The organism is Actinomadura sp. NPDC048021 (genome assembly GCF_040653135.1).
GTDB classification, from domain to species: Bacteria; Actinomycetota; Actinomycetes; order Streptosporangiales; family Streptosporangiaceae; genus Spirillospora; species Spirillospora verrucosospora.
The window spans coordinates 57,857-114,253 of sequence record NZ_JBEZJQ010000019.1 but is presented as its reverse complement, the minus strand read 5'-3'; the positions used below and the strand labels follow the sequence as shown (position 1 = coordinate 114,253).

Sequence of the window (56,397 nt, the reverse complement as noted above, 5' to 3'; positions counted from 1 at the left end):
CAGGGCGAACGCGAACAGCGTCCCGATGCTGGTGGCGTCGACGAGCCGGCCGAGGGGGATCACCGCGGCGAGGACCGCGATGAACCCCGCCACGATGACGGTGTTGGCGACCGGGACGCGCCGCCGCGGGCTCACCTTCTGGAAGACGTGCGGGACGAGCCCGTCGCGCGACATCGCGAACAGGATGCGGGTCTGCCCGTACATGACGGTGAGCACGACGCTCGCGATGGCGATCACGGCGCCGAGGGACAGGACCACCGACGGCCACGTCCGCCCGCTCACCGAGTTCAGGACCTGCGCCAGGGAGGCCTCCGAGCCGCTGAGCGAGAACCGCGTCCAGTGCATGGCGCCGACCGCCGCGAGCCCGACCAGCACGTAGAGCGCCGTCACGACGGCCAGCGAGAGGATGATCGCCAGGGGCAGGTCGCGGCGCGGGTTCCTGGCCTCCTCCCCGGCGGTGGAGGCGGCGTCGAAGCCGATGTAGGAGAAGAACACCTTGGAGCCCGCCGCGCTGATGCCCGCCCATCCCATCGGCGCGAACGGGGACATGTTGCCCGACCGGAACGCCGTGAAGGCGATCGCGCAGAAGAACAGCAGCACGCCGATCTTGAGGAAGACCATGACCGTGTTCGCGGCGGCGCTCTCGGAGGTGCCGCGCAGCAGCAGCGCCGTGGCGAACAGCACCACGATCACCGCGGGGACGTTGACGAGGCCGCCCTCCCCCGGCGGGTTGCTGATCTGCGCCGGGATCGTGAAGCCCGCGGCGCCGTCGAGGAAGGCGTTGAGGTAGGAGCCCCAGCCGACCGCCACGGCCGACACCGACACGGCGTACTCCAGCAGCAGGCACCAGCCGCAGACCCAGGCGACGAGCTCGCCCAGCGTCGCGTACGCGTAGGAGTAGGACGAGCCGGAGACGGGGATCGTCCCGGCCAGCTCGGCGTACGACAGCGCCGAGAACAGGGCGGTGACGGCGGCGAGGACGAACGACAGCACGACCGCGGGCCCGGCCAGCGGGACCGCCTCGCCGAGGACGACGAAGATGCCGGTGCCGAGGGTCGCGCCGACGCTGAACAGGGTGAGCTGCAGCAGGCTCATCGTGCGCCTCAGCTCGCCGCCCTCGCCGTGCCCGCCCTCGGCGACGATCAGGTCGACGGGCTTGGTCCGCAGCAGGCTCCGCGCGAAGGTCTGCGGCGCGGTCCCGGCGCTCACAGCGTGCTCGCCAGCGGCCACGTGGCGTTGGGGGTGACGATCGTCCCCGCGGTCCCCTCCAGGATGCGCTCGCACTGGTCGAGCGTCCCGATCGCGGCCATGTCGCCCGTCCGCTCGACGAAGCTCACCGCCGCCTCGACCTTCGGGCCCATCGACCCGGCGGGGAAGTCCTCGCCGCGCAGCTCGTACGGCGTCGTGTGGGCGATCTCCTGCGCGTCCGGCGTGCCGAAGCCGCGCATCACGCGGGGCACGTCGGTGAGGATGAGCAGCGCGTCGGCGTCCATGCTCTCGGCGAGGACGGCCGCGGTGAGGTCCTTGTCGACCACCGCCTCGACGCCCTCCAGGCGCCCCACGTCGTTGCGGAAGACCGGGATGCCGCCGCCGCCCGCGCACACCACCACCGTGCCGAGCCGGACCAGCTCCCTGATCAGCCGCGTCTCGATCACCCGCTGCGGCCGCGGGGAGGGCACCACGCGGCGCCAGCGGTCCCCGTCGGGCCGGACGGTCCAGCCGTACTCGGCGGCGAGCTTCTCGGCCTCCTCCCGCTCGTAGACCTGGCCGACGAACTTGGTGGGGTTCTCGAACGCCGGGTCCACCGCCGACACCAGCGTCTGGTTGATCATCGCCATCACCTGGCGGCCGGGCAGCGCGTTCTGCAGCGACTGGAGCATCCAGTAGCCGATCATGCCCTGGGTCTCGGCGCCGATCGTGTCCAGCGGGTAGGGCCGGGTCAGGTTCGGGTCGTTGACGCTCTCCAGCGCCAGCACCCCCACCTGCGGCCCGTTCCCGTGCGTGATGATCAGCTCGTGCCGCTCGGCCAGCGGCGCCAGCGACCGCACGGCCCGGTCGACGTTGCCGCGCTGGAGCTCGGCGTCGGGCGTCTCCCCCCGCTTGACCAGCGCGTTCCCCCCGAGCGCGACGACCACGCGCATGCGTCCTCCCCCTCCCCGGCGGTCCCGGCTCAGCCGAGCGTCGCCACCATGACCGCCTTGATCGTGTGCATCCGGTTCTCGGCCTCGTCGAAGACGACGGACGCCTCGGACTCGAACACCTCGTCGGTGACCTCGAGGGCGTCCAGGCCGGTCCTGTGGTAGATCTCCTCGCCCACGGCGGTCCCCCGGTCGTGGAAGGCCGGCAGGCAGTGCATGAACCTGGCGGCGGGGTTGCCGGTGGCGCGCATGACCTCGGCGTTGACCTGGTAGGGCGTGAGCAGCGCGATCCGCTCGTCCCACACCTCCGCCGGCTCGCCCATCGACACCCACACGTCGGTGATGACGAAGTCGGCGCCGCGCACGCCGTCCGCGACGTCCTCGGTGAGGGTGATGCGCGCGCCCGTCCCGGCCGCGACCGCGCGGGACGGCCCGAGGACCGCCTCCTCGTCGGGCCAGAGGGCGCGGGGGGCGACGATGCGGACGTCCATGCCGAGCAGCGCCCCGGCCGCCACGTAGGAGTGCCCCATGTTGTTGCGCGCGTCGCCCAGGTACGCGTAGGCGACCTGGTGCAGCGGCCTGCCGCTGTGCTCGCGCATGGTGAGCATGTCGGCGAGCATCTGCGTCGGGTGCCACTCGTCGGTCAGGCCGTTCCACACCGGGACGCCCGCGTGCTCGGCCAGTTCCTCGACGCGCCGCTGGGCGGAGCCCCGGAACTCGATGCCGTCGTACATCCGCCCGAGGACGCGCGCCGTGTCCTTGATCGATTCTTTGTGGCCGATCTGCGTCCCGCCGGGGTCGAGGTAGGTGACGTGGGCGCCCTGGTCGTGCGCGGCGACCTCGAACGCGCAGCGGGTGCGGGTGGAGGGCTTCTCGAAGACGAGCGCGATGTTCCTGCCCGCCAGCGCCCGCGTCTCCGTCCCGCCGCGCTTGGCGGCCTTCAGGTCGGCCGCCAGGTCGATGAGGTACGCGAACTCCTCCGGCGTGAAGTCGAGCTCCCTGAGCAGGCTGCGCCCGCGCAGATCGGGCGCCATCAGGCGTCCCGGACGAGCGGGCAGCTCATGCAGCGCGGCCCCCCGCGGCCCCGGCCGAGCTCGCTTCCCCGGATCGTGACGACCTCGACGCCGTTGCGGGCGAGGTGGTTGTTGCTCGTGGCGTTGCGCTCGTAGGCGATCACCACGCCGGGCGCCACGGCCAGGACGTTCGCGCCGTCGTCCCACTGCTCGCGCTCGGCGGCGAACACGTCCTGGGTCGGGGAGAGCACCTTGATGTCGTCCAGCCCGAGCGCGGCGGCGACGGCCCGGTGCATGTCCTCCGCCGGATGATCCGTGATCTTGAGTTCCTTCTCGTTGTCGCCGGGCTCCACGGTGTGGGACGGCAGCATGCCCATCCCCCCGTACTTGGTGAACACGCCGTGGTCGACCATCGTCATGACCGTGTCCAGGTGCATGAACGCCCGCTTGCGCGGCATCCGCAGGGCGACGATCCGGTCGCAGGACCCCGCGGCGAACAGCGACTGGGCCAGCATCTCCACGGCCTGCGGCTGCGTGCGCTCGCTCATCCCGACCAGCACACCGCCGTTGCCGAGGACGAGCACGTCGCCGCCCTCCAGCGTCGCCGGCGCCATCGCGGTGCCGCGGTTCCACACGTGGTAGCCGCCCTCGGCGGGCCGGTCGTACCCGGCCGCGAACAGCGGGTGCCAGCGGTAGATCGCCTCCATGTTCACCGTCTCGCGCATCCGGGCCTTCATGCGCATCGTGTTGATCGAGACGCCGTCGTAGATCCAGCAGGACGTGTCGCGGGTGAACAGGTGGTTGGGCAGCGGCGGCAGGACGAACCCGTCCATGCCGATCGAGTGGAACGCGATCGACGCCGGCTCGGGCATCCGCTCCAGCATCTCCCGCTTGGTGATGCCCCCGATCAGGAACGCGGCCAGCTCCGCGACGTCCATGGCGTCGAAGCAGTTGCGGATGGCGTCGGTGGCCAGCGGGCCGAACCAGTGCGGGTCGACCACCCGGTCGAGGATGTGCCGGCGCGCCTCGGGGATCGTGACGGTCTCGCCCAGCAGGTCGATCAGCAGGTGCGTGCGCACGCCCTGGGCGCGCAGGACGTCCTCGAACTCCTCGTGCTCCTCCACCGCCCGCCTGACCCACAGCACGTCGTCGAACAGCAGCCCGGCGGCGTTGGAGGGGGTGAGCCGCTTGAGCGACAGCTCGGGCCGGTGCAGCAGCACCTCGCGGAGCCGCCCGACCTCCGAATCGACGCGGAACGCCATCCCCACCTCCCCGGAGCACGGCCACGGCGCCGCGACTCCCCCAGATCGCGGATTCCCCGGGGCGCGGCGGCGAAACTAGATCGACTTCCACCGGCCGGCTTTACCGCGAGTTCACGCTGGGAGGGCCGGGACCGGGCGCGGAGCTGTCGCGCCCCGGACCTAAACTCATCACCATGACACCCCCCGGAGACGGCGCGGTCGAACTGCGCTCCCTCGCCAAGCGCTACGGCGCGGTGACGGCCGTGGACGGCCTGTCGCTCAGCGCCGCCCGGGGCGCGGTCACCGCGCTGCTCGGCCCGAACGGCGCCGGCAAGACCACCACCATCGAGATCTGCGAGGGGTTCCGGCGGGCCGACGCGGGCACCGTCCGCGTTCTCGGGCTGGACCCCGCCGCCGACGGGCGCGCCCTGCGCCCGCGGGTCGGGGTGATGCCGCAGTCCGGCGGCGTGCCGGGCACCGCCCGGGCCGGCGAGTTCCTGCGGCTCGTCGCCTCGTTCCACACCGCGCCGCTCGACGCCTCCGCCCTGCTGGAGCGGCTCGGCCTCACCGCGCACGCCCGCACCCCGTTCCGGCGCATGTCGGGCGGGCAGCAGCAGCGGCTCTCCCTCGCCGTCGCCGTGGTCGGGCGGCCCGAGCTGGTCTTCCTCGACGAGCCCACCACCGGGCTCGACCCGCAGGCCAGGCACGCCACCTGGGAGCTCATCGGCGAGCTGCGCGCGGCCGGGGTGTCGGTCGTGCTCACCACGCACAACATGGAGGAGGCCGAGCGCCTCTCCGACCACGTCGTGATCGTCGACGGCGGCAGGGTCGTCGCGCAGGGCGCCCCCGAGGAGCTGACCGGCGCCGAGCGCCAGCTGCGCTTCCGCGCCCGTCCCGGCCTCGGCCTGGAGGAGCTGCTCGCGGCCCTGCCCGCCGGGAGCGCCGCCAAGGAGTCACCGGCCGGGCACTACCTGATCGAGGCCGACGTCCGGCCCGAGCTGCTGGCCACGGTCACCGCCTGGTGCGCCTCGCACGGCGTCATGACCGAGGACCTGCGGATCGAGCGGCGCACGCTGGAGGACGTCTTCCTGGAACTCACCGGACGGGAGCTGCGCTCGTGACCGCCCCACTGGACCTCGCCCCCGCGCCGGGCGCCGCGCCGCTGCCGCGGATGATCCTCTCCCAGGCGGGCTACGAGTTCCGCGCCGTGCTGCGCAACGGCGAGCAGCTGCTGCTCACGCTGATCATCCCGGTGGTGCTGCTCGCGCTGTTCAGCGCCACCGACCTCGTCGATCTCGGCGCGGGCCGCCGCGTCGACTTCCTCGCCCCGGGCGTCCTCGCCCTCGCGGTGATGTCCACCGCGTTCACCGGCCAGGCCATCGGCACCGGCTTCGAGCGGCGCTACGGCGTCCTCAAGCGGCTCGGCGCGACCCCGCTGCCGCGCGGCGGGCTCATCGCCGCCAAGACGCTCAGCGTGGTCGCGGTCGAGGCCGTGCAGGCGGCGGTCGTCTGCGCGGTGGCGCTGGCGCTCGGCTGGCACCCGCACGGCGACCCCGCCTCGGTGGTCGTCCTGCTGGCGCTCGGCACCGCCGCGTTCAGCGGGTTCGGGCTGCTCATGGCCGGGACGCTGCGCGCCGAGGCCACCCTCGCCGCCGCCAACCTCGTCTACATCCTGCTGCTGGCCCTCGGCGGCGTCGTCTTCCCGCTCGACCGCTTCCCCGGTGGGGTGCGGTCCGCCCTGGAGCTGCTGCCGATCTCGGCGCTCTCCGAGGGGCTGCGCCAGGTCCTCCAGCACGGCGCCGCCTTCCCCGGCAAGCCGCTGGCGGTCCTCGCCGTGTGGGCCGCCGCCGGCCTCGTCCTGGCCGCCCGCTTCTTCAGGTGGGAGTAGCCATGGCCCTCTCCGAAGCTCCCGGTTCGTTCGGCGGCGCGTCCCGGCCCGCCCGGCCCGCCTGGGCGCGGGCGCTGCCGGCGCGGAGGCTGTCGCTCGGGTCGGTGCCGCCGCCCGCGCTGATCCTGATGGGCATCATCTCCCTCCAGGTCGGCGCGGGCCTGGCCAAGCACATGTTCGACCGGCTGCCGCCGAGCGCCATCGTGACGATGCGGCTGCTGACCTCGGCGGTCGTGCTGGGGTTCCTGACCCGCAAGGCGCTGCGGACCGTCCTGCGCGACCACTCGCGCTCCAGCCTCGCGATCGCCACGGGCTTCGGGCTGGCGCTGGCGCTGATGAACTACTCGATCTACCAGTCGTTCTCGCGGATCCCGCTGGGCGTCGCCGTCACGATCGAGTTCCTCGGGCCGCTCCTGGTCTCGATCATCGCCTCCCGGCGCCCCCGCGACGCGCTGTGGGTGGTGCTGGCGGGGGCCGGCGTCGTCCTGCTCGCCCGGGGCGGCAGCGGCGCCCTCGACCCGGTCGGCATCGCGTTCGCGCTGCTGGCGGGGGCGTGCTGGGCGGGCTACATCGTCCTCACCGCCGCGACCGGCCAGCGGTTCCCCGGCTCCACCGGCCTCGCGCTCGCCAGCGTCGTCGGGACCGTGGCGATCCTTCCGCTCGGCGTGGCGTCCGCGGGCACCGCCCTGCTGGACCCGCGCCTGCTGCTGATCGGCCTCGGCGTGGGGCTGCTGTCGTCGGTGATCCCGTACTCGCTCGAGCTGGAGGCGCTGCGGCGGATGCCCGCCCGCGTCTTCGGGATCCTCATGAGCCTGGAGCCCGCCGTGGCGGCGCTCGTCGGGGTGGCGCTGCTCGGCGAGATCCTCACGGCGCGCCAGTGGGTGGCGATCTGCTGCGTGATCGTCGCGTGCGCGGGCGCGACCCGGAGCCAGAAGGAGCCGCCCGAGGCGCCGGAGGCCTGAGCGGTGGCGGCCCCGTGTGGCAGCGTGGAAGGATCGGGACGTCGCGATCATCGAGCAGGAGAGGAGCCGCCGTGATCGGCCGGAGCGAGGACCAGGGGATTCCGCCCGAGTTCTTCGAGGCGGGGTCGGCGTCGTTCGTCGACTTCCTGCGCCTGCACTCCCCTGAGCTGCTGCCCGTCAACCGGGTGCCCGAGGGGGACGCGCCCGAGCTGCCGCACGGGACGACGGTCCTGGCGCTGACGTTCCCGGGCGGCGTGATGATGGCCGGCGACCGGCGCGCCACCCAGGGGCACCGCATCGCCTACCGCGAGCTCGACAAGGTGCAGCGCGCCGACGAGTACTCCGCCGTCGCCTTCGCGGGAACCGTCGGGCTGGCGCTGGAGATGGTCCGGCTGTTCCAGGTGGAGCTGGAGCACTACGAGAAGATGGAGACCGTCCCGCTGTCGCTGCCGGGCAAGGCCCGCCGCCTCGGCGCCGTGATCCAGGCCAACCTCGCGCAGGCCCTGCAGGGGCTCGCGGTCGTCCCGCTGTTCGCGGGCCTCGACCCCGACTCCGGCGAGGCGCGGATCTACACCTACGACATCACGGGCGCCCCTCAGGAGGCCCGCGGCTTCCACGCGGACGGCTCCGGCTCCCCCTACGCCGCCGGCGCGCTGAAGAAGCTCTACCGCGATGACCTGTCCCTGGAGGACGCCGCCACCGTGTGCGTCCAGGCGCTCTACGACGCGGCCGACGACGACAGCGCCACCGGCGGCCCCGACCCGACCCGGCGCATCTACCCGACGATCGCGGTCGTCACGGCCGACGGCTACCGGCGGCTGCCCGACGAGCAGGTGGCGGCGATCGCCGACGAGGTCGTGCGCGGCCGGACCGAGCGGCCCGGCGGGCCCGTCGCGCCCCTGCGCTGAGCGCCCGAAACCGTCGTACCCGGCTTCTAGACTCGGCCCATGGCACGGGCGAACGACGAGGCTGCGGCCCTCATCCAGGAACTGGCCGATCTGCTGGCCATCACGGGCGGCGACGCCTTCAAGATCAGGGCGTACGAGAAGGCGGCGCGGGCGGTCGCGGGCCACCCGGGCGACATCGCCGGCCTCGACCTGGCCGGGCTGCGGCGGATCCCGGGGGTGGGCGACGCGATCGCCAAGAAGCTCCTCGACTACAACACCACCGGCACGATCCGGCAGGTCGAGGAGCTGCGCACGCAGATCCCGGCCGGAGTCCGCGCCCTGACCGCCATCCCCACGCTCGGCCCGAAGAAGGCCCTCGCCGTCTACGAGGCGCTCGGCGTCTCCTCGGTCGACGAGCTGGCCGCCGCCGTCGAGGAGGGACGGCTCCGCGGGCTCAAGGGCTTCGGCGCCAAGACCGAGGAGAACATCCTCCACGGCATCGAGCTGATGCGCGGCTCCGGCGAGCGCGTCCTGGTCGACGCGGCGGCGGGCGTCGCCGACGAGATCGTCGCCGCCCTGTCCGCGCTGCCCCAGGTGGAGCGCTGCGCCCACGCCGGCTCGCTGCGCCGGATGCGCGAGACGATCGGCGACGTCGACGTGCTGGCCGCCTCCCGCGACCCGCGTCCGGTCATGGAGGCGTTCACCGCGCTCCCGTTCGTCGCGGAGGTCATCGCGGGCGGCGACAAGAAGACCTCGATCCGCACCGCCCGGGGCCTGCAGGTCGATCTGCGCGTCGTCCCGCCCGAGTCGTGGGGCGCCGCGCTCCAGTACTTCACCGGCTCCCAGGCCCACAACATCCGCACCCGCGAGATCGCCGTGAAGGCCGGGCTCAGGCTCTCGGAGTACGGGCTGTTCGACGCCCGCACCGACGAGCTGATCGTGTCCGCCACCGAGGAGGAGGTCTACGAGCGCCTCGGCCTGCCCTGGGTGCACCCCGCCCTCCGCGAGGACGCCGGCGAGATCGAGGCGGCGCTGAGGGACGAACTGCCCCGCCTGGTGACCGTCGAGGACCTGCGCGGCGACCTGCACAGCCACACCGACCTGACCGACGGCATCGCCTCACTGGAGGACATGGCCGCCGCCGCGCGGGACCGCGGCCTGGAGTACTACGCGATCACCGACCACGCGCCGAACCTGGTCATGCAGCGCATGACCGACGAGAAGATGCTCGCCCAGCGCGAGCGGATCGCCGAGCTGCGGGATCGGTTCCCCGGCCTCACGCTCCTGCACGGCACCGAGCTCAACATCGACCCCGACGGCGGCGTCGACTGGGACGCCGACTTCCTGTCCGGCTTCGACGTCTGCGTCGCCTCCGTCCACTCCCACTTCACGCAGGACGAGGCGAGCATGACGCGGCGGCTCGTCCGCGCGTGCGAGAACCCCCACGTCCACGTGATCGGGCACCCCACCGCCCGCAGCATCGGCCGCCGGGCGCCGGTGAACGCCGACTGGGACGAGGTGTTCCGCGCCGCCGCCCGCACCGGCACCGCGATGGAGATCGACTCCTTCCCCGACCGCCTCGACCTGCCCGCCGACCTGGTCCGGCGCGCGAAGCGGTTCGGCGTGAAGTTCGCCGTCGACACCGACGCCCACTCGGTCGGCCACCACCGCAACATCCGCTACGGCGTCGGCACCGCCCAGCGGGGCTGGCTGACCCCCGACGACGTCATCAACACCTGGCCGCTGGAGCGTCTGCGCGCGTTCCTGCGCAAGACCTGAGCGCGGGTCAGGCGGGCTGGGGCGCCTCGGCGGGCCGCGGGGCCGCCGGGGCCGGAGCCTCGGCGGCGGGGACGGGGCCCCGGTCGCGCAGCGCGAAGAACAGGCGGAACGCCGCGATCCACATCAGCACCGCGCCGAGCATGTGCAGCAGCACCAGGCCGGCGGGGACGCCGAGGAAGTACTGGACGTAGCCGACGGCGCCCTGCAGCACGATCAGCCCGGCCAGCTCGTGGGCGCGGCGGCGGGCGGCGGCGGGCGCGCCCGTGCGGTGCAGGGCCACGATGGCGAGCGCCGTCAGCGCGATGGTGAGCCAGGCCAGCTCGCCGTGGATCCGGGCGACGTCGGTGATGTCGAAGCCGTAGCGGCGCGACTCGGCGTCGCCCGCGTGCGGGCCGGTGCCGGTGACGACCGTGCCCGCGACGAGCACGGCGGCGCACGAGACCAGCAGCGCGGCGGCGAGGCGGCGCGTCCAGGGCCCGGCGAGCGGCCGGGGCGGCGCGTCGCCCTCCCCCGCGCGGACCCAGAGCGCGACGCAGAACACCAGCAGGGCCGGCGAGACCAGGAAGTGCAGCGAGACGGCCGCCGGGTGCAGCTTGGTCAGCACGACGATGCCGCCGATGACCGCCTGGGCGACCACGCTCATCGGCTGGGCCAGCGCCCACAGCACCAGGCTCCGGCGGCGCGGCCGCAGCCGCAGCGCGGCGACGAACACCAGCACGCCGACGCCCAGCACCACGAAGGTGATCAGCCGGTTGCCGAACTCGATCGACATGTTGAGCACGTGGTGCTCGGGGTTGTGGGTCGGCACGAGGCTGTCGCCGGAGCAGCGCGGCCAGTCGGGGCAGCCGAGCCCGGACTTGGTGACGCGGACGGCGCCGCCGCTGACGACGATCACCACGTTGCCGATGACGCCGATCAGCGCGAGCAGCCGCAGGGACCCGGGCGTCGGGCGCCACACGGCGTTCCAGGTCCGGATCAGGAGGTTGGACGACTCTCGCTCTGCCACGGCACCAATCGTATGGCCGGGTCTCCGTGGCCGTGACCCGGCCCCCGCCCACGCGCGCGCCGCTCCGGCAGCGTCCGCGGGTCAGGCGCCGTACGGGCCGGGCGGCTGCGGCGGCAGGAATCCCGACGGGCCCTGCCGCGCCCACGGCGGCCCGGCCTGGATGCCCGCCCCGGGCCGCGGCGAGGTGCGCAGGAACGCCTGCCTGGCCAGCGACATCAGTGCGAGCAGCGAGTCGCGGCGGGCCACGAACCAGCGCTGGTCGGCGACGCCCCGGTCGGCGCGCTTGTGCAGCAGCGCCAGCTCCGTCGCGGCGAGCTGGTAGTCGACCATGGCGCGTCCGGCGGGCGCGCCGCCGACCGAGCGGGCCCAGCGGCGGGCGGCGCGGCGCGAGGGGATGGAGCGCAGCATCCGCACGTCCTGCGGCGTCACCAGGCCCGTCCCCGCGTACATCGGCAGGTAGGTCTCGATGCGGCGCACGGTGCCGCGCCGCTCGACGAACACGATGACGATCAGCGCCACCAGGACGCAGAAGTCCAGCAGGTAGACGATGCCGAGGCCGCCGAGCCCGAACGCGGCTGCGCCGTTCCACAGCCCGTGCAGCACCATCGCGCCGAGCAGCCCGGCGAGCGGCGCGACGATCTGGCCGCGCCGGTGGGTGGCGGCGTAGGCGACGCCGAGACCGGTCATCGAGGTGAACAGCGGGTGGCTGAGCGGGGCGATCAGGCCGCGCAGGACGAACACCGCCTGGAGCTGCTGCGCGCCGCCGTCCTCGAACGCCCGCGTGTAGTAGGTGACGTTCTCCATCATGGCGAAGCCGAGCCCGACCATGGCCGCGTACATGATCCCGTCGGCGAACCCGTCGATCTCGTTGCGGCGGAACCACAGCATGCCGAACAGGACGGCGCCCTTCAGCGACTCCTCGATGATCGGCGCGCCGACGGCGGCGCTGACGAAGTGGCCCTCCGTCTCGCCGAAGATGGGCACGGTCACGTACAGCATCCCGGCGGTGTTGAGCACGAGGGCGCCCAGCACGGCGACCCCCGCGCCCCACATGAACGAGAAGGCGAGGGCGCGCGGCGGCTCGGGCTCCAGCCGGTCGAGGGTGAGGGCCAGGGCGATCAGCACCGGGATCGGCAGGATCGCGAGGATCACCCCGACCCAGAACCCGGCCCCGCCGAGCGCGGCGTCCGTGCCGAGCGCGACGAGGGCGCACAGCCCCGACACGGTCATGCCGAGGATCAGGCCGACCGGAGGCCGCCCGGGGACACGGCCTTCGAGCACCGCCTTGGGATCCATGCTCGCCATACCGCGAAGCGTAACGGCAGGTCGCACCGATCCGCGAAAGCGCGCCTATCGGTACGGCGCCGGGGTAGAGCGCCGGGTCAGTACAGGAGCGGGTCGACCGCCACGGCGGTGAACAGCAGCGCCAGGTAGACGTTCGACAGGTGGAAGAAGCGCATCGGGCGCAGGTGGACGCCGGTGACCCCGGCGCGCACGGCCTTCAGCAGCCGGTGCCCCTCCGCCAGGAAGACCAGGCCGAGCACCACGGCGACGGCGCCGTACACCGGGCCCATCCCGGCGACGGGCCACAGCAGCAGCGAGCAGGCGACGGTCGCGTAGGTGTACACGAGGCTCTCGACGACGACGCGGCGCTCGGACGCCACGACCGGCAGCATCGGGACCTTGGCGACGGCGTAGTCCTCGCGGTAGCGCATCGCGAGCGTCCAGGTGTGCGGGGGCGTCCACAGGAACACCACGCCGAACAGGACGAGCGGCGTCCAGGCGACGCCGCCGGTGACGGCGGCCCAGCCGATGAGGACGGGCATGCACCCGGCGATGCCGCCCCACACGACGTTCTGCGAGGTGCGCCGCTTGAGCAGCAGCGAGTAGACGAAGACGTAGAACAGGATCGCGAACAGCGAGCCGGCCGCGGCGACCGGGTTGACCGTGAGCAGGAACCCGGCTGTGGACAGCACGGCGAGCGTCACCCCGAAGACCAGGGCGCGGGCCGGGGTGACCTGGTGGCGGGCCAGCGGGCGGCGCCGGGTGCGGCGCATCTTGGCGTCGATGTCGCGGTCGATGTAGCAGTTGATCGCGTTGGCGGCGCCGGCGGACATGGTGCCGAACGCCAGCGTCAGCAGCACGGTGGACAGCGGCGGCACGCCCCGGTCCGCCAGGAACATCACCGGGATGGTCGTGATCAGGAGCAGTTCGATCACGCGCGGCTTGGTCAGCGCCACGTAGGCGCGCACGCTGGCGCCCGGCGCGCGCCGAGCGGTCCGCTCGGCGGGAGGCGGCGCGAGCGGGGACGCGGGCGCCTCCGGCACCTGCTCGTCCAGGTCGATCCCGCGCTTGTTACTGAGCACCGTCACAATCGGGTCCACGTCTGACTAGGGATGAGAAATCGGTACCACCCTGGCGGTGCCCCGCGATCGGGCCGGCCTCGGCTGGGTGCGACTTCGGCTGGGTCGTCTTGCCGCGGCCGCTGGCGTCAGCCGCGCAATCACTGTAGTCCGCCCCCCGCGGGGGCCGCGCACCGGGTCGCCGGACGCGCCGCGGGCGATGGCCGAACGCCCCGCGAGCGATGCCCGGACGCTCCGCGGGCGCGAACCGGACGCGCCGCGGGCGGGATGCCCGCCGCAACCGCCCGGAGCCGGGGCGACCTCGGATCACCCCCCGGATCACCCGCGCGGGGGGTTAGTCCGCCGGGCGTTCGGGCAAGGGTGCATGAAGCGTCGCGGCCCGGGCCCGGCGCAGCGGTCCTCCGCCCCCGCCTGCGACCGCCCTCCCGCGCGATAGGCTCGCGGCTGGGCGCGGGCTTGATCTTCGCGACCGCGCCCGTGCGGCCGTGCGGGGCGGGGGAAGAGGCGCCGCACCGCCGGGCGTTGTCCTGTGTGGGGGTCGTCTGCGGGGCCGCCGGCGCACAACATTACAGAGTGGTTCTTTGACATCGGTTCGAGAGGAGCCTGGCGTTTCCGTGAGCAGGGACAACAGCACGTTTGAGTGGTCCGACCAGGACCGGCGCGCGGTGGACGTGATCCGCGCCCTCGCCATGGACGCGGTCGAGGAGGCGGGCTCCGGTCACCCAGGCACGGCGATGAGCCTCGCGCCGGCCGCCTACCTTCTCTTCCAGCGGTTCCTGCGGCACGACCCGACGGACCCGCACTGGGCCGGGCGGGACAGGTTCGTGTTGTCCTGCGGCCATTCCAGCCTGACCCTCTACATCCAGCTGTACCTCTCGGGCTACCCGATGACGCTGGACGACCTGAAGTCCCTCCGCAAGTGGGGCAGCCTCACACCCGGCCACCCCGAGCACGGGCACACCGCGGGCGTTGAGACCACCACCGGCCCCCTCGGGCAGGGCATCGCCAACGCCGTGGGCATGGCGATGGCGGCCCGCCGCGAGCGCGGCCTGTTCGACCCGGACGCGCCCGAGGGCGAGTCCCCCTTCGACCACACCGTCTGGGCGTTCGCGTCCGACGGCGACATCGAGGAGGGCATCAGCCACGAGGCGAGCGCGCTGGCGGCGCACCAGCGCCTCGGCAACCTGGTCCTCCTCTACGACGACAACCACATCTCGATCGAGGACGACACCGCGATCGCGCTGTCGGAGGACGTGCGCGCCCGTTACGCGGCCTACGGCTGGGACGTCCACCACGTCGACTGGACGCAGGACGGCGACTACGAGGAGAACGTCGCCGCGCTGGCGAAGGCGTTCGCCGCGGCCAAGGCCGACACGTCCCGCCCGTCCTTCATCGCGCTCCGCACGATCATCGGCTGGCCGGCGCCGAACAAGAAGAACACCGGCAAGATCCACGGTTCGGCGCTCGGCGCCGACGAGGTCGCCGCGACCAAGCAGATCCTCGGCATGGACCCGGCCGAGAGCTTCCAGGTCCCCGAGGACGTGCTGGCCCACGCCCGCGCCGTGTCCGACCGGGGCCGCGCGGACCACGCCGAGTGGAGCAAGGCGTTCGAGGCGTGGCGCTCCGCGAACCCCGAGCGGGCCGCGGAGTTCGACCGGATCTCCTCGCGGACGCTGCCGGCCGGCTGGGAGAGCGCGCTGCCGGAGTTCGAGGCGGGCAAGTCCATCGCGACCCGCGCGGCGTCCGGCGAGGTGCTGGCGTCGCTGGCGCCGGTGCTGCCGGAACTGTGGGGCGGCTCGGCCGACCTCGCGGAGAGCAACAACACGACGATGAAGGGCGAGCCGTCCTTCATCCCGGAGGAGTTCCAGACCAAGGAGTTCCCCGGCCACCGCTACGGCCGCACGCTGCACTTCGGCGTCCGCGAGCACGCGATGGCCGCGATCTGCAACGGCATCGCGCTGCACGGCGGCACCCGCCCCTACGGCGGCACGTTCCTGATCTTCAGTGACTACATGCGCCCGGCGGTCCGGCTGGCGGCGCTGATGAAGCTGCCGGTCACCTTCGTCTGGACGCACGACTCGATCGGGCTCGGCGAGGACGGCCCGACCCACCAGCCCGTCGAGCACCTGTGGGCGCTGCGGGCGATCCCGGGCCTGGACGTCGTCCGCCCCGCCGACGCCAACGAGACCGCGGTGGCGTGGCGGACGATCCTGCAGCACACCGACCGCCCGGCCGGCCTGGCGCTGACCCGGCAGAAGCTGGCGACGCTGGAGCGCGGCGGCGAGATCGCCTCCGCCGAGGGCGCGGCCAAGGGCGGCTACGTGCTGGCCGACGCCGACGGCGGGCGGCCCGAGGTGATCCTCATCGCGACCGGCAGCGAGGTGGAGCTGGCGCTGCAGGCGCGCACGACGCTGCAGTCCGAGGGCACCCCGACCCGCGTGGTGTCGATGCCGTGCGTGGAGTGGTTCGAGCAGCAGAGCGACGCCTACCGGCAGGAGGTGCTGCCGCCGGGCGTGCGCGCCCGGGTGTCGGTCGAGGCCGGCGTGGCGCTCGGCTGGCGCGGCTACGTCGGCGACGCCGGCGAGTCGGTGAGCCTGGAGCACTTCGGCGCCTCGGCCGACTACAAGACCCTGTTCCTGCAGTTCGGCATCACGCCCGAGCGCGTGGTGGCGGCGGCCAAGGCCAGCCTCATCCGGGCCGGCGTGCGCCACGCGGGGCAGGGCGAGACGACCGGCAACTGAGTCACGGCCCGCGAGGCGGGCGGCGTCCGCGCACCCCCGCACGCCGCCCGCCCGCCCCGGCGGGGCGATGAAGACGACGACGAGGAGAAGAGCGATGAGCGACATTCTGAAGAAGCTCTCGGGCGAGGGCGTCTCGATCTGGCTGGACGACATCAGCCGGGAGCGGCTGCGCACGGGCAACCTGGCGGAGCTGGTCAAGGACAAGCACGTCGTCGGCGTCACGTCCAACCCGACGATCTTCGCGAAGGCGCTGAGCAAGGGCGACGCCTACGACGAGCAGGTCCGCGACCTCGCGGTGCGCGGCGTGGACGTCGAGGAGGCGGCCCGCGCCATCACCACCTACGACATCCGGTGGGGCTGCGACGTGCTGCGCCCGGTCTACGACCGGACCGAGGGCCTGGACGGCCGCGTGTCGATCGAGGTCGACCCGCGGGTGGCCCGCGACACCCGCCGCACGATCGCCGAGGCGCGGGCGCTGTGGTGGATGGTGGACCGGCCCAACCTGCTCATCAAGATCCCGGCGACGGAGGAGGGCCTGCCGGCGATCACGGCGGTGCTGGCCGAGGGCATCAGCGTGAACGTGACGCTGATCTTCTCGCTGGAGCGCTACGGCAAGGTCATCGACGCGTTCTTCGCCGGGCTGGAGAAGGCCCGGGAGAACGGCCACGACCTGTCGAAGATCGCCTCGGTGGCCTCGTTCTTCGTCAGCCGGGTGGACACCGAGATCGACAAGCGGCTCGACAAGATCGGCTCGGACGAGGCGAAGGCGCTGCGCTCCAAGGCGGGCCTCGCCAACGCCCGGCTCGCCTACGCGCTGTACGAGGAGAAGTCCGCCACCGACCGGTGGAAGGCGCTCAAGGACGCCGGGGCGCGCCCGCAGCGGCCGCTGTGGGCCTCGACCGGCGTGAAGGACCCCGACCTCAGCGACACCCTGTACGTGGACGAGCTGGTCGCGCCGGGCACGGTCAACACGATGCCGGAGGCGACGCTGGTGGCCGAGGCCGACCACGGCCAGGTCCGCGGCGACACCGTCCGGGGCGCCTATGACGACGCCCGCGCGCACATGGCGGCGCTGAAGGACGTCGGCGTCGACTACGACGACGTCGTGCGGGTGCTGGAGGAGGAGGGCGTCGAGAAGTTCGAGGCGTCCTGGACGGAGCTCCTCGACACCATCACCGGCGAGCTGGAGTCCAAGAAGGCCGGCGCGTGACGTCGGTGGTGACCGCCGGGGGGATCTCGGTCACCATCCGCGGCACCGTCGTCGACGAGAGCGAGACGGTCCTGGACCGTCTCGTCTCCGACGGCGTGCCCGGCTCGCTCGCGTCCCGCAACGCCAAGCTGTGGGGTCCGGACGCGGCCCCGCTCGCCGCCCGCCGGCTCGGCTGGCTGGGCCTGCCGGAGACCTCGCGTTACCTGTGCGACCGGCTGTCGGAGCTGGTGGGCGAGGTCCGCTCCGCCGGGCTCGACCGGATCGTGCTGGCGGCGTCCGGGGGTCCGGCGCTGGCGGCGGAGGCGATCTGCCGGACGGCGGGCGCGGACCTGACCGTCCTCGACACCACCGACCCGCACGAGGTGTCCGCCGTCCTGGCCGCCGGCCTGGACCGGACGCTCGTCGTCGTGGCGGACGAGGGCGTCGAGGCCGAATCGCTGCGGCGCGTCTTCGGGCGCGCCTTCTCCGAGGCCGGGCTGAAGGGCGCCGAGCTGGCCCGCCGGTTCGTCGTGGTCGCCGAAGAGGGCTCCGCCCTCCAGCAGGCGGCCCGCGACGTCGGGCACCACTTCGTCCCGGCCGAGGAGGACGTCGACGGCCGGTTCGGCGCGCTCGGCGCGCGGGCGCTGGTCCCGGCGGCGCTCGCGGGAGTGGACGTCGGGTCCCTGCTGGACGAGGCGTCCCGGCTCGCGGCGGTGCTGCGGCAGCCCTACGACAACCCGGCGCTGGCGCTCGGCGCGGCGCTGGCCTCCTCGGCGCTCGGCTCCCGCGACAAGCTGGTGATCGCCGACCTCGGGTCCGGCCTGGAGGGCTTCGCCGCGTGGGCGGAGCAGCTGGTCGCCGGGGCGATGGGCAAGGACGGCAAGGGTCTGCTCCCGGTCGTGGTGGAGGGCGTCGACGCGCCCGGCTTCGAGCTGACCGGCGACCTGCGGCGCGTCATCCTGGGCCGCCGCCCGGACGAGCCGGGCCCCGGGCGCGAGGCGGGGGTGAGCGTCGCCGGGCCGCTCGGCGGGCAGTTCCTGCTGTGGGAGTACGCGGTCGCGGTGGCGTGCCGGGTGATCGGGGTCGACCCGTTCACCGAGCCCGACGTCGGCGAGTCGCGGGAGAGCACGGCGGCGCTGCTGCGCTCGGAGGAGGGCGCCGCGCCGACGGTGGTGCACCGGCCCCCCGAGCTGGTCGAGGGCGCCGTCGAGGTGCACGCCCCCGAGGACGCGCTGCGCGGCGCGCGGACCCTCACCGAGGCGCTGGACGTCCTGCTGGAGGACATCGAGGACGGCGGCTACCTCGCGCTCCTGGCCTACCTCGACCGGACCGCGGACGCCGCGGCGGCGGAGCTGCGGCCGCTGCTGGCGGCGCGGGCCGCCAAGGTCCGCCGCAATCCCGCCCCCGTCACCTTCGGCTGGGGGCCCCGCTGTCTGCACACGGCCGGGCAGTACCACAAGGGCGGCCCGGCGAACGGCGCGTTCCTGATGGTCACCGGTGCCGTCTCCGGCGACGTCCCCGTGCCGGGCAGGCCCTACAGCCTCGGCGAGCTGCAGCTCGCGCAGGCGTTCGGCGACCTGCGGGTGCTGCGGTCGCTCGGCCGTCCCGCCTTCCGGATCCACCTGCGCGACCGCGCCGAGGGACTCGACCGGCTCGCGGCCGCGCTGGGCTGACCGACCGGGTCCGGCCGCGTCGACTCACCGCGACCGGCCGGATCCGGGACGCGACCAAGAAGATCGATGGAGATGGTCGCGAATGCCCTTTCTCTCCTGAAACGATGGGGGCCGGGAGGGAACGGTGTCAGGATTCGACGTACTCACGCGCGGTGACGTGCTGGACTCGGCGCTGCAGGCGCGGGACTACCTCGTGAGCTGCGGCGTCCCCGGTGCGCTGGCCGCCAAGGACCCCCAGCTGTGGGGGCGGCGGGCGGTCGACCACAGCCGGCTGGGCTGGCTCGACCTGCCGTTCGCCTCCCGCGGGCTGCTGAACCAGGTCGGCGGGCTGGTGGCGGAGGCGCGGTACTCGGGCCTCGACCATGTGGTGCTGATCGGCGTCGGCGCGGAGAGCCTCGCCGCGCAGGCCGTCGTGGAGGCGCAGGCGCCCGCGATGGCGGGCGCCGGCGGCGCGGCCGAGCGGCCGTCCGGCGAGCTGACCGTGCTGGACGGCGGCGACACCGCCGCGCTCGCGTTCGCGATGGAGCGGCTCGACCGCACGCTGGTCGTGCTGGCCAGCAAGGCGGGCGTGTCCCTGGAGGGCGACGCCTACCGCCGGATCTTCGCGGCGGCGTTCCGGGAGCGGGGCCTGTCGGAGCGGGAGATCGCGAGCCGGTTCCTCGTCATCACCGACCACGGCAGCCCACTGCACGACTTCGCCCGCCAGTGCGGCTACCGGATCGGGCTGACCGACCCCTACCTGCCCGGGCACTACGGCGCCCTGTCCGCCTACGGGCTCGTCCCCGCCGTGCTGGCGGGCGCGGACGCCGACCGGCTCCTGGAGGAGGCGGCGTCGCTCGTGCCGTCGCTGTCCAGGAACGAGGACAACCCGGGCCTGCTGCTCGGCGCCGTCATCGGCGGCTGCGCGCAACAGGGGCCGGGCGGCCTCGCCCGCGACAAGGTGCTGCTGCGCGAACCGGGCGGGCCGGGCGCGCTGAGCGCGTGGATCGCCCAGCTGCTCGCGGTCGGCACCGGCAAGCGGGGGCGCGGCGTGCTGGCCTTCGAGCCGCCCGGCGGCCGGGGCGACTTCCCCGACGTGCACGGCGTGTCGGTCAATCCGCGCTCGGCGGCGCAGGACGAGTCCGACACCTCGGTGTGGGCGCCGCTCGGCGCGCAGTTCCTGCTGTGGGAGTACGCGACGGCGGTCGCCGGGTGGCTGCTCGGCGTGAACCCGTTCGAGGCGGGCAGCGCGGTCGTCCAGGAAGCCGAGGACGACGCCGCCACGCTGCTGCGCACGGTCGCGACCGGGTCGCTCACGGCGGAGCGGCCGGTGTACGTCGAGGACGACATCGAGGTGCACGCCGACTTCCCGTGGCCGCCCGGCGCCGAGCTGCAGACCGTCCTCGGCGGCCTGGTCGCCTCGGTGCCGTCCGACGGCTACCTCGCGGTCATGACGTACCTGTCGGGCGACTTCTCCGGGCGCTACCTCGCGCCGTCGCTGGCCCGCGCGTCCGGGCGCCCCGTCGCCTACGGGCCGGGACCCGGCTACCCGCACGCCACGGGTCCGGTGCACAAGGACGGTCCGGGCAACGGCGCGTTCCTGATCATCACCGGCGATCCCGCGCCGGGCGACGCGCTGGCCGCGCACCCCGTCCCCGGGCGCCCCTACAGCCTGGCGCAGCTGCAGATCGCGCGCGCCCTCGGGGAGCTGCGGGCGCTGCGCGCGCGGCGGCTGCCGGTCATCCGGCTGCACCTGCGCAACCCGGTGGACGGCGCGGGACGGCTGATCGAGGCGGTCCGCGCGGTGGCGGGGGCGCGCAGACCGTGAGCTTCACCGCCGTCGTCTCGGGGGAGACGGCCATCACCGCTCGCGGTCCGCTGAAGGAGGCCGCCGAGCGGGTCCTGGGAAGGTTGTGGATCGACCAGGTGCCGGTCCGGCTCGCCTCGGAGGACGCGTCGCTGTGGCCGTCGGCGGCCACCGCCGGCGTGGAGGGCCGCCCGCTGTGCTGGCCTGGGCAGCCCGGTCCCGGCCGCGCGGTGTTGGAACGTGCCGAACAGCTGCGCGCGCGGGCCCGCGAGGACGGGCTGACCGACGTGGTGCTGCTCGGCGGCGGCGCCCCGGCCCGCGCCGCAGAGCTGATCGTCCGCGCCGGCGGAGCACCCGCGCCGGACGGCCGCGGCTCGCTGACGGTGCTGGACGGCCCCGACCCCGGGCCGCCGCTGCGCCTCAGGGAGGACCCGGAGCGGCTGAACCGGACGGCGTTCGTGGTGACCGGCGGCGACCCGGCCACCGAGGCGCTGCGCGAGGTGCTCGCGGAGGCGCTGCGGGAGGAGGGCCTGTCCCCCGCCGGGATCGCGCGGCGGTTCGTGACGGTCGCCGAGCCGCGCGCGGCGGCGGCCGGGCACGCGGCGGAGGCGGGGCACGCGCTGGTGGAGGCTCCGGCGCCCACCGCGTTCGGCGCGCTGTCCCCCTACGCGCTGGTGCCCGCGGCGCTCGCCGGCGCCGACGTCGGGGCGCTGCTGGAGGAGGCCACCGCCGTCCTGCCGTCGCTCACGCGGCCGGAGCACAATCCGGGGCTCGTGCTCGGCGCCATCCTCGGCGGAGCGGCCCGCGCCGGGCGGCGGACGGCCGTGCTCGGCGGCTACCCGGCGGCGCTGCCGGGCATCGCCGGATGGGCGGCGCTGCTGCTGCGGGAGGCGGCGGGCGGCCGGCTGGTGCCGGTCGTCCAGGACGGGGGCCTGCCGTTGCAGCCCGACGACGACCTGTTCCTGCTGACGTTCGACGGCCGCCCGCACCAGGACGACGCCACGGTCGCCGGGCCGCTCGCCGCGCAACTCGTCGTATGGGAGTACGCCGCCGCGGTGGCGTCCTACCTGCTGGAGGCCGACCCGCTGGCGGCGGCGGAACGGCCCGCCCCGATGACGCTGGACGACGGGACCGGCGAGCCGCTGTTCGCCGACGGCGACCCCGGCCAGGCGGTCGAGGCCCGCACGGCCGTCCCCGCGCTGGCCGGCGCGTCCGGGCTCACCGGGCTCACCGGGCTGCTGGACGCGCTGGCCGGTCGCGTCGGGCGGGGCGAGCACCTCGTGCTGGTCGCCCACCTCGACCCGGACGAGGCGCGCGGCCAGGGTGCGCAGGTGCGCCGGCTCGCCGCGCTGCTCGCCGCGCGCTGCGGGCGGCCGGTGCGGGTGGACTGGGGCACGCGGCCGCCCGCGACCGGAAATGATCACCCGGACGGATGCGTTTACCTTCTGGTGACCGGGAACGTCGTCCGCGACGTGCCGGTCCCCGGCCGGCACCACACGCTCGGCATGCTGCAGCTCGCGCGGGCGCTGGGGGACGCCCGCGACGCGTGCGCGGCGGGCCGCCCGGTGGTCCGGCTCCACCTGCAGAACCGCTGGGCGGGGCTGGCCCGGCTGCTCGACGCCGCCAGAGGAGACATATGAGCGCGCACACCGGGAACCGGCGAAGACCGTGGCCGGACAGGGGGCGATACCGAGTTGGGGCCCGCGATACGAGTTGGGGCAGGATGCTTGAAGCAGTAGTCGAAGAAGGCGCAGTGCGATCAGAGGGGGCCACGTGACCAACACAGCCAATCCGCTCCGCGACCCGCGGGACAAGCGCCTGCCGCGGGTGGCCGGGCCGTGCGTGCTCGTGCTGTTCGGTGTCACCGGGGACCTGTCGCGCAAGAAGCTCCTCCCGGCGATCTACGATCTGGCGAACCGGGGGCTGCTGCCGCCGGGCTTCTCCCTGGTGGGATTCGCTCGGCGCGACTGGGAGAACGAGGACTTCCGCCAGATCGCCTACGAGTCCGTCAAGGCCCACGCGCGGACCCCGTTCCGCGAGGACGTGTGGACGCACCTGATGGAGGGCATGCACTTCGTCCCCGGTGAGTTCAGCGACCCGGGCGCGTTCGACGCGCTGGCGATGGCGGTCAAGGAGCTGGACGAGAGCCGCGGCACCGGGGGCAACTACGCGTTCTACCTGTCGATCCCCCCGAAGTTCTTCCCGCAGGTCGTCGAGCAGCTGCAGCGCAGCGGCCTCGCCGACCGCAAGGAGGGCTCCTGGCGCCGGGTCGTCATCGAGAAGCCCTTCGGCCGCGACCTGAAGACCGCGGTGGAGCTGAACGACACCGTGCACCGCGTGTTCCCCGAGGAGGCGATCTTCCGGATCGACCACTACCTCGGCAAGGAGACGGTGCAGAACATCCTGGCCCTGCGGTTCGCCAACACGATGTTCGAGCCGATCTGGAACCGCTCCTTCGTCGACCACGTGCAGATCACGATGGCCGAGGACATCGGGATCGGCGGCCGGGCCGGGTACTACGACGGCATCGGCGCCGCCCGCGACGTCATCCAGAACCACCTGCTCCAGTTGCTGGCGCTCACCGCGATGGAGGAGCCGACCTCGTTCAGCGCCGACGCCGTCCGCGCCGAGAAGGCCAAGATCCTTTCCGCGGTGCGGGTGCGGGGCGACCTGGCCCAGTCGACGGCGCGCGGGCAGTACGCGGCGGGCTGGCAGGGCGGCGTGAGCGTCCGGGGGTACCTGGAGGAGGAGGGCATCCCCGCCGACTCGCGCACCGAGACCTACGCGGCGGTCAAGCTGGAGATCGACAACCGCCGCTGGGCGGGCGTCCCGTTCTACCTGCGCACCGGCAAGCGGCTGAGCCGCCGGGTCACGGAGGTGGCGATGGTGTTCCAGCAGGCGCCGCACCTGCCGTTCTCACACACCGACACCGAGGAGCTCGGGCAGAACGCCCTGGTGATGCGGGTGCAGCCGGACGAGGGCATCACGGTCCGGTTCGGCTCGAAGGTGCCCGGCACCTCGATGGAGATCCGCGACGTCAACATGGACTTCGCCTACGGCGAGTCCTTCACCGAGGCCTCGCCCGAGGCCTACGAGCGGCTGCTGCTCGACGTGCTGATCGGCGACCCGCCGCTGTTCCCCCGGCAGGAGGAGGTCGAGCTGTCCTGGAAGATCCTCGACCCCATCGAGGAGTACTGGGCCAGCCGGGGCGGCCTCGACCAGTACAAGGCCGGCGGCTACGGGCCCGACAGCGCCGACGAGCTGATGGCGCGGGACGGCCGAACCTGGAGGCGGCTCTAGATGAACATCGATCTGACCGGCACGACGACCCGCAAGATCCAGGACGCGCTGACGCAGTCCCGGCATCTGATGGGCGGCCCGGCCGTCGGCATGGTGCTCACACTGATCATCGTGACGGACGAGTCGGCGCAGTACGACGCGGTGCGCGCCGCGACCGAGGCGGCGCGCGAGCACCCCTGCCGGGTGCTGACCGTCATCTCCCGCGACCCGCGGGGCAACTCCTCGCGGCTCGACGCGGAGATCCGGATGGGCGAGACCGGCCCCGGCGAGACGGTGCTGCTGCGCATGTACGGGCCGCTCGCCGAGCACGCCGACTCCGTCGTCGTGCCGCTGCTGATGCCCGACACCCCGGTGGTGACGTGGTGGCCCGGCGGCAAGGTGCCGAAGGTGCCCGCCAAGGACCCGCTGGGCCGGCTGGCGCAGCGCCGGGTGACCGACGCCTACGCGGCCCGCGACCGGCTCGGCACCCTGGCCCAGCTCGCCGAGGGCTACCGGCCGGGCGACACCGACTTCACCTGGACGCGGCTGACCTCCTGGCGGTCGCTGCTGGCGGCCGCGCTCGACCAGGAGCACGACGAGATCACCTCGGGCGAGGTGATGGCCGAACCGGACTCCCCGAGCGCGGAGCTGCTGGCGGCGTGGCTGTCGGTCCGGCTCGGCGTCCCGGTGGACCGGAGGGTCTCCGAGGGCCCCGGCATCACCGGCGTCCGGCTGGTGACGACGGGCGGCGACCTGGTCATCGACCGCCCGGACGGGCGGGTCGCGACGCTGTGCCGCCCCGGCCAGCCCGACCGGCAGGTGTCGCTGATGCGGCGGCCGATGGCGGAGCTGCTGGCCGAGGAGCTGCGGCGCCTCGACCCCGACGAGGTCTACCGCGACGCCGCCGCCCGGTTCGCCAAGGACCTGGCGGGCGGGACGCAGAAGCCGGGCGTGGCGAGCGAGCCGGTGTCGGCGACGTCCGACGCGGCCGCGCCGCCCAGGAAGCAGGCGACGGCCAAGCGGGCGGGAGCCGGGCAGGCGGACTCGAAGCAGGCGGACTCGAAGCAGCCGGCGCGCAAGGGCCGCGGCAGGACGGGGGACGCGTGACCGCCCCGACCGTCCTGGTCCACCGCGACCAGTCCCTGCTCGCCGAGGCGGCCGCGGCCCGGCTCGTGACGCGGATCGCCGACGCCCAGGCGGCGCGGGGTACGGCGTCGGTGGTGCTCACCGGCGGCGGCGTCGGCACGGCGGTGCTCGCCGCGCTGGCCGCCTCCGGCGCCCGCGACGCGGTCGACTGGGGCCGGCTCGACCTGTGGTGGGGCGACGAGCGCTTCCTGCCCGCCGGAGACCCCGAGCGCAACGAGACCGGGGCGCGGGAGGCGCTGCTCGACCACGTCCCGCTCGACCCGGCGCGGGTCCACGCGATGCCGGCGGCCGACGGCCCGGACGGCGACGACCCGGACGCCGCGGCCGAGCGGTACGCCGCCGAGCTGCGGTCCGCCGCCGGAACGGGGGGCGGACCGGTCCCGGCCTTCGACGTGGTGATGCTGGGCGTCGGCCCCGACGCGCACGTGGCGTCGCTGTTCCCGGAGCTGCCGGCGCTGCGCGACGAGGGAGCGGTGGCGGCGGTGCGGGGCGCCCCGAAGCCGCCCCCGACCCGGATCTCGCTGACGTTCCCCTCTCTGCGCGCCGCGGACGAGGTGTGGCTGCTGGCGGCGGGCGAGTCCAAGGCGAAGGCCATCGGGCTCGGGCTGGCGCCGGACGCGGACCCCTTCCACGTCCCGTGCGCGGGGGCCCGCGGGCGGAGCCGGACCCTGTTCCTGCTCGACCGGGCCGCCGCGTCCGAGCTTCCGCCGGGTACGGGGCGCGTCATCGCCCCTTGAACCCCGCGTGAAGTAAGGCCCGTACACCTGGGAGAAGACTGAACAGTAGCGGTGCTCCCGCATGCCTCGGCCGAAAGCGTGCATACCTTCACCAAGGGAAAACCCGCGTCGAGCGTGAGGAGTTCTCAGGTGCTCAAGGGTCGGACCGGGACGGTGGGAGCGGCGGTCGCCGGGGCGGCGGTGATCGCCGCCGCGGGCTGCTCGTCCGGTGGCGGTGGAGGAGGGGGCGGTGACGGCGGCGAGGCCGGGGACGCGGTGAAGCTCGCCGTCACGCCCGCCACCGGGACGCGGCAGGCGGCCCCGGACAAACCGGTCACCGTCACGGCGGACAACGGCACGCTCACGAGCGTGACCGTCACCTACGGCAAGAAGGGCGCGAAGGCCGCGGGGAAGCTCGCCGCCGACAGGAAGTCGTGGACGTCGTCGTGGACGCTGCGGCCGTCCACGACGTACACGGTCACGGCCAAGGCCACCGGGGACGGCGGCAAGCAGGCCACGACGACGTCGACGTTCACGACGCTGACGCCGCGCAGGAAGCTGGAGAGCGGCATGTCGCCGCTGGACGGCGAGACCGTCGGCGTCGGCATGCCCGTCCAGCTGCTGCTGTCCAAGCCGGTGAGCACCAAGGCCGGCAAGGCGGCGGTGGAGAAGGCCCTCGAGGTCCGCATGTCCAAGCCGGTCGAGGGCGCCTGGTCCTGGATCGGCGACAAGGAGGTCGACTTCCGGCCCCGCGACTACTGGCCGTCCGGGCAGAAGGTGGAGGTCGTCGCGCACCTGGCGGGGCTGAACGCCGGCGGGGGCATGTACGGGATGAAGGACCGCACCGTCGGCTTCACCGTCGGGCCGCGTCACATCACCACCGTCGACGCCAAGAAGCACCGGGCGACGGTCACCGACGGCGGCAGGACGGTGCGGACGATGAAGGTGAGCCTCGGCAAGCCGGGCCACGACAGCTACAGCGGCACCATGATCGCGCAGGAGAAGGCGGCGCACATCGTCATGGACTCGGCCACCACCGGCGACCCCGGCGAGTACCGGATCCCGACGAAGTGGAACGTCCGGCTCACCTACAGCGGGACGTTCGTCCACTCGGCGCCGTGGTCGACCGACGCGCAGGGCAACGACAACGTCAGCCACGGGTGCGTGAACGCCTCCCCGGGCGACGCCAAGTGGTTCTACGACTTCACCAACCGGGGCGACGTGGTGAAGGTGACCGGCACGTCGCGGCAGCTCCAGTTCGGGAACGGGCCGACGCCGTGGGCGAAGTCCTGGGACGCATGGCTGAAGGGCAGCGCGGTGGGCGAGCCGGTCATGGGCACGCCCCTCGCCTGAGGCCACCGGTGCCGTCCGCGACCCCACTGGCACACTTGGTGCCATGCAGAAGCTCTCGTTGGACGCACAGGTCCGGGGCCTGATGAAGCGCGCCGCCGCGGCCTCGACCGGGCGCGGCGCCGAGACCGTGTACGGCGGGCACGAGCACGTCCTGCGCCAGACGCTGATCGCCATGACGGCGGGCACGGCGCTGGCGGAGCACGAGAGCCCCGGCGAGGCGACGGTCCTGGTCATGCAGGGCCGCGTGCGGCTGGTGGCCGGCCAGGACTCCTGGGACGGCATCGCCGGGGACCTGCTGATCATCCCGGACGCGCGGCACAGCCTGGAGGCGCTGGAGGACGCCGCGGTGCTGCTCACCGTGGCCAAGCCCGGCTGACCGGGCGGTGAGGCGCCGGGCCGGGCCGCCCGATGTCGGGCGGCCCGGCCCGGCGCCTCCGGGAGGGGCGCCGCGCCTCAGTCGCAGGTGAAGTCCCGCGCGGGAAGGCGGCCGGTCAGCAGGTAGCCGTTGACCGTGTCCATGACGCAGGCGTTCGGGTAGCCGCGCTGGTAGGGCGCGTGGACGTCGGCGTCCAGCGTGACCATCCGCGATCCGCGCAGCAGCCCGTGCAGAGCCTGGTTGCTCGCGTAGATCGTGCGGGTGTCGCCGGTCGCGGCCACCATCAGCGCGGGCAGCCGCCCGCCGACCTCGGTCGGCCGCTCCGCGGGCCGCGCGGGCCAGAACGCGCACGGGTTGACGTTGCGGGTCAGGGGCGCGAACAGCGGGCTGGCCGCCCGGTTCCGCTCGATGTCGCGCCGGTAGGACTCCGGATCGCGCGACGCCGTCGCGTCCCCGCAGATGATGGCGGTCTGCCCGCTCCCGTACACCGATTCGGCACCGGTGAGCAGGAACTTGAGTTCCTCGTCCAGTTCCTTGGTCGGCTGGACGCTCTCCCCCGCCGCGGCCTTGACGAAGACGCGCAGCGACTCCGCCAGCGTGGCCCTGGCCTGGTCCTCGTCGGTGCCGAGGTCGTTGAACAGCACGGCCGGCAGCACGGTGTCGTCCACGCGGTACGGGCCGACGGCGAGGGGCTTCCCGCCGGCCGCCCTGACGAGCCCGCGCACGGTGCCGAGGACTTCGTCGCGGGTGCCGCCGAGGCCGTAGGCCGCGTCGCGCTTCGCCGCCCATGCGGCCCACGCGGCGAGCGCGTGGTCGTTGGCGCCCTCGGTGCCGGCCAGCAGGCGCGGGCCGAAGCCGGCCGGGTCGACCGAGCTGTCGAGGACGACGCGGTCGAGGCGGCCGGGGAACATCGTCGCGTACACCGACCCGAGGTAGGTGCCGTAGGACGCGCCGTTGTAGGAGACCTTCCGCTCGCCGAGCGCCCCCCGGACGATGTCCATGTCGCGGGCGATGTTGCGCGTGCTGATGTGCGGCAGGACGCCGGCGTCGGTCCGCGCGCAGCGGTCGGCGAGGTCCTTGGCGAACGCCGCGGACCGGTCGAAGGAGCGGCGGCTCTCCCCCGCCGACCGGATCCACGTCCCGGCGGGCCAGTGGCAGTCCACCGCGGCGCTGCGGCCGAGCGAGCGCGGGTCCATCCCCACCAGGTCGTACCGAGGACCGGCCTTCCCCATGAGGGAGCGCATGTAGGGCGGCATGTCGAGGGCGGGCCCCGGGCCTCCCCCGTTGAGGATCATCGTGCCGATGCGGTGGGCGCGGTCGGACGCCTTCAGGCGGGAGATCGCCACGGTGATGGTGCGGCCCTCGGGACGGCGGTAGTCGAGCGGGACGGTGACGTCCGCGCACCGGGCGCCCGCCTTGTCGAGCTCCTTGCCGACCTCGTCACCGGCGTCGAGGGTGCACTTCTTCCAGTCCAGCCGCTGGTCGTAGAAGCGGGCGAGACCGCCCTTCCCGGTCGTGGCCGCTGCTGGAGCGGCGACCGGCGCACCGGTCGGTGCGGCGGCCGGTGCGGCTGCCCCGTCGCAGAAGGCCGTCTCGACGAGCCGCATCTGGTCGTCGAACGCCTCCTGGGTGGACGGGTTCTCGTTGAGGGCGACCGTCACGCGGCGCCCGGACGGCGCGACGCCCGAGACGGTGACGTAGCTTGGGAGGCCGCCCGCGTGCCCCCACCAGGTGCCGCCGCAGCGCAGCGGGGTCTCGATGAGGCCGAGGCCGTAGGCCGCGCCGTCCCAGATGCGGTCGGGGTCGGCGGGGACCGTCTGCCTCATCTGCGCGAGCATCGCGGGACTCAGCAGGCGGCCGCCCATCAGCGCACCGAAGAAGACGTTCAGGTCGCGGGGGCTGGAGATCAGCGCGCCGCCGGCCCAGCCCATCGTCGTGTTCATCTCGGTGTAGTCGTTCCAGCGGACGGTCCCGTCGCGCTCCTCGCGCATGTAGCCGTGCGCGTGCGCTCCCCTGATCCGCGTCTCGTCGCCCGGCCAGTAGGTGTCGCGCAGCCGCAGCGGCCGGATGATCCGGTGCTGGACCTCGTCCTCCAGGCTGCGCCCGCCCGCCTTCTCCGCGATGAGCCCCGCGATGATGTAGTTCGTGGTCGAGTAGTGCCAGCCGGGGCGCGGGGGCGGGAGCTTCAGCGCCCGGTCGATCAGTTCACCGGGCTCGAAGTGCCGGAAGCGGTACTCGTCCGGGTCCGAGAAGGTGTCGGTGTAGTCGGGCAGGCCGCTGGTGTGCCGCAGCAGGCTCCGCACGGTGATCTTCCGGCCGTCGTAGCCGCCCCGGTCGAGCAGACCGGGCAGGTAGCGCTCGACCGGGGCGTCCAGCGAGATCCGGCCCTCCCGCGCCAGCTGGAGCACGGTGACGGCCGTGAACGTCTTGGTGATGCTGGCGATCCGTACGCGCAGGTCCGCGCTCATCGGCCTCCCCGTGCGGCGGTCGGCCACCCCGCTGCCGGCCTTCCACGTCCCGCACGCGGGATCGTCGACGCGCACGGCGGCGCCCGTGAGCCCGTGCGTTCCGGTCAGCCGCTCCAGTGCCCGCAGGGTCGCCGCGCGGTCGGCGCAGCCGGCCGGCGCCGGCTCGGCTCGCGCGGGTGCCGGGACGGCGGCGGCCGCGGCGATCGCGGCCCCCGCCGCCAGCACCGCGACCGCCCGTCTGGCGGCCTCGCGCCGCCTCGGTGGTGTCGTCGTCATGCCCACAGACGCTAGGCACGCGAAGGCGCGGGCACACTGCGGGCAGCGGGCGGCCGCGGGGTGGGGACAGCCCCAGGACGCGTCCCGCAGACCAAAGTCGACGCGGCGCCGACCTGCGGCCACTGACGGAGGCGGTCGGCATGGCTACCGTGGGGCGGATGGACCTCCTGCGCCGGCCGTGGCGCGACTGGCTCGGCGACCTCGGCGCCGCCGGCGCCGCGATGGCGCTCGGCTGGGTGCTGCTCCAGGGCACGATCGACGACCTGCCCCCCGGGGAGACGATCCTGGTCCGGCGGGACGTGCTGATCGGCGCCGTCGCCTGCGTGTTCCTCGTCCTCTTCCGGCGCCGCCATCCGGTGGCCCTCGCGGTCGTGATGGTGTTCGCGCAGTGGGCGGCGACGACGACGCTCGGCACGGCGGCGATCGCGATGTACTCGCTGGCGATGCTGCGGCCCTGGCGGATCGCGCTGCCGATCGCCGGCGCCAGCCTGGCACTGATCATCGTGTTGTTCCGGTTCGCGTCGCCCGACGGGCAGTTCCTCCAGGGAAGCGTCATCTTCGCGCTGATCTACGCGGTCCTCGTGACGACGGGCATGCTGGTGCGGTCCCGGCGGCAGCTCATCGCCTCGCTGGAGGAGCGGGCCCGCGCCGCCGAGACCGAGCAGCGGCTGCGGGTCGAGGAGGCCCGGCTGCTGGAGCGCGAGCGGCTCGCCCGCGAGATGCACGACGTCCTCGCGCACCGCATCTCGCTGCTGGCGGTGCACGCGGGGGCGCTGGAGTTCGGCCCGGGCACGCCGGACGGGCAGCGCGAGGCCGCCGGGATCATCCGGCGCAGCGCCTACGAGGCGATGGAGGACCTGCGCGAGGTGATCGGCGTCCTGCGCGACGACGCGCCCGGCGCCGATCCCGAGCGCCCGCAGCCGACGCTCGCGGACGTCCCCGCGCTCGTCGAGGAGTCGCGGCGGGCCGGGGGCCGCGTCACGCTGGAGCGGAACGTCCCCGACCCCGGGATGGTCCCCTCCCGCGTGGGACGGCACGCCTACCGGATCGTCCAGGAGGGGCTGACGAACGCCCGCAAGCACGCGCCGGGCGCGGACGTCCGGGTGTCCCTGGACGCGGGTGCCGAACTGGACGTCGAGATCGTCAACGCGATGCCCGCCGGCCCGCCCGCCCTGCCCCTCCCCGGCTCCGGCACGGGGCTGGTGGGCCTCGCCGAGCGCGTGGCGCTGCTCGGCGGGACCCTGGAGCACGGCCGCACCGGCGACGGGCGGTTCCGGTTGCGCGCCCGCCTTCCGCTGCGGGCCGCGCATGGCGCCGGTACCGGTGGGAAAGGTGATACTCATGGCAGCGAACTCCTCTGACGAGCCCGTCCTCGAAGAACTCGACCGCGCCGAGTGCATGAAGCTCCTCGCCGGCGGCACCATCGGCCGGGTGGCGTTCGACGACGGCGAGGGACCGACGGTCATCCCCGTGAACTACGCGGTCGAGGGAGACTCGGTGATCTTCCGCACATCCGCGGCGGGCCGGCTGACCCGCAACCTGCTGACGGCGGTGACCGGCGGGGAGGTCCGGGCGGCCTTCGAGGTCGACCGGTTCGAGGAGGCCCGCCACGAGGGCTGGAGCGTGCTGCTGCGGGGCGGCGCGCACCTTCTCTCCGAGGCGGAGAAGGCCGAGGTCGCGCAGGTCCGGCCGTGGCCCGGTGGCGATCGGGAGGCGTGGTTCCGGCTGGCGGCGTCGAGCGTCACCGGACGCCGCCTGCGCCGCGACTGAGCCGCCCGTAGGGTGGCGGGATGGACTCCCCTCCCGTCCGCGTCCTGATCGTCGACGACGACGCGCTCGTCCGGGCCGGCCTGTCGATGATGCTGGCGAGCGCCGGCGACCTGGAGGTCATCGCGGACGTCGCCGACGGCGCCGAGGTCGTCGCCGCCGTGAACCAGCACCGGCCCGACGTCGTGCTGATGGACATCCGGATGCCGCGGCTGGACGGGCTCGCGGCGACCGCGCTGCTGCGCGGCCGCCGCGAGCCGCCCGAGATCATCATCCTGACCACGTTCGACAGCGACGACCACATCCTGCGGGCGATGCGCGCCGGCGCGAGCGGCTTCCTGCTGAAGCACACCCCGCCGCCGGAGATCATGCGGGCGATCCGCCAGGTCGCGGCGGGCGAGCCGATGATGTCGCCCGCGGTGCTGCGCAGGATGATGGCCTACGTCGCCGAGAGCGGCGCCGATCCGCGCCGGGCCCGCGCCCGCGGCCTGCTGGACCGGCTGAGCGACGGCGAGCGGGCCGTGGCCGCGCTCGTCGGCCGCGGCCTGACCAACAGCGAGATCGGCAAGGAGCTGTCGCTCAGCGTCGCCACCGTGAAGGCGTACGTGTCGCGGCTGCTGGCCAAGCTGGAGCTGAACAACCGCGTCCAGATCGCCCTCCTCGTCCACGACGCCGCGCTCGACGACTAGCGGTTCTCTGGGCCGCGCCGCGCCAGCGGGACGTGGCGGAGCAGCAGCGCCGCCGCCAGGCCCAGCACGGTGACGGGCAGCGCGGTGACGAACAGGGTGGAGAACGCGTCCGCGAAGGCCTCGGCGACGCCGTCGCGCACCGGCGCCGGGAGGGTCTCCAGGACCTCGGGGCGGACGGCGTCGCCGAACGCCGGGACCCGCCCGTCCGGGACCCGTCGCACGATCTCCTCGGCGAACCGGTTCGAGACGACGGCGCCGAAGACGGCCATCCCGGCGGCGGTGCCGAGCATGCGGCTCGCGAAGACGCCCGAGCTCGCCGCGCCGAGGTCGCGGTGCGGCGCGGCCTGCTGCGCGATCAGCATGACGACCTGCTGGGACAGCCCGGCGCCGAAGCCGAGCACCGCCATGTAGCAGCCCGCGGCGACCAGGCCGGTGCCGGCGTCCATGGTCGCCAGCAGCGCGATCCCGGCCGCGCTGACCGCCATGCTCGCGGCCGGGAGCCGGTGGTAGCGGCCGGTGCGGTGGATGTACTTCCCGGCCGCCATGGACGAGGCCAGGAGCGCGAGCATCATCGGCAGCAGGAGCAGGCCCGATCGGGTCGCGCCGACTCCCCCGACGACCTGGAAGAACATCGGCAGGTAGGTGGCGAGGCCGAACCCGGTGGCGCCGCCGACGGCCGCGACGGCGCAGGCCACGCTGAACGACCGGTCGCGGAACAGCCGCGGCGGGATGATCGGCTCGGCGGCCGTCCGTTCGGCGAGCGCCCACGCGGTGAACAGCACGGCCGAGGCCGCCGCCAGCGAGAGGACGACGGGCGAGCCCCACGCGTACCGTGTTCCGGCCCAGCTGGTGAACAGGGTGAAGCAGGTGACGGCGGCGCCGAGCAGGACGATCCCGGCGTAGTCGATCCGGGGCCTGCCCTGCGGCGCCGGCAGCCGGAGGAACAGCACGATCACGGCGGTGGCGGCGATGCCGAGCGGCAGGTTGAGGTAGAACACCCACCGCCACGACGCGTGGTCGGTGAGGACGCCTCCGGCCAGCGGTCCCGCGATGCTGGAGACGGCGAAGACGATCGCCGAGTAGCCCTGGTACCGGGCGCGCTCGCGCGGCTCGAACAGCTCGCCGGTGAGCGCGAACATCGAGCTCATCAGGCAGCCGGCCGCGGCGCCCTGGACGGCGCGGAACACGATCAGCCAGGTCATGGTGGGCGCCGCCCCGCACGCCGCCGATCCGGCGAGGAACCCGAGCAGGCCCGTCAGCAGGACGCGGCGGCGCCCGAACAGGTCGCCGAGCCGTCCCGACAGGGGGACGGTGACGCTGGTGGCCAGCACGTACGCCGTCGACACCCAGGCGAGCCGGTCGAGCCCGCCGAGGTCCCCGACGATCGTCGGCAGCGCGGTGCCGAGCACCGTCGCGTCCAGCGAGGACATGAGCCCGGCGAGCATGAGGCCGCCGAACACCAGCAGCCGGTGCCGGTCGGTCATCGGCGCGGTCGTCTCGATCACGCGCACCTCCCATTTCTATGCGTTAGACATATAGATGCTAAACACAGATAGATGAGTCGCGCAATCCATCTAGACTGGGCGCCATGAGCGACGAGGCGCTGGACGCCGTCGAGCGGAGCATGGTCAGGCTGCGCAGGGGCATGTCGCGGCAGCGGCTGGGCAAGGCGGCGATCCGCGACCACAACCTCCCCGTCGACGTGCAGGTCCTGCACGTCGTGGACATCGTGGACGAGGGTCCCGACCGGCCCGGCGAGGAAATGAGCGTCGGCCTGGTGGCCGCCCGCCTCGGCGTCGACGCCTCGCGCGGCAGCCGCATCGTCGCCGAGGCGGTCAAGTCGGGCTACGTCCGGCGGGTCGCCTCGCAGGAGGACGGCCGCCGCATCCATCTGGAGCTCACCGACGCCGGCAGGGCCGTCGTCGACGCCACCCGCCGCACCCGGCAGGAGCACTTCGCCAAGGCCATGAGCGGCTGGACCGACGAGGAGCGCTCCGCCTTCGCCCGCCTCCTGTCCCGCTTCGTCCACACCTACGAGGACTGACCGCTCGCGCGGCGGCGAGGGGCGCCGCGCGTCCTCCCCCGGTTGCGGGCGGACGGCGCCCGCCTACAACCCCGGTTGCGGGTCCGGCGCGAAGCGCTCGGCCTCGCGGAGGACGGAGCCGCGCCGGACCGGCGTCTAGGCTGACGGGATGATGGGTGGTCGCCTGATCCCGCCGGCAGGGCGCGCGCGGGACGCGGCCCTGGCGGGCGGAGTGCTCGCCGTGGTGGCCGTCAGCAGCCTGAAGTCGCTCGTGGGGCCGCGCGAGGAGCCGTGGGCCGCGACGGCGTTCGACTGGGCGCTGATCCTCCTCGCCTGCGGGGCGCTGTTCTTCGCCCGCCGGCGCCCGGTGGCCGTCGCGGCGCTCGTCCTCGTGGCCACCGGCGTCTACTACGTCGCCAGCCTGCACGACGGCGGGCTGATGATCGCGGTCATCGCGGCGCTGTACGCGGTCGCGGCCGCGGGCCGGCTCCAGGCCGCCGTCGTCCTCGCGGCGCTGACCGTGATCGCCACCGGCGCCGGCACCCTCCTCGGCAACCGCGACGTCAACGGCGTCGCCCTGTTCATGCTGACCGGATGGCTGGTGGCCGTGGTCGCGCTCGGGTGGGTGCGGCACAGCCGGATCGCCTACCTGCGCGAGGCCGAGCGGCGCGCCGCCGGCGAGGAGCGGCTGCGCATCGCCCGCGAGCTGCACGACGTCGTCGGGCACCACCTCTCGCTCATCAACGTCCAGGCCGGAACGTCGCTGCACCGTTTCCACCGGGACCCGGCGCAGGGCGAGGCGGCTCTCGCCGCCATCAAGGCGTCGAGCCGGGAGGCCCTGCGCGACCTGCGCGCGACCCTCGGGGTGCTGCGGCAGGCCGACGAGGAGGCGCCGACCGCGCCCCCGCCCTCCCTGGACGGGATCGGCGGGCTGATCGGGACGGCGCGGGCGGCCGGGCTCACCGTGCACGGCGGCGTCACCGGCGAGGCGGACCCGCCCACCGAGGTCGGCCTGGCCGCCTACCGCATCGTGCAGGAGTCGCTCACCAACGTCTCGCGGCACGCCGTCGCCGCGGAGGTCACCGTCAGCGTCGAGCGCGGGCCGGGCGCGCTGCTCGTCGAGGTCGCCGACGACGGCCGGGGCGCCGCCGCGCCGCCGGCGGGGCCGGGCAGCGGCGTCGACGGCATGCGCGAGCGGGCCCGCGCGCTCGGCGGCGAGCTGACGGCGGGTCCGCGGCCGGGCGGCGGCTTCCTCGTCCGGGCCCGGCTGCCCTACGGGAACGAGGCGCGCAAGCGATGATCAAGGTTCTGCTGGCCGACGACCAGGGCCTCGTGCGGGCCGGGTTCCGCTCCATCCTCGACGACGAGGACGACATCACCGTCGTCGGCGAGGCCGCGGACGGCGCGCGGGCGGTCTCCGCCTGCCGCGGGCTGCGCCCGGACGTGGCGCTGCTGGACGTGCGGATGCCCGGCATGGACGGCCTGGAGGCCGCCCGGCGGATCACCGCCGACCCGCGGCTCGGCGGCGTGCGGGTGGTGATCCTGACGACCTTCGACCTGGACGAGTACGTGTACGGGGCGCTGCGCGCCGGAGCCACCGGCTTCCTGCTCAAGGACACCGAGCCGGCGGAGCTGATCCACGCGGTGCGGGTGGCGGCGCGCGGGGACGCGCTGATCACCCCGTCCGTCACCCGCCGCCTCATCGGAGAGTTCGCCGGGCGCGCCCAGGCGCCCGTCCCCGGCCCGCGGCTCGACTCCCTCACCGTCCGGGAACGGGAGGTGATGCTGCTCGTCGCCGCCGGGCTCAGCAACGACGAGATCGCCGCCCGCCTCGTGCTCAGCCCCGCCACGGCCAAGACCCACGTCAGCCGCATCATGTCCAAGCTGGACGTGCGGGACCGCTCGCAGCTCGTCATCCTCGCCTACGAGTCCGGCATGGTCAGCCCGCGCTGGGTGCGACCACGGCGGTAGGCGCGCCGCCGGCCCGCAACCGGCGGGGTAGGGCGGAAGCCCGCCGCGGGCCGATGCGGCGGGGGCGGCCGCGTCCCGATCATGGGGACCATGAACCACACCGGCGCCATGATCGGGCTCGTGGTCGGCGGGGCCGCGGGCTTCCTGCTGACCGAGACCGTGGGAGCGTTCTTCACGTTCGTCCTGGACCGCACGCTCGACGTCGACGGCACCCCCCTCCTGCTCGCCGCCTTCATCGTCGTGCCGATCCTGTCCGCCCTCGCCGGCGCCTTCGCCGGCTCGCGTTTCCGGACCGGCCGGTGAGCCCGGCCCCGGCGGTCAGGTCAGGCGCGCCCGGAGCAGGCAGAACTCGTTGCCCTCCGGATCGGCCAGGGGGACCCAGCTCTCCTCCCCGGTCTGCCCGATGTCCACCGGCCGCGCGCCGGCGGCGAGGAGCCGCTCCAGTTCGGCGTCCTGGTCCCGGTCCGTCGCGTTCACGTCGAAGTGCAGCCGCAGCTTGCCGTTCTTCGGCTCGTCGCTGCGGCTGAGGATCAGCGTCGGCTGGAGCCCGCCGGACCCCTCCGGCGGGCCGATCTCGATGTCGCCGTCCTCCCGGTCCAGCTCCACGAACCCGAGCACCTCGCACCAGAACTCCGCGAGTCTCTCCGGGTCGCGGCAGTCGAGCACGAGTTCACTGATCCGGCACGCCACGGTCGGCCTCCACCAATCAAGATCGGATATCGGCTCCCACGCTCTCAGAGACCCGTGCGGGGCGTCGAGCGAAATGCCGCCGGCCGGCGGGAACGGTCCCGGGCGCCACCCTAGAGGCGCAGCCGCAGGCGGCCGGAGGCGAAGGCCTCGGCGACCCGGGCCTCGGTCCCGGCGGCGTCCTCGCCCGAGGTGTCGAGCACGTGGCGCTCCAGCTCGCCGAGGTCGGCGAACTGGTCCCACATCGCCAGGACGGGACGCCGATCCACCAGCGCACCGGGCGCCGTCCGGGCCTGCGCACGGGCGAGCGTGACGTCGCGATGCGGGCGAAGCGCCGCGTAGTGGAAGGGCACCGAGGGGTGCCGCGTCGCCTGCCGGCGGAAGTGGCCGAGCATCCAGGGGCCGACGATTCCGTCGACGACCGTGACGAAGCCCCCGCTCGCGTAGGTGAACGCCGCACCGGCGATGACGTCCATCACCGTCTCGTTCTGGGAGTGCGACGCCGGCTCGTACGGCGGGACCGCTCCGGCCACGATGCAGTGCCAGAAGTCGTCGGTGTGCAGGTGGACGGCCTTCTCCTGGCGGCGGGCGATCCGGGCCGCGACCGTCGACTTCCCCGCTCCGGGAGGGCCGGTCAGAACGAGAACGCTGCTGGGCACATGATCACCCTAGCGGCGGGCGGCGGGCGGCGGGCGGCCCGCGCCCATGCCGGATCGCGGAGGGTGACGGTCGCAGGCCAGATGTGGGTCGCGGAGTCGCCAGACAGGCGCAACCTCACGGTAAGTGACCAGAACGTCGCACTCGGGAATGGGGAGCGTGACGTCGATCCCCCGAGAGGAACCGCATATGCCGGCTCAGCGCCTGGTCCAGGGACAGCCCCCCACCCGCGAGCCCGTCCTGCTCGTCCACCAGGTGTCGGGCACCTTCCTGCAGAGCGAGAACCAGTCGACGACGACGCTCAACGACGAGGTGCAGAACGAGAACCACTGGCCGCTGCCGTCCGACAAGACGGCGCAATGGCGGCTGTACGAGATCCGGTTGCGCGGCGGGCGCTCCGTCCACCTTGTGGAGCACCAGGTCAACGAGCACGTCCTGACGTTCCGTCCGGGGCCCGGCCCCGGAAGCATCCCGCAGCTGTCGCCGATCCTGACCGCACGGGAAGGGCGGACGGGCAGCCCGCTCCAGCACTGGAGGTTCATCCCCGTGCCGGGCACCGGCGCCAACTACTGGGGGATCGTGCCTGACCAGTACCCCGCCTACGCCCTCGGTCTCTACAACAACCACGTCGCCGACGACCAGTGGGTGGTGCCGACCCCGACGTGGGGCGGGCCTCCGACGCTCTTCCACGCGTGGTCGGCCGTCCCCACCACCATCCCGGCAGGAGACATCGAGGAGGAGGACGCGTGGCTGGTCGGCGAGGACGAGGGGGCGGCGCCCGAGCCGCGCACGAACATGTGAGCGGCGCGGGTCACGCCGGGGCGAGCACGGCGCAGAGGGCGTCCAGAGCGGCCGGGTAGGCGGCGCCGACCGGGGTGCTGTAGCCGACGACGAAGCCCTGGGGGCGGTCGCCGGGGTCCTGCCAGTGGTCGCGCAGAGGCATGAGGGCGAGGTCATGGAACGCGGCGCGGCGCATGACCTCGCCCTCACCCTGTCCGCCGTCCGGGAGCATGACCAGGGCGTGCAGCCCTGCGGCGACCCCCTGGACCCGGACCCCGGGGGCGCGGTCGCGCAGCGCCGCGACCAGGAGGTCGCGGCGGCGCCGGTAGCGCAGGCGGGCGGCGCGGACGTGCCGGTCGTAGGCGTGGGTGCCGATGAGGTCGGCGAGGACGAGCTGCGCGAGCGACGGGGTGTGGGCGTCGGCGAGGCGCTTGGCCTCCGCGAAGGGCTCGACCAGGTGGGCGGGCAGGACCAGCCAGGCCAGGCGCAGCGCCGGGGCCAGGGTCTTGGACGAGGTGCCGCCGTAGACGACGTGGTCGGGCGCCGTCCCCTGCAGGGCCCCGACCGGCTGGCGGTCGTAGCGGAACTCGCCGTCGTAGTCGTCCTCGACGATCGTGCCGCCGGCCTCGCGGGCCCAGGCGGCGAAGGCGCGGCGGCGGTCCGGGGGGAGGGTAGCGCCGGTCGGGTACTGGTGCGCCGGGGTCAGCACGGCCGCGCCCGCCGGGCCGAGCGGTCCCGGGAGCGCGCCCCGCTCGTCCACGGGCAGCGGGACGACGGCGAGCCCGGCGCGCCGGACGATCGCGCGGTGGAACGGATGCCCCGGCTCCTCCATCGCCATCGAGTGCGTTCCGAGGTCCCGCAGGACGGAGGCGAGGAGGCCGAGGGACTGGGCGTACCCGGACGTCACCACGATCCGGGAGGGGTCGGCGTGCACACCCCTGGCCCGGCCGAGGTATCCGGCCAGCGCCTCGCGCAGCTCGCGGCGGCCGCGCGGGTCGCCGAGCGCGTGCACGTCGGGCGGGGCGGACGCCAGGACGCGGCGCGTCGAGCGCAGCCACGCCGTGGAGGGGAACGTGCTCAGGTCGGGCCGCCCGGGCAGCAGGTCGTGCGCCGGCGCCTCGGCGGACGCCGGCTCCGCGGGCGCCGGCGCCGGCGCGGGCCCGGCCGCGACCCGCGTCCGCCCGCCGGGGACGGCCGTGAGATAGCCCTCGGCCGTCAGCTGGTCGTAGGCGGCGCTGACCGTCCCGCGCGCCAGGCCCAGCTCGGCGGCCAGCGCGCGGGTCGAGGGGACGACGTCGCCGGGGGCCAGGCGCCGGGACCTGACGGCCTCCCGGAGGGCGCGTTCGAGTCCGGCGCGGCGGCCGCCCGAGGGGTCGACGTCCAGATGCAGGTCGACCGAACCGGTCCATTCTCCGCGCATGGAACTGGATCTTAATCCTGGTCCGGTCGGGTTCTAGATTCGCACCATGATTGTTCTCGCGCAGCTCAGCGACACCCATCTGGACGGCGGCGACGGCCGGGCCGAACGCGCGGCCCGGGTCATGGACCACCTGAACGGCGTGCCGGTCGACGCCGTCCTCGTCACCGGGGACATCGCCGACCACGGCGAGCCCGCCGAGTACGAGCAGGCCCGCAAGGTCCTCGCGTCGGGGCATCCGGTGCTGACCTGCCCCGGAAACCACGACAGGCGCGGCCCGTACCTAGAGTTCCTCCTGGACGAGCCGCCGGGCGACGGCCCGGTCAACCGCGTCCACGAGATCGGCGGGGCCACCTTCCTGATGTGCGACTCGACCGTCCCCGGCGAGGCCCACGGGCGCCTCGACGACGAGACGATCGGGTGGCTCGACCGGCGGCTCGCCGAGGCGCCGGACGCGCCCGCGTTCGTCTGCTTCCACCACCCGCCCGTGAGGCTCCAGATCCCGTACGTGGACGGGATCCGGCAGTTCGGCGAGCGGCGCCTGGCCGAGGTGGTCCTGCGGCACCCGCAGGTCGTGGCGATGCTGTGCGGGCATGCCCACACGGCCGCGGCCACGACCTTCGCGGGGCGGCCCCTCCTCGTCGCCCCCGGCGTCGTGTCCACCCTCCGGCTGCCGTGGCAGCAGGGCGACATCGCCGACCTGACCGCTCCCCCGGGCGTCGCCTTCCACGTCCTGGACGACGACGGCCGGCTGAGCACGCACTACCGCACCTTCTAGGGTGCGGCCGGGGCGGCGCTTCCCGCCCCGGCCCGGACTAGAGGTGCTCCATCAGGAAGACCGCGACCGTGCCGGGCGCCAGCGCCTCGAAGACGTGCGGGGCGTCGCCGGGGTAGGCGAGGTAGTCGCCGGGTCCGAGCTCCAGCGGCCCCGACGCGGGCCCGGCCACGGCGCGGCCGGCGCTGAGGACGACGTGCTCGGTGGTGCCCGGCGGATGCGGGTCGGAGACCCTCGGCTCGCCCGGCTCCGCAGTGACGCGGTAGAGGTCGCGGCGCGCGTGCGGCGGGGACGACGCCAGCAGCGTCGCCGTGTAGTCGGCCCGGTCGGAGTGCGCGGCCGGCCCCTCCCCCGCCCGGATCACCCGGACGGCCTGGCGCGGCGGGTCCACCAGGCGGCTGAAGGGCACGCCCAGGGCCGTCGCCAGGGCCCACAGCGTCTCCACACTCGGGTTCCCGGCGCCCGACTCCAGCTGGGAGAGCGTCGACTTGGCCAGGCCCGCGCGCCTGGCCAGCTCCGTCTGGGACATCCCGGCGCGCTCGCGCTCCCGCCGGATCGACGCCGCGATCACCGCGATCACATCCACTCGCCCGCTCCCGCCCTCCGAAGGTAGTGTTCACTGTACTGGACGATTGTTCGCTACAACGAACGGACTGAGCATGAGGCACCTCGGCATCCTCGCCCACAGCGCGGAAGGCGCCGCGCTGTGCTTCCGGACCTTCTGCCAGGAGGGCTTCCGCGAGCTGGGCCCCGACGACCACCCGGACGTGACGCTCGACCTCATCGCGCTCGCGCGCAGCATGCCCTCGTGGGACGCCGGTGACCACGCCCCGATCAGGGAGATCCTGGCCGAGAGCGCCCGGCGGCTCGCCGCGGCGGGCGCGGACTTCTTCGTCTGCCCCGACAACACCGCGCACCTGGCCCTCGAACACCCCGGCGCCGACCTGGCGCTTCCCGGCCTGCACATCGTCCAGGTCGTCGCCGACCAGGCCGCCCGCGACGGCCGCACGCGCGTCGGCGTGCTCGGCACCCGCTACACCATGGACGGGCCGCTCTACCCGCGCGAGCTGGCCGTGCGCGGCATCGCCGCCGAGGTCCCGGACCCGGCCGACCGGGAGACCGTCGACCGGATCATCTTCGACGAGCTGGTCAACGGGGTCTTCACCGAGGACTCGCGCCGCGAGTACGTCCGGATCATCGAGCGCCTCGCCGCACGCGGGTGCGACGCGGTCGCGCTGGTGTGCACCGAGATCCCGCTCCTGGTCACGCCCGAGGCGTCGCCGCTGCCCACGCTCGACTCCACCCGCCTGCTGGCCCGCGCCGCCTTCGACGTGGCCGCGGACCGGCGTCCCGTCCCGGCCTGGCGCGGCGGACGCTTCGACGCCCGTTGAAACGACCCGCCCCTAGAGTGCCGGTCATGGACTTCGGGGGCGAGGAGAAGGCGAGCCGTTTCCGGCGGCTCCACCACGGGGACCGTCCGCTGGTGCTGCCGAACGCTTGGGACTTCGCGAGCGGCGCGGCGCTGGTGGAGGCCGGGTTCCCGGCGATCGGCACGACGAGCCTCGGCGTCGCCGCGGCGGCCGGGAAGACCGACGGGGCCGGCGGCACGCGCGCGGAGACGATCGCGCTCGCCCGGACGCTGGCGCGGCTGCCCGTCCCGGTGACCGTCGACGTCGAGGGCGGGTTCTCCGACCGGCCCGGCGACGTGGCCGCGCTCACCGCCGAGCTCGCCTCGTACGGGATCGCCGGGATCAATCTGGAGGACGGCCGCGCCGGCGGCGCCCTCGCCTCCGCGCGCGACCAGGCGGCCGTCATCGCGGCCGTCAAGGAGGCCGCGCCGGGGGTGTTCCTCAACGCCCGCGTCGACACGTTCTGGCTCGGCGCGCCGGACCTGGAGGAGACGCTGCGGCGGGCGCGGGCGTACGCGCGGGCGGGAGCGGACGGGATCTTCGTCCCGGGGATCGCCGGCGACGCCGACGTCCGGGCGGTCCTGGAGGCCACCGGCCTGCCGCTGAACGTGCTCCACCTGCCGGGCGAGACCGACTACCCGCGGCTCGCCCGGCTGGGCGTGCACCGGGTGAGCACCGGTTCGCTCCCGTTCCGCGCGGCACTGCGCGCGGCGGTCGTCGCGGCCCTCGGCGTGACCGGGGAGGGCGACGCCCCTCGCGTACCGTCGTACGGGGACGTCCAGCGGCTCGTCAGTGGCCGGTGATCCGGTCGGCGAGGCGGGCCAGGCCCGAGGTTCGCGCGGACGGCGCGGACGACTCGCGGGCGTCGGCCGCGCGGTAGAGGGCGTACATCGCGTGGACGCCGAGCCAGCGGAGGGGTTCGGGCTCCCAGCGGCGGACGCGGCGGTCCACCCACGGAAGCGCCGTCAGGTCGGTGTCACGGCCCAGGACGAGGTCGCGGAGGGTGCGGCCGGCGAGGTTCGCGGTGGCGACGCCGTGGCCGGTGTAGCCGCCGGCGTGGCCGAGCCCGGTCGCGCGGTCGAGGACGACCGTCGCGCACCAGTCGCGGGGGACGCCGAGGACGCCCGACCAGGCGTGCTCCACCGCCCCCTCATCGGCGACGGCGGGCAGCATCCCGGCGAGCATCGTCCAGAGCGCGTCGACGGTGGACGGCTCGGTCCGACCGCCGTCGTCCACGCGCGACCCGTACCGGTAGGGGCGGCCCCGGCCGCCGAAGGCGATGCGGTCGTCGGCGGTGCGCTGCGCGTACATGTAGTAGTGCGCCATGTCGCCGAGCAGCTCGCGGCGCTCCCACCCGATCTCCTTCCAGGCGCGGGCGGGCAGCGGCGTCGTGACGATCATCGAGCTGTTCATCGGGAGCCAGTCGCGGCGGTGGCCGGGCAGCGCGGCGGTGAAGCCCTCGGTGGCCCGCAGCACGTACTCGGCGGCGACGGTCCCGAACGGGGTGACGGCGGCGGCCGCCCCGTCCGGCCGGCGTGGGTCGATCCGCACGACCGGCGTCCGCTCGTAGATCTGCACGCCGAGCCGCCGGACCGCCGCGGCGAGCCCCCGGACGAGCGCGGCGGGCTGCACGCGCGCGGCGTGCGGGCTCCACGCGGCGCCGGTCGCGCCCTCGACGCGCAGCCGCTCGTCGCGTTCGGCGGCGGGCAGCGGGACGAGGTCCTCGTCGCTCCAGCCCCACTCGCGTGCCTCCTCCACCAGGGCGGCGAGGCGGGCGCGCTGGGCGGCGTTCCGGGCCACGTGCAGGACGCCGCCCTTGACCAGGCCGGCGTCGACGTCCTCGGCGCCCGCGACGCGGACGACCTCGTCCACCGCCCGGAACATGGCGTGCTGCAGCGCGATCGCGGCGGGACGCCCGTGCCGGGCGGCGTAGCGCTCCCGGGATCCCGCGATCTCCCCCAGCACCCAGCCGCCGTTGCGCCCGGACGCGCCGAACCCCGCGAACTCGCGCTCCAGCACGACGATCCGCAGGTCGGGGCGGGCGCGCTTGAGGTAGTAGGCGGTCCAGAGCCCGGTGTACCCGGCGCCGACGACGCACACGTCGGCGGTGCGCGGGCCCGGCAGGCGGGGGCCGGGTTCGGGGCGTCCGGCCGCCCGGTACCAGTGGGAGACGCCGCCGTTGGCGAAACCGGGAGCCAGGGGCGCCCGGCCCGGGGAGGAGCTCATGGGCTCATCCTGCTGCATTCCGCAGCAAAATCAACAGGCGACAACGGATTCTAGGGCACAGCGTCGACTTTTCGACGGGATCCGACCCAACGGGAGCGTTCGGCGGCGTAGTACGCGGCGCCGTCGGGCCCGGCGGGGCCCTCCCGCCACCGGCGCATCCCGAGCTGGAGCGCGATCTGCGACGACGCGGGGTTGGCCGTGTCGATCTCGGCGGTGATCCGGTGCACCCCGACCACTCCGAACGCGTAGTCCAGGACGGCGCGGGACGCCTCGGCGGCCAGCCCCCGCCCCCAGTGGTCGGGCTCCAGGCTGTAGAGGATCTCGACGTCCACGCCGTGGCCGAGCGGACCCTCGTGGTGGCTGAGCCCGGCCACGCCCGCCAGCGGGCCGCCGGGCGCCGCCGCGCCGCCGCCCGGGGACGCGGGGGCGGGGCGCAGCGCCCACAGCCCGTAGCCCTCGGTGGCGAAGTCCCGCTCGCTGGCCTCGATGATCTCGCTGACCTGCACGGGCGTGACCACCCGGTCGTCGAACAGGTGGCGGCGGACGAGGGGCCCCGTCCAGTGCGTCAGCAGGGCTCCGTGGTCGCGCATCGACACCGGGTGCAGCACGAGCCGGACGGTGCGCAGCACCTCACTCATACCCGTCCCCCGCGGCGGGCCACTCGGGCGTGGCCTCCCCGTCGGGGACGCCGACGCGGAACACCCGCAGCTGCAGCGCGAGCGCCTGGTAGTAGCCGACGAGCGTGACCAGCTCGACGAGGGCCGTGCGGCCGAGGGTGGCCACCGCCTCGGTGTAGACGGCGTCAGCGAGATCGCCCTCGGCCACGAGCTGGCGCGCCGCCTCGTACACGACGCGCTCGCGGACGTCGGCGAGCATCGGCGCACGGCCCTCGCGCAGCGCGTCCGTCTCCTCGTCGGCGAGCCCCTGCCGGCGCCCGATCCGCTCGTGGGCGTACCACTCGAAGTCGGAGCGCAGGTGCGCCGCCACGACGAGGGTCGCGATCTCGCGCTCGCGCTTGGTGAACCCGGTGCGGAAGCGCAGCGCGGCACCGAGGTCCTGCAGCGGCAGCCCGACGGGAGGGCTGTAGAGCATCGCGTTGAACGGGCCCTGCAGGCGCCCGATGTCGTCGGCCAGGGCGAAGGGGGGATTGCGGTCGCCGGCGCGGGGCCCGCCCGTCACCGCCTCGTAGACGGCTCGCTGCTCCTCGCTGAGCGAACCGGGGAGGAGCAGCGGGAGCCTCGTCGGGGACGGGCCGCGCCGCGGTCGGTCGTTCACGCGCTCACCGGTCACGGGGTCGATCACTCACCGCACGCTAGGCGCTCGGAGCGGGCGGCTCAACCCCCGTCCGGAATGTGAAACCCCTGGCACACGATGACGTAGCGGCCGCGTAACACGCGTCGGCGACCCTTGTCGGCGACCGCACCGGACACGAACGGGGCGCCCGGCCCCCGGAGGGAACGTCCCATGCCGCTGCTGCGCATCCGCACCGAGATCGAGGACCGTCCCGGCCGCCTCGCCTCCCTCACGGCCGCGCTGGCCCAGCGCGGCGCCAACATCCTCGGGCTGTCGGTCCAGCTCGACGCCGACGGGGTGGTCGACGAGTTCATCGTCGACGTCCCGCGCGGCGGCCCGGACGCCCGCGCCCTCGCCGAGGCGCTGGGCGCGGCGGGCGGCACCCGCACCGCCGTCCTCCCCGCGCGCCCCCACGAGCTGGTGGACGAGCCGACCCGCGCCCTCGCCCTGGCGGCCCGGCTCCGGGCCGAGCCGCACGCGGTGCCCGAGATCCTCGGCGAGCTGCTGCGCGCCGACGAGGCACGCTGGGACGCCCCCGGCGACGAGGACCCCGACCGCCGCGACCTCCTCGTCCCGGTGCGCGGGCGCTCGGTCCGGCTCCGGCGCGCCGGGCTGCCGTTCACCGCGACGGAGGCGGCGCGGGCCGACGCGCTGGTGCGGGCCGCGCTCCCGGCGGCGCCGCGCCCGTCGGCGTCCCGGCGGATCGCGCTGCGCGACGGGACGCAGGTGGTCGTCCGGCCGGTCGAGCCGCGCGACGGCGACGCCGTGCGGGCGCTGCACGAGCGCTGCTCGCTGGACAGCCGCCGGATGCGCTACTTCAGCCCCAAGCCGTACCCGCCGCGCCGGTCGTTCGAGGGGTTCTGCGATCCCGCGCGGGGCCTGACGCTGGTCGCCGAGGGCCCGGACGGGTCGCTGCTGGCGCTGGCGCACCTGGTCCTCGTCCGCGACCCGGGCGCGGCGGAGGTCGCGTTCCTGGTCGAGGACGCCTGGCAGGGCCGCGGGCTCGGCCGCGGCCTCGCCGGGCTGCTGCTCGCGCTGGCCCGGGACCGCGGCCTGGTGGAGGTGCGGGCGACCGCGCTGAGCGAGAACGCCCGGATGCGGCGGCTGCTGACCTCGCTCGGCGGGCGGACGCGGCGCACCGGGGACGCCGCGATCGTGGAGATCAGGCTGCGGCTGGACGGCCGTCCCGCCGAGCCGGGGGCGCTGGCAGGATGGGCGGGTGAGCGGCGTATATGACGATCCCTGGGCCTACGAGCTGGCGTGCTCGTTCCGCGACGTGCCGGCCGAGGTGGACGTCCTGCTCGGCTGGTGCGCCGAGCAGGGCCTCGCCCCCGCCACGGCGCTGGAGCTCGCCGCCGGGCCCGCCGAGCACGCCCGCGAGCTCGCCCGCCGCGGGCTGGCGGCGACGGCGCTCGACCTGAACCCGCGCATGTGCGCCTACGCGGCCCGCGAGGCCGAACGCGCCGGCGTCGGGCTGGAGGTCGTCGAGGGCGACATGACGCGGTTCGCGCTGGGCCGCCGGTTCGACCTCGTCGCGACCATGCTGGACTCCACGTCCCACCTCATGACGCTGGACGCGTTCGTGGCGCACCTGCGGTGCGCCGCCGCGCACCTGTCCCCCGGCGGCCTCTACGTCGTCGAGATGTCGCATCCCCGCGACCGGCTGGGCGACGACCCGAGCGTCACCACCGGCTGGACGGTCGAGCGGGACGGCGTCCGGGCGAGCGTGCGCTGGGGCGAGCCGTCCGACCGGCTGGACCCGGTCACCCAGATCGCCGACGACCGCGTCACGATGACCATCACCGGGCAGGGCGCGGAGCCGCGGGTCGTGCGCGACGTCGTGCCCTACCGGTTCTGGACCGCCACCGAGCTGGACGCCGCGATCCGCCTCGCCGGCGGGCTGGAGGCGGTCGCGCAGTACGGCGACTTCGGGGTCGGCGAGGGGGCGGTGCCCCTCGCCGACCCCGGGGCCTGGCGCATGATCACTCTGCTGCGCCCGCGCTGAGCGTCAGGGCGCGGACCGCCAGCCGGGCATCGGGAACGACGCGAGCAGGTCGCGAACCTGCCCGGCGACCCGGTCCAGCACCGCCTCGTCCTGCTTGGCGGCGGCCTGCACGACCTCGTCGATCCATGCGGCGAGCTGCGGCATGTGCTCCTCGCCGATCCCCCGGGTGGTGATCGCGGCGGTGCCGAGCCGCAGCCCGGACGGGTCGAAGGGCTTGCGCGGGTCGAACGGGACGGCGTTGTAGTTCAGCTCGATGCCGGCGCGGTCGAGGGCCTGCGCGGCGGGCTTGCCCGCGACGCCCTTGCCGGTCAGGTCGATGAGGATGAGGTGGTTGTCGGTGCCCCCGGAGATCAGGTCGTAGCCGCGGTCCAGCAGCGCGGCGGCCAGCGCCTTGGCGTTCGCGACCACCTGCCGCGCGTACCCGGCGAAGTCCGGCTGCGCCGCCTCCTTCAGCGCGACGGCGATCGCGGCCGTCGTGTGGTTGTGCGGCCCGCCCTGCAGGCCCGGGAAGACGGCCTTGTCGACCGCCTTCGCGTGCTCCGCCGTCGACAGGATCATGGCGCCGCGGGGGCCGCGCAGCGTCTTGTGCGTGGTGGTGGTGACGACGTCGGCGTGCCCGACCGGGGACGGGTGCGCGCCGCCGGCGACCAGGCCCGCGATGTGCGCGATGTCGGCCGCCAGGACCGCCCCGGCCTCCCGGGCGATCTCGGCGAACGCCGGGAAGTCGATCGTCCGCGGGACCGCGGTGCCGCCGCACCAGATCAGCTTCGGCCGCTCCTTGAGGGCGAGGTCGCGCACCTGGTCCATGTCGACGCGGCCGGTGTCGGCGCGCACGTCGTAGCGGACGGGGCGGAACCACTTGCCGGTGGCCGAAACCGACCAGCCGTGCGTCAGGTGGCCGCCCATCGGCAGCGACAGGCCCATGACCGGGTCGCCGGGCTCCAGGAACGCCATGTAGACGGCGAGGTTGGCGGGCGAGCCCGAGTAGGGCTGGACGTTGGCGTGCTCGGCGCCGAACACGCCCTTCGCCCGCTCGATGGCGAGCAGCTCGATGGGGTCGACGTTCTGCTGGCCCTCGTAGTAGCGCTTGCCCGCGTAGCCCTCGGAGTACTTGTTGGTCAGGACCGTGCCGGCGGCCTCCAGCACCGCCTCCGAGACGTAGTTCTCCGAGGCGATCAGGCGGATCTTCTCGTACTGGCGGCGGGCCTCGGCCTCCACCAGCGCGGCGATCTCGGGGTCCTGGCCCTGCAGATGGGGTACGGCCGGTTCGTGCATCGTGAGCCTCCGCGCTGCTCGCGCCGGGGCTTCGGGCACCCCGGCGAAGGGGACCCGTACACCCAGGCGCGCGGTGTGCGGACTACTTTCGCTCCCCGGTGGTCGTCTCCACCTTGACTGCGCCAGTCGCGTGGGCGCCATCATACCGGGCCGGCCCGCGCCGGCGGGGCGCGCGTGCGGGGACCGAGACCAGGAACAGCCCGCCCAGCAGCAGCAGCGACCCCGCCGCGACCGGCGCCGACATGCGCTCGCCGAGGACGGCCACGGCCAGGCCGGCGGCGACGAGCGGCTCGGCGAGGCTGAGCGTCCCGGCGGTCGCGGCCGTCACCCGGCCGAGGCCGGTGACGAAGAACATGTACGCGGCGGCGGTGGCGGCGAGCCCGAGCCAGGCCACCAGGGCCGCCGAGCGCGGCGCGGCGAGGGCGGGAAGTTCCGGCAGCGTCCAGGGAAGCAGGGCCGCTCCCCCGGCCAGGAGCGTCACCGACACCGCTCCGGCCATCCCGGCCCCTCGCATCCCGCCGCCGTGGCCCGTGAGCGTCTCGGCCGACACCAGCACCTTGGCCGAGACCGTGTAGACGCCGAAGCACGTGCCGCCGGCCAGGCTCAGCGCGATCCCGGCCGGGTCCGCGTGGACGGCCTCCCCCGGCACCATCAGCAGCGCCACGCCGCCGACCGCGCAGGCCGTCCCGGCCCACCAGCGGCGGCCGAGCCGGGCGCCCAGGACGAGCCGCTCGCAGAGGCCGGTGGAGACGGGCGCGAGCCCGAACACGACGGCGGTCGCGACGGCCGCGCCGGTCCGGTCGACCGCGCTGAAGAACGACGCCTGGAAGACGCCGGTCGCCGCCGAGGCCGCCGCGAGGTGCGGCCAGGTGCGCCTGGTCAGCGCCAGGAACGCGCGGCGGTCCGCCACGAGTACGAGGACGGCGAGGACGAGCCCGCCCGAGAGGATCCGTGCGCCGCCGACCGCGACCGGGTCCGCGGACGGACCCGCCAGCACCTGCGCCGGCCCGACCGTTCCCCAGAGCACGCCGGCGGCGAGCACCAGCAGCACACCGGATGTGTTGTTCCATCGGTCCATGCCGCCGAAGCTAGGCGAACATGCGGAACTCAGACCTTAGGACCGTCATTCGTTCGCTTCAAACGACCGAGGCCGTCATTCCTTCGCCGCTCACGGAGAACTGCATACCTCAGCTGTAGGGCGTTCGGCCTTCAGGCCGGTGGTCCGACGGAAGTTCGGACTGCTCGACCGGCTGCACGTAGTCGTACACGACGATCGTGCGGACGTCCACGTACTCTTTGCGGCGCGCCAGCCGGTCGAGGACGAAGTCGCGCAGGTACGCGGTGCTCGGCACGGCCACGTGGACGAGCAGGTCCTCGTTCCCGGTCACGACGAAGACCCCGATCGTCTCGGGCATCGAGGCCATGCTGTCGCGCGCGGACTCGATCGCCTCGCGCGACTGCGGCCGGATCCTGATCGAGATCAGCGCCTGCACGCCGCGTCCCAGCCGCTCCAGGTCGGCCGCCGCGTGGAACCCGGTGATGACGCCCCGCGAGCGCAGCGCCCGCGTCCGCTCCAGGGCCGTGGACGGCGCGATCCCCACCGCCTCCGCCAGCTCGCGGTTGGTCTGCCGCCCGTCCCGCTGCAGGCGCCGCAGGATCGCCTGGTCGACCGCGTCCATGTGGTCCCTCCCGAACTGCCCGGCGGACGCCGAACTCCCGCGCGGGAATCGCGCCCGGACGTCCCGTCCCCCGAAGATTATTCGCCGCGGGCCGGGCCCGCCACGGGGCCCGCCATGGTGTCCGCCGCGGTGCACGCCACCGCCAGGAGCGCGCAGGCGCCGACGCCGGTGAGGGCCCACGCCGCGCCCGCCGGGCCGAGGTCGAAGAGGCGGCCGATCACCAGGTCGCCCGCGAAGGAGAACATGCCGGCGCAGAACGCCAGTACGCCGTAGTAGGAGCCGAAGCACTCCGGCGGAGCGCGCCGGGCGGTCCGCTGGAAGACCGAGGGCTGGACGAGGCCGTTGGCGACGCCGTTGAGGACGGCCGCGAGCATCAGCGGGCCGGGTCGCGTGCCGTCCAGCGCCGCGAGGACGAAGAACCCGGCCGCGGCGCACAGCAGGCCGGTCCGCAGCACCCACGGCCGCTCGCCGCGGCGCCGGACGGCGACGAGGGGCTGGACCGCCGCCGCGACCATCGCCAGCAGGGAGAAGCTGAGCGTCGCCACCGCGGGCGTGAAGCCGAGGAGGGGCACGGCCGTCATGATGTGGGTGGCGAGCAGCGTTGTGGGCGCGGTCAGCAGCGCGAAGTAAAGGAACGCCCGATCGGCGAGCACCGCCCGCACGCCCGCGAGGACGTCGCGGGGACGCGCGGTCGTGCTTCTCCCGCCGGACCGGGGCACGAGAAGGAAGAGGACGCCGGCGACCACCCAGAGTGCGGCGGCCGCCCCCGTCAGGAGCGCGAACCCGGAGCCCGTGCCCAGAAGGAGGAGCCCCATCGGCGGGCCCGCGACCGTCGCCAGGTGCTGGGCGGCGACGTAGGCGGCGAAGCCGCCCGACCGGCCGGCGGGGCCGACGGACGCCAGCAGGCTGTGGCCCGCGGGGTTGTAGAGCGCCCCGCCGACCGCGATGGCGACGGCCGCGCAGAGCAGCGCCCCCACGCTTCCGGCGAACCCGAGGCCCGCGAACCCCAGCGCGCGCACGGCGCAGGAGATCATTCCGGTCCGGCGCGCGCCGAGCAGGTCGGTGACCGCGCCGACCGGCAGGAGCAGCGCGAACTGCAGGCCCACCCGCACGCCGAGGACCAGGCCGACCGTGCCGGCCAGCAGCCCGAGGTCGTGCCGGAGGTGGGCGACGAGGTGCGCCATCACCGCGAAGAAGCCGAGGCTGGCGGCGAGCTGGATCGCCACGACCACCGCGACGACCCTGCGGTCGGACGGGTTCGCGGCGGGGGCGGGCGGTGGGCCGGGGGGCGCGGGGGCGGGCGCGGGGACGGAGACGGCGGTCACAGCCCTGCCCGGGACAGGTCCGAGACGACCAGCGCGGTGGCCTCCGCGATCAGGGCGTTCTTCGGCGGGGTGTCGTAGCCCGGGCGGTCGGACATGACGGCCACCATCAGCGGGGCGCCCCGGGGAGGCCGCACGACGGCGATGTCGTTGGCCCGGCCGTAGTCGCCGGTGCCGGTCTTACTGGCCGCCTTCCATCCCCGGGGCAGACCCGCCCTCACGCGCTGGGCTCCGACGGCCGTGGCGCTGCGTTCGAGCCAGCCGCGGACCAGAGCGCGCTTGCCGGGCTCCAGCGCGTCCCCGAGGACGATCGCGCGGTAGTCGGCGGCGATCGCCCGGGGGCTCGTGGTGTCGCGGGGGTCTTCCGGACGCACCCTGTTCAGCTCGGGCTCGTAGTCGTCCATGCGGCCGACAGTGTCGCCGAGGCCCCGCAGGTAGGCGGTCAGCCCCGAAGGTCCGCCGACGTCGCGCATCAGCAGGTTCCCCGCCGTGCCGTCGCTGAAGCGGATGGCGGCGTCGCACAGCTCCCGTATGGTCATCCCGGTGGCGACGCGGTCCTTGGTGATCGGTGAGATGGAGTTCACGTCGGCCCGGGTGTAGGTGACGCGCTCGTCCAGGTGGCCGAGCGGGTTGCGGTGCAGCACCGCCGCCGCGGCGAGCGTCTTGAAGGTGGAGCAGAACGCGAAGCGCTCGTCGGCGCGGTAGGCGACCTCGGCTCCGGTCCCGGTCGCCAGCGCGTACACGCCGAGGCGGGCGCCGTGCCGGCGTTCGAGCGCCGCGAACCGCGACAGGTCCGGCGGCGCGGCCGAGCGCCGGGCGGGCGGCGAGGACGGCGCGGACGACGGGCGCTCCTTGTCGCCGCATCCCGCCAGCGGCAGCAGGGCCGCGGCGGCCAGCAGCGCCCGCCGGGAGGAGCCTGACTGCTCGGATGGCATGCGGAGGCACCTGCTTTCCCGGCGGCGGAGGGCGGACGCCGCCCAGCAGACCAGAGCAGCACTCGTGACGTCCAATATGGATATCACTCGTACCGCCATACGCATCTCCATATCAGCGCTGGTCAGACAGGCCGACCGAGGCGCCTCACGGCGACCGGCGATTCTGCCGAAGCCCGTGCCCCGCGGCGCCGGCGCCCGGCGGCCCAGGATCCGGCGGCCGGAAAAACCGTGTGGCCCGACCCCGGAACGGGATCGGGCCACACGGTGCGGCTTCGGCGGCGTCAGCGGGCCGCGGCCTCCATGGCCTGCTTGACGGCGGCGCGCTTCTGCCGGAGCTTGGCGAGCGCCTCCTCCAGGATGGCCTCGCCGTCCTCGTCGCTGCGCCGCTCCTTCACGTACGCGAGGTGGGTCTTGTACGGCTCCGTCTTCGGCGGGGCCGGGGGGTTCTCGGAGTCCTGGCCGGCGGGGAACCCGCAGCGCGGGCAGTCCCAGGTCTCGGGGACCGCGACGTCCGTCGCGAAGCTGGGGCGGGTCTCGTGCCGGTTGGCGCAGTAGAAGGTCACCCAGACGCGGGGGGCGGCGTCGCCGCGCTCCGCCTCTCCCATCGGACCGGCCCCGACACGGCTGCCCCGAATCGCGTTGCCACTACCCACGGAATACTCCTCGCTTGGTGTGCCGCCGCCGCCCGTGACCTTCGAGGACGGCGCGGCGCTCGCATGTGTTGGACGGGCCGGCTCAGCCGACGCCCTTGTGCTTGAACAGCAGTCCCAGCACGACGATCGAGGCGAACCAGACCACCCCGACGCCGATGGTCAGCCGGTCGAGGTTGCGCTCGACCACCGACGACCCTCCGAGGGAGGACGAGACGCCGCCGCCGAACATGTCGGACAGGCCGCCGCCCTTGCCCTTGTGCATCAGGACGAGGACCACCATCAGCAGGCTCGTGACGATGAGCACGATGGACGTTGCGATGATCACGTTTCTTCAGCGCCTTGTCTGTAGTTCAGGACGGAGGTCGAGCCGGACCGGGCGTTTACCCGTCAGCTACGAAGGGTACGACGAAGTCCCCGCTGGTTCGGCAAGAACCCCCGGTTCACGCGGAATTGATCAGATGTGATCAGACCGGCAGATCCCGGTACCGGCAGATCTTGACGAACTCTCCCGGGTCCAGGCTGGCACCTCCGACCAAGGCGCCGTCCACGTCGGCCTGCGCCATGATCCCGGCGACGTTGCCGCCCTTCACCGAACCGCCATACAGGATACGCGCCTCGTCGGCCACACCGCCGTCGTACAGCTCGGCGAGCCGCGTGCGGATGGCCCCGCAGACCTCCTGCGCGTCCTGCGGCGTGGCGACCTCGCCGGTGCCGATCGCCCAGACGGGCTCGTAGGCGATCACCGTGCGCCGCACCTGCTCGGCGGTGATCTTCTCAAGCCCGCCGTCGACCTGCGCGAGCACGTGCGGGACGTGCCCGCCGGCCTTGCGGACCTCCAGCCCCTCGCCCACGCACAGGATCGGGGTGAGGTCGGCGGCGAGCGCGGCCCTGGCCTTGGCGTTGACGACCGCGTCGTCCTCGGCGTGGTACTGGCGCCGCTCGGAGTGCCCGACGACGGCGTAGGTGCAGCCGAGCTTGGCCAGCATCGCCGCGGAGATCTCGCCGGTGTAGGCGCCGGACGCGTGCTGGGAGACGTCCTGCGCGCCGTACTGGATTCCGTACTTGTCGGCCTCGATCAGGGTCTGCACGGAGCGGAGCGCGGTGAACGGCGGGAGCACCGCGACGTCGACGGCCGCGTAGTCGGCGTCCTTGAGCGCGAACGCCATCTTCTGGACGAGCGCGATCGCCTCGAGGTGGTTGTTGTTCATCTTCCAGTTGCCGGCCATGAGCGGCTTGCGGCCGGTCGGGCCGCCGGAAGGGGTCGCGCGGGCCATCGTCAGTCCTCCAGGGCTTGCAGGCCGGGCAGCGTCTTGCCTTCGAGGTACTCGAGGCTCGCGCCGCCGCCGGTCGAGATGTGGGAGAAGGCCGCCTCGTCGAAGCCGAGCAGCCGGACGGCGGCGGCCGAGTCGCCGCCGCCGACCACGGTGAACGCGCCGGAGTCGATGAGGCCCTGCGCGACGGCGCGGGTGCCGTGCGAGTAGGGCTCCATCTCGAACACGCCCATGGGGCCGTTCCAGAAGACCGTCCTGGCGTCGGCGAGGCGCGCGGCGAACAGCTTGCCGGACTCGGGCCCGATGTCCAGGCCCAGCCGGTCGGCCGGGATCGCGTCGGCGGGCACCACGTCGTGGTCGGCGTCCGCGGCGAACGCGGTGGCCGCGACGATGTCGACCGGCAGCACGAACTCGACCCCGGTCTCCTCGGCGCGGCGCAGGTACTCGCGGACGGTGTCGAGCTGGTCCTCCTCGAGCAGGCTCCGGCCGACCTCGTGGCCCTGCGCCTTGAGGAAGGTGAACACCATGCCGCCGCCGATGAGGATGCGGTCGGCCTTGCCGAGCAGGTTGTCGATGACCCCGAGCTTGTCGGACACCTTGGACCCCCCGAGCGCGACCGCGTAGGGGCGCTCGACGTCCTCGGTGAGCTTCCTGAGCACCGCGACCTCGGCGGCGATCAGCCCGCCCGCGGCGTGCGGCAGCCGCTTCGGCACGTCGTAGACGGACGCGTGCCTGCGGTGCACCGCGCCGAACCCGTCCCCCACGTAGACCTCGGCGAGCGCGGCCAGCCGGTCGGCGAAGGCGCCGCGCTCGGCGTCGTCCTTGCTGGTCTCGCCCGGCTCGAAGCGCAGGTTCTCCAGCAGCGCGACGCCGCCGTCGGCGAGGCCGTCGGCCGCGGCGCGGGCGGAGTCGCCCACGACGTCGGTCGCGGACGCCACCGGCGCGCCCAGCAGCTCGCCCAGGCGGGCGGCGACCGGCGCGAGCGACAGCTCGGGCTTGACCTGCCCCTTGGGGCGGCCGAGGTGGGCGCAGACGATGACCCGGGCGCCCCGGGCCCGCAGCGCCTCGATCGTCGGCAGGCTGGCCCGGATCCGCCCGTCGTCGGTGATCCGCCCGTCCTGCAGCGGGACGTTGAGGTCCGCGCGCAGCAGGACGCGCCGTCCGGCGACGTCGAGGTCGTCAATGGTGCGCATCGGGATGCGGTGTCCTTCCGTACACGGCCCCGCCGTGGCGGCGGCGGGGGCGGGCGCGGGGGGGGGGGGGGGGGGGGTGAGCTGAGGGGC

Annotated in this window: 52 protein-coding genes, 1 pseudogene and 1 riboswitch (1 of these 54 running past the window's edge); of the genes and pseudogenes, 28 read left to right on the top strand and 25 right to left on the bottom strand. The window is 74.4% G+C overall.

The features are described 5' to 3' along the window. The 4 genes in view from AB0C87_RS28565 to AB0C87_RS28550 are tightly spaced (at most 29 nt apart) and all read right to left on the bottom strand, a layout consistent with a single transcriptional unit that may run on beyond the window. Positions 1-1,209, bottom strand: partial view of an amino acid permease gene (locus tag AB0C87_RS28565; protein ID WP_345181050.1) — the 5' portion only. 258 nt of this gene lie to the left of the window's left edge; the window shows 1,209 of its 1,467 coding nt (coding positions 1-1,209); its start codon is at positions 1,207-1,209; its stop codon lies off the left edge, out of view. After that, a complete protein-coding gene (arcC, locus tag AB0C87_RS28560; protein ID WP_345181048.1) occupies positions 1,206-2,141 on the bottom strand; it encodes a carbamate kinase in 936 nt (311 codons plus the stop codon). The genes AB0C87_RS28565 and arcC overlap by 4 nt, the downstream gene beginning before the upstream one ends. A 29-nt stretch (positions 2,142-2,170) precedes the next feature. Further along, on the bottom strand, positions 2,171-3,172 hold the full coding sequence (argF, locus tag AB0C87_RS28555; protein ID WP_360580389.1) for an ornithine carbamoyltransferase: 1,002 nt from the start codon (positions 3,170-3,172) through the stop codon (positions 2,171-2,173). After that, complete coding sequence (locus AB0C87_RS28550) at positions 3,172-4,413, bottom strand: arginine deiminase (RefSeq protein WP_345181042.1); 1,242 nt, start codon at positions 4,411-4,413, stop codon at positions 3,172-3,174. Before AB0C87_RS28550 ends, argF begins: the two co-directional genes overlap by 1 nt. A gap of 173 nt (positions 4,414-4,586) precedes the next feature. Between AB0C87_RS28550 and AB0C87_RS28545 the strand changes: the two genes are divergently transcribed. The 5 genes from AB0C87_RS28545 (at position 4,587) to polX (ending at position 9,908) form a co-directional block, all read left to right on the top strand. After that, complete coding sequence (locus tag AB0C87_RS28545; RefSeq protein ID WP_345181040.1) at positions 4,587-5,513, top strand: ABC transporter ATP-binding protein; 927 nt, start codon at positions 4,587-4,589, stop codon at positions 5,511-5,513. A gap of 50 nt (positions 5,514-5,563) precedes the next feature. After that, a complete protein-coding gene (locus tag AB0C87_RS28540; RefSeq protein ID WP_345181222.1) occupies positions 5,564-6,280 on the top strand; it encodes an ABC transporter permease in 717 nt (238 codons plus the stop codon). Between the two features lie 2 nt (positions 6,281-6,282). Then, positions 6,283-7,242 (top strand): EamA family transporter, encoded by a 960-nt coding sequence (locus tag AB0C87_RS28535; protein WP_360580387.1) that lies wholly within the window; start codon positions 6,283-6,285, stop codon positions 7,240-7,242. A 71-nt stretch (positions 7,243-7,313) separates the two neighbouring features. Next, a complete protein-coding gene (prcB, locus tag AB0C87_RS28530; RefSeq protein WP_345181036.1) occupies positions 7,314-8,150 on the top strand; it encodes a proteasome subunit beta in 837 nt (278 codons plus the stop codon). Positions 8,151-8,189: 39 nt separating this feature from the next. After that, a complete protein-coding gene (gene polX / locus AB0C87_RS28525; RefSeq protein WP_360580384.1) occupies positions 8,190-9,908 on the top strand; it encodes a DNA polymerase/3'-5' exonuclease PolX in 1,719 nt (572 codons plus the stop codon). A gap of 7 nt (positions 9,909-9,915) precedes the next feature. Here the strand turns inward: polX and AB0C87_RS28520 are convergent, their stop codons facing one another. From AB0C87_RS28520 to AB0C87_RS28510, 3 genes are all read right to left on the bottom strand, one after another. Beyond that, entirely contained in the window at positions 9,916-10,914 is a 999-nt protein-coding gene (locus AB0C87_RS28520; RefSeq protein ID WP_345181031.1) for a COX15/CtaA family protein, read from the bottom strand. A gap of 81 nt (positions 10,915-10,995) precedes the next feature. Further along, a complete protein-coding gene (locus AB0C87_RS28515; protein ID WP_360580382.1) occupies positions 10,996-12,219 on the bottom strand; it encodes a PrsW family intramembrane metalloprotease in 1,224 nt (407 codons plus the stop codon). A gap of 77 nt (positions 12,220-12,296) precedes the next feature. After that, positions 12,297-13,241 carry a heme o synthase gene (locus AB0C87_RS28510; protein WP_353833781.1) on the bottom strand — a complete coding sequence of 315 codons (945 nt, stop codon included), beginning with the start codon at positions 13,239-13,241 and terminating at the stop codon, positions 12,297-12,299. A gap of 650 nt (positions 13,242-13,891) precedes the next feature. Here AB0C87_RS28510 and tkt point away from each other — a divergent pair. The 10 genes from tkt (at position 13,892) to AB0C87_RS28460 (ending at position 27,536) form a co-directional block, all read left to right on the top strand. After that, positions 13,892-16,018 (top strand): transketolase, encoded by a 2,127-nt coding sequence (gene tkt, locus AB0C87_RS28505; protein ID WP_353833775.1) that lies wholly within the window; start codon positions 13,892-13,894, stop codon positions 16,016-16,018. Between the two features lie 94 nt (positions 16,019-16,112). Beyond that, complete coding sequence (gene tal / locus AB0C87_RS28500; protein ID WP_345181025.1) at positions 16,113-17,228, top strand: transaldolase; 1,116 nt, start codon at positions 16,113-16,115, stop codon at positions 17,226-17,228. Further along, positions 17,225-18,880 carry a glucose-6-phosphate isomerase gene (locus AB0C87_RS28495; RefSeq protein WP_360580380.1) on the top strand — a complete coding sequence of 552 codons (1,656 nt, stop codon included), beginning with the start codon at positions 17,225-17,227 and terminating at the stop codon, positions 18,878-18,880. Before tal ends, AB0C87_RS28495 begins: the two co-directional genes overlap by 4 nt. Before the next feature lie 124 nt (positions 18,881-19,004). After that, positions 19,005-20,687: a phosphoheptose isomerase gene (locus AB0C87_RS28490; RefSeq protein ID WP_345181020.1), complete on the top strand. Its 1,683-nt coding sequence runs from the start codon at positions 19,005-19,007 to the stop codon at positions 20,685-20,687. Continuing rightward, positions 20,684-22,306 carry a glucose-6-phosphate isomerase gene (locus tag AB0C87_RS28485; protein WP_360580378.1) on the top strand — a complete coding sequence of 541 codons (1,623 nt, stop codon included), beginning with the start codon at positions 20,684-20,686 and terminating at the stop codon, positions 22,304-22,306. Before AB0C87_RS28490 ends, AB0C87_RS28485 begins: the two co-directional genes overlap by 4 nt. 133 nt (positions 22,307-22,439) lie before the next feature. Then, positions 22,440-23,966 (top strand): glucose-6-phosphate dehydrogenase, encoded by a 1,527-nt coding sequence (zwf, locus tag AB0C87_RS28480; protein WP_345181016.1) that lies wholly within the window; start codon positions 22,440-22,442, stop codon positions 23,964-23,966. Next, entirely contained in the window at positions 23,967-25,052 is a 1,086-nt protein-coding gene (opcA, locus tag AB0C87_RS28475) for a glucose-6-phosphate dehydrogenase assembly protein OpcA (protein ID WP_353833778.1), read from the top strand. Further along, positions 25,049-25,828, top strand: a complete 780-nt coding sequence (gene pgl, locus AB0C87_RS28470; protein WP_353833779.1) for a 6-phosphogluconolactonase — start codon at positions 25,049-25,051, stop codon at positions 25,826-25,828. The genes opcA and pgl overlap by 4 nt, the downstream gene beginning before the upstream one ends. A gap of 129 nt (positions 25,829-25,957) precedes the next feature. Next, positions 25,958-27,160, top strand: coding sequence for an Ig-like domain-containing protein (locus AB0C87_RS28465; protein ID WP_345181009.1), 1,203 nt, complete (start codon positions 25,958-25,960; stop codon positions 27,158-27,160). A 43-nt stretch (positions 27,161-27,203) separates the two neighbouring features. After that, on the top strand, positions 27,204-27,536 hold the full coding sequence (locus AB0C87_RS28460) for a cupin domain-containing protein (RefSeq protein ID WP_345181007.1): 333 nt from the start codon (positions 27,204-27,206) through the stop codon (positions 27,534-27,536). 77 nt (positions 27,537-27,613) lie between these two features. Here the strand turns inward: AB0C87_RS28460 and AB0C87_RS28455 are convergent, their stop codons facing one another. After that, positions 27,614-30,280, bottom strand: a complete 2,667-nt coding sequence (locus AB0C87_RS28455) for an alpha/beta fold hydrolase (RefSeq protein WP_353835853.1) — start codon at positions 30,278-30,280, stop codon at positions 27,614-27,616. A 158-nt stretch (positions 30,281-30,438) separates the two neighbouring features. Between AB0C87_RS28455 and AB0C87_RS28450 the strand changes: the two genes are divergently transcribed. Genes AB0C87_RS28450 through AB0C87_RS28440 form a run of 3 tightly spaced genes read left to right on the top strand, consistent with a single transcriptional unit; the run spans position 30,439 to position 32,736 of the window. After that, the gene (locus AB0C87_RS28450; RefSeq protein WP_360580374.1) at positions 30,439-31,641 is read left to right on the top strand and encodes a histidine kinase; all 1,203 of its coding nucleotides are present in this window, start codon (positions 30,439-30,441) and stop codon (positions 31,639-31,641) included. Beyond that, positions 31,622-32,050 (top strand): pyridoxamine 5'-phosphate oxidase family protein, encoded by a 429-nt coding sequence (locus AB0C87_RS28445; RefSeq protein WP_345184407.1) that lies wholly within the window; start codon positions 31,622-31,624, stop codon positions 32,048-32,050. The genes AB0C87_RS28450 and AB0C87_RS28445 overlap by 20 nt, the downstream gene beginning before the upstream one ends. Before the next feature lie 20 nt (positions 32,051-32,070). Next, on the top strand, positions 32,071-32,736 hold the full coding sequence (locus tag AB0C87_RS28440) for a response regulator transcription factor (protein WP_345184405.1): 666 nt from the start codon (positions 32,071-32,073) through the stop codon (positions 32,734-32,736). Here AB0C87_RS28440 and AB0C87_RS28435 read toward each other — a convergent pair. Beyond that, complete coding sequence (locus AB0C87_RS28435; RefSeq protein ID WP_345184403.1) at positions 32,733-34,241, bottom strand: MDR family MFS transporter; 1,509 nt, start codon at positions 34,239-34,241, stop codon at positions 32,733-32,735. The two genes, AB0C87_RS28440 and AB0C87_RS28435, sit on opposite strands and share 4 nt — an antisense overlap. An 83-nt stretch (positions 34,242-34,324) precedes the next feature. Here AB0C87_RS28435 and AB0C87_RS28430 point away from each other — a divergent pair, with 83 nt between their 5' ends. From AB0C87_RS28430 to AB0C87_RS28415, 4 genes are all read left to right on the top strand, one after another. Continuing rightward, the gene (locus AB0C87_RS28430; protein ID WP_185024800.1) at positions 34,325-34,780 is read left to right on the top strand and encodes a MarR family transcriptional regulator; all 456 of its coding nucleotides are present in this window, start codon (positions 34,325-34,327) and stop codon (positions 34,778-34,780) included. 148 nt (positions 34,781-34,928) lie between these two features. After that, positions 34,929-36,059 carry a histidine kinase gene (locus AB0C87_RS28425; RefSeq protein WP_353835286.1) on the top strand — a complete coding sequence of 377 codons (1,131 nt, stop codon included), beginning with the start codon at positions 34,929-34,931 and terminating at the stop codon, positions 36,057-36,059. Further along, the gene (locus AB0C87_RS28420) at positions 36,056-36,730 is read left to right on the top strand and encodes a response regulator transcription factor (protein ID WP_345184398.1); all 675 of its coding nucleotides are present in this window, start codon (positions 36,056-36,058) and stop codon (positions 36,728-36,730) included. The genes AB0C87_RS28425 and AB0C87_RS28420 overlap by 4 nt, the downstream gene beginning before the upstream one ends. Positions 36,731-36,820: 90 nt before the next feature. Continuing rightward, positions 36,821-37,033 (top strand): hypothetical protein, encoded by a 213-nt coding sequence (locus AB0C87_RS28415; protein WP_345184396.1) that lies wholly within the window; start codon positions 36,821-36,823, stop codon positions 37,031-37,033. Between the two features lie 15 nt (positions 37,034-37,048). Here the strand turns inward: AB0C87_RS28415 and AB0C87_RS28410 are convergent, their stop codons facing one another. Further along, positions 37,049-37,420, bottom strand: a complete 372-nt coding sequence (locus AB0C87_RS28410) for a VOC family protein (protein WP_345184394.1) — start codon at positions 37,418-37,420, stop codon at positions 37,049-37,051. A 110-nt stretch (positions 37,421-37,530) separates the two neighbouring features. Beyond that, positions 37,531-38,076 carry an AAA family ATPase gene (locus AB0C87_RS28405; protein WP_345184392.1) on the bottom strand — a complete coding sequence of 182 codons (546 nt, stop codon included), beginning with the start codon at positions 38,074-38,076 and terminating at the stop codon, positions 37,531-37,533. A 187-nt stretch (positions 38,077-38,263) separates the two neighbouring features. Here AB0C87_RS28405 and AB0C87_RS28400 point away from each other — a divergent pair, with 187 nt between their 5' ends. After that, positions 38,264-38,875: a hypothetical protein gene (locus AB0C87_RS28400; RefSeq protein WP_345184389.1), complete on the top strand. Its 612-nt coding sequence runs from the start codon at positions 38,264-38,266 to the stop codon at positions 38,873-38,875. Positions 38,876-38,885: 10 nt separating this feature from the next. Here the strand turns inward: AB0C87_RS28400 and AB0C87_RS28395 are convergent, their stop codons facing one another. Beyond that, positions 38,886-40,274: a PLP-dependent aminotransferase family protein gene (locus AB0C87_RS28395; RefSeq protein ID WP_345184387.1), complete on the bottom strand. Its 1,389-nt coding sequence runs from the start codon at positions 40,272-40,274 to the stop codon at positions 38,886-38,888. A 46-nt stretch (positions 40,275-40,320) separates the two neighbouring features. On the opposite strand from AB0C87_RS28395, the gene AB0C87_RS28390 reads away from it, so the two are divergent. Next, positions 40,321-41,049 (top strand): phosphodiesterase, encoded by a 729-nt coding sequence (locus AB0C87_RS28390; protein WP_345184385.1) that lies wholly within the window; start codon positions 40,321-40,323, stop codon positions 41,047-41,049. A gap of 37 nt (positions 41,050-41,086) precedes the next feature. Here the strand turns inward: AB0C87_RS28390 and AB0C87_RS28385 are convergent, their stop codons facing one another. Continuing rightward, positions 41,087-41,632: a helix-turn-helix domain-containing protein gene (locus AB0C87_RS28385; protein ID WP_353835288.1), complete on the bottom strand. Its 546-nt coding sequence runs from the start codon at positions 41,630-41,632 to the stop codon at positions 41,087-41,089. A gap of 73 nt (positions 41,633-41,705) precedes the next feature. On the opposite strand from AB0C87_RS28385, the gene AB0C87_RS28380 reads away from it, so the two are divergent. Beyond that, on the top strand, positions 41,706-42,437 hold the full coding sequence (locus tag AB0C87_RS28380; protein ID WP_353835289.1) for an amino acid racemase: 732 nt from the start codon (positions 41,706-41,708) through the stop codon (positions 42,435-42,437). 26 nt (positions 42,438-42,463) lie between these two features. After that, positions 42,464-43,258 (top strand): isocitrate lyase/phosphoenolpyruvate mutase family protein, encoded by a 795-nt coding sequence (locus AB0C87_RS28375; protein WP_353835290.1) that lies wholly within the window; start codon positions 42,464-42,466, stop codon positions 43,256-43,258. Here AB0C87_RS28375 and AB0C87_RS28370 read toward each other — a convergent pair. The 3 genes from AB0C87_RS28370 to AB0C87_RS28360 are packed head-to-tail and all read right to left on the bottom strand — an operon-like array spanning position 43,245 to position 45,983. Beyond that, positions 43,245-44,681: an FAD-binding oxidoreductase gene (locus tag AB0C87_RS28370; RefSeq protein ID WP_345184372.1), complete on the bottom strand. Its 1,437-nt coding sequence runs from the start codon at positions 44,679-44,681 to the stop codon at positions 43,245-43,247. The two genes, AB0C87_RS28375 and AB0C87_RS28370, sit on opposite strands and share 14 nt — an antisense overlap. A 50-nt stretch (positions 44,682-44,731) precedes the next feature. Next, entirely contained in the window at positions 44,732-45,319 is a 588-nt protein-coding gene (locus AB0C87_RS28365) for a GNAT family protein (protein WP_345184370.1), read from the bottom strand. Continuing rightward, positions 45,312-45,983, bottom strand: coding sequence for a carboxymuconolactone decarboxylase family protein (locus AB0C87_RS28360; RefSeq protein ID WP_360580367.1), 672 nt, complete (start codon positions 45,981-45,983; stop codon positions 45,312-45,314). Before AB0C87_RS28360 ends, AB0C87_RS28365 begins: the two co-directional genes overlap by 8 nt. A 162-nt stretch (positions 45,984-46,145) precedes the next feature. Between AB0C87_RS28360 and AB0C87_RS28355 the strand changes: the two genes are divergently transcribed. Together AB0C87_RS28355 and AB0C87_RS28350 are read left to right on the top strand one after the other, a co-directional pair. After that, positions 46,146-47,210 carry a GNAT family N-acetyltransferase gene (locus tag AB0C87_RS28355; RefSeq protein WP_353835291.1) on the top strand — a complete coding sequence of 355 codons (1,065 nt, stop codon included), beginning with the start codon at positions 46,146-46,148 and terminating at the stop codon, positions 47,208-47,210. Further along, on the top strand, positions 47,194-47,979 hold the full coding sequence (locus AB0C87_RS28350) for a class I SAM-dependent methyltransferase (RefSeq protein WP_345184361.1): 786 nt from the start codon (positions 47,194-47,196) through the stop codon (positions 47,977-47,979). The genes AB0C87_RS28355 and AB0C87_RS28350 overlap by 17 nt, the downstream gene beginning before the upstream one ends. A gap of 3 nt (positions 47,980-47,982) precedes the next feature. Here the strand turns inward: AB0C87_RS28350 and glyA are convergent, their stop codons facing one another. The 9 genes and pseudogenes from glyA to AB0C87_RS28305 all read right to left on the bottom strand — a co-directional run bounded on the left by glyA (position 47,983) and on the right by AB0C87_RS28305 (position 56,307). Next, positions 47,983-49,254 (bottom strand): serine hydroxymethyltransferase, encoded by a 1,272-nt coding sequence (glyA, locus tag AB0C87_RS28345; RefSeq protein ID WP_345184359.1) that lies wholly within the window; start codon positions 49,252-49,254, stop codon positions 47,983-47,985. Positions 49,255-49,307: 53 nt separating this feature from the next. Then, positions 49,308-49,394, bottom strand: a riboswitch (ZMP/ZTP riboswitch). 104 nt (positions 49,395-49,498) lie between these two features. After that, a pseudogene (locus AB0C87_RS28340) lies at positions 49,499-50,332 on the bottom strand (EamA family transporter); the annotation flags it as partial. A 109-nt stretch (positions 50,333-50,441) separates the two neighbouring features. After that, entirely contained in the window at positions 50,442-50,933 is a 492-nt protein-coding gene (locus AB0C87_RS28335; protein ID WP_345184353.1) for an Lrp/AsnC family transcriptional regulator, read from the bottom strand. Positions 50,934-51,010: 77 nt separating this feature from the next. Beyond that, positions 51,011-52,258: an MFS transporter gene (locus AB0C87_RS28330; RefSeq protein WP_345184350.1), complete on the bottom strand. Its 1,248-nt coding sequence runs from the start codon at positions 52,256-52,258 to the stop codon at positions 51,011-51,013. Beyond that, positions 52,255-53,190: a class A beta-lactamase gene (bla, locus tag AB0C87_RS28325; RefSeq protein WP_360580364.1), complete on the bottom strand. Its 936-nt coding sequence runs from the start codon at positions 53,188-53,190 to the stop codon at positions 52,255-52,257. Before bla ends, AB0C87_RS28330 begins: the two co-directional genes overlap by 4 nt. Positions 53,191-53,471: 281 nt before the next feature. Then, the gene (locus tag AB0C87_RS28320; protein ID WP_149258133.1) at positions 53,472-53,843 is read right to left on the bottom strand and encodes an RNA polymerase-binding protein RbpA; all 372 of its coding nucleotides are present in this window, start codon (positions 53,841-53,843) and stop codon (positions 53,472-53,474) included. A gap of 82 nt (positions 53,844-53,925) precedes the next feature. Next, positions 53,926-54,168 carry a preprotein translocase subunit SecG gene (gene secG / locus AB0C87_RS28315; protein WP_089313386.1) on the bottom strand — a complete coding sequence of 81 codons (243 nt, stop codon included), beginning with the start codon at positions 54,166-54,168 and terminating at the stop codon, positions 53,926-53,928. A 139-nt stretch (positions 54,169-54,307) separates the two neighbouring features. After that, positions 54,308-55,117, bottom strand: coding sequence for a triose-phosphate isomerase (gene tpiA / locus AB0C87_RS28310; RefSeq protein WP_360580363.1), 810 nt, complete (start codon positions 55,115-55,117; stop codon positions 54,308-54,310). Between the two features lie 2 nt (positions 55,118-55,119). After that, on the bottom strand, positions 55,120-56,307 hold the full coding sequence (locus tag AB0C87_RS28305; RefSeq protein WP_345184342.1) for a phosphoglycerate kinase: 1,188 nt from the start codon (positions 56,305-56,307) through the stop codon (positions 55,120-55,122). Between the last annotated feature and the right edge of the window lie 90 nt (positions 56,308-56,397).

Excerpts from the sequence above, each read along its gene's own strand:
- arcC (WP_345181048.1), bottom strand. The coding sequence starts at position 2,141 with ATGCGCGTGGTCGTCGCGCTCGGGGGGAACGCGCTGGTCAAGCGGGGG.
- argF (WP_360580389.1), bottom strand. The coding sequence starts at position 3,172 with ATGGCGCCCGATCTGCGCGGGCGCAGCCTGCTCAGGGAGCTCGACTTC.
- AB0C87_RS28550 (WP_345181042.1), bottom strand. The coding sequence starts at position 4,413 with ATGGCGTTCCGCGTCGATTCGGAGGTCGGGCGGCTCCGCGAGGTGCTG.
- AB0C87_RS28545 (WP_345181040.1), top strand. The coding sequence starts at position 4,587 with ATGACACCCCCCGGAGACGGCGCGGTCGAACTGCGCTCCCTCGCCAAG.
- AB0C87_RS28540 (WP_345181222.1), top strand. The coding sequence starts at position 5,564 with ATGATCCTCTCCCAGGCGGGCTACGAGTTCCGCGCCGTGCTGCGCAAC.
- AB0C87_RS28535 (WP_360580387.1), top strand. The coding sequence starts at position 6,283 with ATGGCCCTCTCCGAAGCTCCCGGTTCGTTCGGCGGCGCGTCCCGGCCC.
- polX (WP_360580384.1), top strand. The coding sequence starts at position 8,190 with ATGGCACGGGCGAACGACGAGGCTGCGGCCCTCATCCAGGAACTGGCC.
- AB0C87_RS28515 (WP_360580382.1), bottom strand. The coding sequence starts at position 12,219 with ATGGCGAGCATGGATCCCAAGGCGGTGCTCGAAGGCCGTGTCCCCGGG.
- tal (WP_345181025.1), top strand. The coding sequence starts at position 16,113 with ATGAGCGACATTCTGAAGAAGCTCTCGGGCGAGGGCGTCTCGATCTGG.
- opcA (WP_353833778.1), top strand. The coding sequence starts at position 23,967 with ATGAACATCGATCTGACCGGCACGACGACCCGCAAGATCCAGGACGCG.
- AB0C87_RS28460 (WP_345181007.1), top strand. The coding sequence starts at position 27,204 with ATGCAGAAGCTCTCGTTGGACGCACAGGTCCGGGGCCTGATGAAGCGC.
- AB0C87_RS28455 (WP_353835853.1), bottom strand. The coding sequence starts at position 30,280 with ATGACGACGACACCACCGAGGCGGCGCGAGGCCGCCAGACGGGCGGTC.
- AB0C87_RS28450 (WP_360580374.1), top strand. The coding sequence starts at position 30,439 with ATGGACCTCCTGCGCCGGCCGTGGCGCGACTGGCTCGGCGACCTCGGC.
- AB0C87_RS28445 (WP_345184407.1), top strand. The coding sequence starts at position 31,622 with ATGGCAGCGAACTCCTCTGACGAGCCCGTCCTCGAAGAACTCGACCGC.
- AB0C87_RS28440 (WP_345184405.1), top strand. The coding sequence starts at position 32,071 with ATGGACTCCCCTCCCGTCCGCGTCCTGATCGTCGACGACGACGCGCTC.
- AB0C87_RS28430 (WP_185024800.1), top strand. The coding sequence starts at position 34,325 with ATGAGCGACGAGGCGCTGGACGCCGTCGAGCGGAGCATGGTCAGGCTG.
- AB0C87_RS28425 (WP_353835286.1), top strand. The coding sequence starts at position 34,929 with ATGATGGGTGGTCGCCTGATCCCGCCGGCAGGGCGCGCGCGGGACGCG.
- AB0C87_RS28420 (WP_345184398.1), top strand. The coding sequence starts at position 36,056 with ATGATCAAGGTTCTGCTGGCCGACGACCAGGGCCTCGTGCGGGCCGGG.
- AB0C87_RS28415 (WP_345184396.1), top strand. The coding sequence starts at position 36,821 with ATGAACCACACCGGCGCCATGATCGGGCTCGTGGTCGGCGGGGCCGCG.
- AB0C87_RS28400 (WP_345184389.1), top strand. The coding sequence starts at position 38,264 with ATGCCGGCTCAGCGCCTGGTCCAGGGACAGCCCCCCACCCGCGAGCCC.
- AB0C87_RS28395 (WP_345184387.1), bottom strand. The coding sequence starts at position 40,274 with ATGCGCGGAGAATGGACCGGTTCGGTCGACCTGCATCTGGACGTCGAC.
- AB0C87_RS28390 (WP_345184385.1), top strand. The coding sequence starts at position 40,321 with ATGATTGTTCTCGCGCAGCTCAGCGACACCCATCTGGACGGCGGCGAC.
- AB0C87_RS28380 (WP_353835289.1), top strand. The coding sequence starts at position 41,706 with ATGAGGCACCTCGGCATCCTCGCCCACAGCGCGGAAGGCGCCGCGCTG.
- AB0C87_RS28375 (WP_353835290.1), top strand. The coding sequence starts at position 42,464 with ATGGACTTCGGGGGCGAGGAGAAGGCGAGCCGTTTCCGGCGGCTCCAC.
- AB0C87_RS28370 (WP_345184372.1), bottom strand. The coding sequence starts at position 44,681 with ATGAGCTCCTCCCCGGGCCGGGCGCCCCTGGCTCCCGGTTTCGCCAAC.
- AB0C87_RS28365 (WP_345184370.1), bottom strand. The coding sequence starts at position 45,319 with ATGAGTGAGGTGCTGCGCACCGTCCGGCTCGTGCTGCACCCGGTGTCG.
- AB0C87_RS28355 (WP_353835291.1), top strand. The coding sequence starts at position 46,146 with ATGCCGCTGCTGCGCATCCGCACCGAGATCGAGGACCGTCCCGGCCGC.
- glyA (WP_345184359.1), bottom strand. The coding sequence starts at position 49,254 with ATGCACGAACCGGCCGTACCCCATCTGCAGGGCCAGGACCCCGAGATC.
- AB0C87_RS28335 (WP_345184353.1), bottom strand. The coding sequence starts at position 50,933 with ATGGACGCGGTCGACCAGGCGATCCTGCGGCGCCTGCAGCGGGACGGG.
- bla (WP_360580364.1), bottom strand. The coding sequence starts at position 53,190 with ATGCCATCCGAGCAGTCAGGCTCCTCCCGGCGGGCGCTGCTGGCCGCC.
- tpiA (WP_360580363.1), bottom strand. The coding sequence starts at position 55,117 with ATGGCCCGCGCGACCCCTTCCGGCGGCCCGACCGGCCGCAAGCCGCTC.
- AB0C87_RS28305 (WP_345184342.1), bottom strand. The coding sequence starts at position 56,307 with ATGCGCACCATTGACGACCTCGACGTCGCCGGACGGCGCGTCCTGCTG.